The organism is Bradyrhizobium retamae (genome assembly GCF_001440415.1).
Lineage (GTDB): Bacteria > Pseudomonadota > Alphaproteobacteria > Rhizobiales > Xanthobacteraceae > Bradyrhizobium > Bradyrhizobium retamae.
In genome coordinates this window covers 1-55,552 of the sequence record NZ_LLYA01000175.1, presented here as the reverse complement: position 1 = coordinate 55,552, position 55,552 = coordinate 1, and the positions used below count along the sequence as shown (strand labels likewise).

Below are 55,552 nucleotides of genomic sequence, written 5' to 3'. Positions count from 1 at the left end.
GCAGAGAATCATGGCCGCCGACCCTCCGCCATGAAAAGATTCACAGCCTCGTAGGATGGGTGGACAGTGAGAGCCTACCCAAAATACCGCTCCAACAACCCGCGATAGATCTTCGTCAGCTTCTCCAGATCCGACACCGGCGTGCGTTCGTCGATCTGGTGCATGGTCTGGCCGACCAGGCCGAATTCGATCACCGGGCAGTAGCTCGAAATGAAACGCGCGTCCGAGGTGCCGCCGGAAGTCGAGAGCTCCGGCTTGCGTCCGGTGATTTCCTCGATCGCGCTTACCGCGAGATCGGTGAACGCGCCCGGCTTCGTCACGAACACGTTGGAGTTGGAATATTCCCACACGATGCGGGCGCGGATGCGGTTGCCGCAGACCTTTGCCAGCCGCTCCTCGACCAGCGCGCGCAAGCTTTCCTGCGTGTGGTTGTCGTTGTAGCGGATGTTGAATTTTGCACGCGCCTGTCCGGGGATGACATTACCCGCAGTATTGCCGACATCGACGGAAGTGAATTCGAGGTTGGACGCCTGAAACTGCGCGCTGCCATGGTCGAGCGGCTCGTCGGAGAGCGCTACGATCAGCCGCGAAATATCAGGCACCGGGTTCGACGCGCGGTGCGGATAGGCGACATGGCCCTGCACGCCCTCGACATAGAGCGTGCCGGACTGCGAGCCGCGGCGGCCGATTTTGATGCAATCACCGAGCACCTCGACGTTGGAAGGTTCGCCGAGCACGCAATGATCGAATTTTTCGCCGCGCTCGGCGCACCACTTGAGAAGCTTGATTGTGCCGTTGACGGAAATGTCCTCTTCGTCACCAGTGATCAAAAACGAGATCGAACCCCGGCCATCTTTTTGGGGCTTGCCGCCGTTGTCGGCGAGATATTGCAGCACGGCTGCGACGCTGCAGGCGATGCCGCCCTTCATATCGACCGCGCCGCGGCCATAGAGGAAACCGTCCTTGATGTCGCCGGAAAACGCGCCGTGGCTCCATGCGGTCTCGTCGCCAGCCGGCACCACGTCGGTATGTCCGGCAAAGGTGATGTGCGGCGCGCTGTCACCGATCCGGGCATAGAGATTGTCGATATCGGCGGTGCCTGGCTCGCCGAAGGTGACGCGATGCACCTCGAAGCCGGCGTCTTTCAAAAGGCGCTCGAGCACGCCGAGCGCACCGGCATCGGCAGGGGTGACAGAGGGGCAGCGGACGAGGTCGCGGGTAATGGTAACGGCGTCATTCATACCCCGGCTTAACACGCCAAACCGGCGGCGGGCCAGCCTTCTCCGGGTGGCGGCAAAGCCCGCGGCCCGGAGGTTGGTCGCATCGGAGGAATTTTAGGTTCGCGTCCTAATCCCGCAGCAATTCGTTGATGCTGGTCTTGGCGCGGGTGCGCTCGTCGACGCGCTTGACGATTACGGCGCAGGCCGTCGATGGGCCGGGTTGGCCGTTCTTCAGGGGTTTGCCGGGCAGGGCGCCGGGAACTACGACTGAATATTCCGGCACTTCGCCAATGAAGGTTTCGCCGGTCTCGCGGTCGACGATCTTGGTGGAAGCGCCGAGGAACACGCCCATTGCCAGCACCGCGCCCTTGCGCACGATCACGCCTTCGGCGACTTCCGAGCGCGCGCCGATGAAGCAGTCGTCCTCGACGATTACAGGCTCGGCCTGCAGCGGCTCCAGCACGCCGCCGATACCGACGCCACCGGAAATATGCACGCGCTTGCCGATCTGCGCGCAGGAACCGACCGTCGACCAGGTATCGATCATGGTCGCCTCATCGACATAGGCCCCGAGATTGACGAAGGAGGGCATCAGCACGACGTTGCGGGCGATGAACGCCGAGCGGCGCACGATCGCGCCGGGCACGGCGCGGAAACCGGCATCGCGAAAACGGTTCTCGCCCCAGCCTTCGAACTTCGACGGTACCTTGTCCCACCACGACGCCTTGCCGGGGCCGCCAGGAATCTGGCCCATGTCGTTGAGGCGGAACGACAGCAGCACGGCCTTTTTCAGCCACTGATTGACCTTCCACTTGCCCGAGGCCTCACGCTCGGCCACCCGCGCCTCGCCCTTGTCGAGCAGCTCGAGTGCGTGATCGACGGCCTCGCGAACCTCGCCCTTGGTCGCCGTCGAAATGCCGTCGCGGGCATCGAAGGCGGAATTGACGGTGGATTCGAGCGCGGACAGGGACATCGGGATTCCTCGGGGGATTGGGCAAAGTCGGTGGGCTTTTTCGGGATTTGGGAGGTGAGAGTCAAGGCAGGATGTCGTCCCTGCGTTCGCCTGCGTTCGCAGGGACGACGGCGAAGGTCTATACGCCGCGCGCCAATCGCTCCAAAAACCCCGTCAAATCATCGGTGACATGATCGACGTAAGCTGCATCGCGGCCTTCCAGCTCCCAGTCCTCACGCACCACTTCCTTGGCGCCATCAGGCACCACCAGCACCGTTGTCATGCCGAGCTGGTGCGGCACCACGAGGTTGCGGGCGAGATCCTCGAACATCGCCGATCTCAGGGGATCGACGCCGTGGACACGCAGGAACCTATCGTAGGTCTGCGGCGCCGGCTTCGGCTCCAGCTCGGCGGCGATGATATCGAACACCGCCTCGAAATGCTCGCCGATGCCGAGCCGCTCCAACACCGCGCCGGCATGATCGGTCGAGCCGTTGGTCAGGATCAGCTTGCGCCCCGAAAGTTTTGCGATCGCCGCCCCCATCGCCGGGTTCGGCTCCAGCGGCGAATGATCGATCTGGTGCACATAGGCGAGGTAATCGTCGGCGCGCACGCCGTGCTCGGTCATCATGCCGCGCATGCTGGTGCCGTAACGGCGGTAATAGTCCTTCTGGATGACGCGAGCTTCTTCCGCGGAGATCTTCAAGTAAGCGCTGATGAACTCGCCGATCCGCGCGTCGACCTGCTGCCACAGATTGACGTGATGCGGGTACAGCGTGTTGTCGAGATCGAACACCCAGGTGTCGATGTGGCTGAAGGAGCGGGGGGAATTCATAGTACATCCTCGCGGTCATGCCCCGCGAAGGCGGGGCATCCAGTACGCCGCGGCCTTAGTAAGCCATCGGCGTCACGGAGTACTGGATCACCCGCCTTCGCGGGTGATGACGGAAAGAGTTTGAGGTGAGAACGTAGTTCCATCACGGCATCGCAAATCGCAGCGTCTTGCCGCCGCTACTCATATCGACCGGCGCAAAGCCGATTGCGGCAAGTCCGCGCGTTCCGCAATCACTCTGTTCGGATATCTCGAACTTGCTTTCGCGCGTGCAGAGCTGTTTCGGGCCGCCCCAGTTCAACGGCTTGTCCCGGTACTTGATGGCGCGGCTTTCGCCGTCGACGGCTTCGGCAAAACTGTAGACCTGTTTGGGCTGGCCGATCACATCGGGATGCAGGCATTTGCCGGGATCGATGCGGTACCAGCCGCGGCTGGTCACCGCCTTGCCGTCGTCGGTGGCGACCGCTGCCATGATCTTGTGCGGCGTGTCGTTGCACCAGGTCAGCCCTGTGGAGGAGGGCTTTTGCACGGCGTCGATCATGGTGGCGAAGAAGTTTTGCGACTGCACGATTTCGGCTGCCAGGCCGCGGCTCTTCAGAAAGGCGCTCAAGGCTCCTTGCGTCTTCGGCCCGTCGACGCCGTCGATCGGCGCGGCGTCATAGCCCGCGATCACCAGGAGCCGCTGGATGCCGGCGAGCCGCGCCTGCTCGTCGTCATACTCGGAATCTTCGGCCAGATAGGCGACAAGGGTGCCGTCGTCGGTCCGCGTCGGCGTGATCTGGGTGAACGGCGCCGGCGTCTGGTTGCCGCGGCACTGGCGCGCGGCGGCGATGACGAAATTGTCCGGCGCGATGCACAGCGTGTCGTTGCCGTTTTGCGGGATCGGCGAGGCGCCGTAGACGCCGAGCGCACGCGCGTTCAACAGGATGCGGTCGGCGGTCAGCGCGCCCTGCAGCACCACCCGGCAGGCCGCGGGATCGATCCGGAACCAGCCCCGCGTCGCGGTCGCCGATTTCTCGTCGATGCCGATTGCGGCCTCGACGACGTAGCTCATGCGGTTGCAGAGCTTTAAGTCGGCAAACGCGGGCAGCGCGGAAACGAACAGCGAGATCATTGCGGTCGGCAGCGACATCAGGAAGCGTGCAAAGCGCGGCCGTCGCGATGCTCTCCGCTCGTCATGCTTGGCCATGACGGCCCGTATGCGCGTCGCCGCTTTGCTCATCACTTGTGGATCAGCGTGCCGGTGCCTTGATTGGTGAACAACTCGAGCAACACGGCGTGCCGCATCTTGCCGTCGATGATGACGACGCCCTGCACACCCTGTTCCAGCGCGTAGATGCAGGTCTCGACCTTCGGAATCATGCCGCCGGAAATCGTGCCGTCGGCGATCAGCTTTCGCGCGTCCTTGACCGATAATTCCGGAATCAGCTTCTTCGACTTGTCGAGCACGCCTGGAACGTCGGTCAACAGCAATAGCCGCTTGGCCTTGAGCGCACCGGCCACCGCGCCGGCAAACGTGTCGGCGTTGATGTTCAGGGTGTGGCCGTCATGCGAGGTCGCCAGCGGCGCCAGCACAGGGATCAGTTCATAGCCGATCAACTGGTTCAACAGCGTGAGATCGACCTTGTCGGGATCGCCGACGAAGCCGAGATCGATCGCCTTCTCGATGTTGGAATCCGGATCGACCATGGTGCGCGAGGTCTTGGTCGCCTTCACCATGTTGCCGTCCTTGCCGGACAGTCCGACGGCCTTGCCGCCGGCTTCGTTGATGTAGCCGACGAGTTGCTTGTTCACCGAGCCCGCCAGCACCATTTCGACGATCTCAATCGTGGCGGCATCGGTGATGCGCAGCCCGGCGGCAAATTCCGATTGGATGCCGAGCCGCTTCAGCATGGTCGCGATCTGCGGGCCGCCGCCATGCACCACCACCGGATTGATCGCGGTCTGCTCCAGAAGCACGATGTCGCGCGCAAACGCCTTGGCGGTTTCCTCTGCGCCCATGGCGTGGCCGCCATACTTGATGACGATGGTTTCCTCGTCATATTGCTGCATATGCGGGAGCGCTTCTGACAGGATGCGGGCCTGATCGAGCGGGCTGATATCTTGCGCTGATGTCATGAAAGCGGGTCTCGCCATTTTCGGATGTCGGGCCGGGTTCTATCCGATTGCCGGGCAGGGCGCAAAGTGGGTTGTTCCCTTCTCCCCTTGTGGGAGAAGGAAGAGTCATCACCGCCGCGGCCAGGCCGCAGAAACCGCCAGCGCCAGCCAGCTTGCGATCAGCAGTGTCCCCCCAGTCGGCGCGGCCATCGGGAAGAGGCCGTTCCCGGCATAGTGCCGCAGCGTTAAATCGCCGGCGAACAGGGTCGCTGCGAGAACAAAGCCGAAAGCGGCTGCGATGCCGATTTTCCCGTGAACGAGGGCGCGCTCGGCCAACGCGACGGCGCCTAATACCGCGCTGGCGTGAAACAGCAGCATCGACGAGGCGGAAGCCAGCCGTGACGCATCCGCGCCATGGGCGGAGGCTGCCGCAAGCATGACACCGTCAGCGCCCATGATGGCAGCGAGCACGATCAGGATGCGGCCGGCGCGGTTCATCAGCGACGCTCTTTCAAGAGGCGCACCATCGCAGCGCGCAGTTCCGGCATGCCGGCACTGGTGCGCGAGGAGGTCACCAGGACATCCGGAAACGCCGCCGGATGCTTGGCGAGCGCGGCCGTCGTTTCGGCGATGTTCTTTTGCAGCTCAGCGGGCTTCACTTGATCCGCTTTCGTCAGCACCACCTGGTAGCTCACGGCGGATTTATCCAGCGTCTTCAGCACGTCCTGGTCGACATCCTTGATGCCGTGGCGCGCGTCGATCAGCACATAGACCCGCGCCAGCGTGGCGCGTCCTAACAGGAATTGATGAATCAGCTTGGTCCAGGAGGCGACCTTGGTTTTCGGCGCCGAGGCATAGCCATAGCCGGGCATGTCGACCAGCCGCAGCCCGGCCTTGTCAGGCCCTTCGAAGAAAATCAGTTCCTGGGTGCGGCCCGGCGTATGCGAGGTGCGCGCCAGCGCGTTGCGCCCCGTGAGCGCGTTGATGAGACTCGATTTGCCGACATTGGAGCGGCCGGCAAACGCCACTTCCATGCCCGCCATCGGCGGCAGCGTCTCGATCGAGGGCGAGGCCCAGACGAACTTCCATTCACCGGCGAAGAGCTTTCGTCCCTCTTCGATCAGCTCCGTATCGGTTTCGGCGGTCATGCGACGCTTTTCCATTATTCGTCATGGCCGGGCTTGTCCCGGCCATCCACGTCTTGCTTTTTCATCGCCCTAAGACGTGGATGCCCGGGACAAGCCCGGGCATGACGTCTTGGATGGAGTTGCGACCACAATTGGAAGTCGTCACGTCTTCTCGGCGGCCTTCTTCGGAACGAACGTCGCCTTAAGATTGTCGAACAGCTCTACCTTCACGCCGTTCTTTCGCATGATGTAGCCCTGCTGGATCACCGAGAGCAGGTTGTTCCAGGCCCAGTAGATCACGAGACCCGCCGGGAAGCCCGCCAGCATGAAGGTGAAGATCAGCGGCATCCAGTCGAAGATCATCTTCTGGGTCGGATCCGGCGGCGTGGGATTCAGCTTCATCTGAATCCACATCGTGATGCCCATGATGATAGGCCAGACGCCGAGCGCGAGGTAATATCCGATCACCGGTATATGCGTCGGATCGAAAGGCAGCAGACCGAAGAGATTGAACAGGTTGGTCGGGTCGGGCGCAGAGAGATCCTTGATCCAGCCATAGAACGGCGCGTGGCGCATTTCGATGGTGACGAACAGCACCTTGTAGAGCGAGAAGAACACCGGGATCTGCAGCGCGATGGGAAGACAACCGGCGACCGGGTTGATCTTCTCCTTGCGGTAGATCTCCATCATCTCCTGCTGCTGCTTCTGGCGGTCGTCGGGGTAGCGCTCTTTCAGTGCCTGCAGTTGCGGCTGCACCGACTTCATCTTCGCCATCGAGGCGTAGGACTTGTTGGCGAGCGGGAAGAACACCAGCTTGATCAGCACCGTCACCAGCAGGATGGAAACGCCGAAATTGCCGAACAGGTGGAAGAAATAGTCGAGCAGCAGAAACATCGGCTTGGTGATGAAGTAGAACCAGCCCCAGTCGATCAACAGGTCGAAATGGTTCAGCCCGAGCTGCTTGTTATAGCCGCCGTGGCCGGCGAACGGGAAATTGATGCCGACGACGCCGGCTTCCTTGGCCCCCGCAAATAGCCGCGCATTGGCGCTGCCGGTGCCGCCGATCGCAATGGTCTGCGGATCCTGCAGGTAGTCGGCCTGATAACGAGCCTTGGCGCCGGGTTCGGCGAGGAAGCGAGCCTTGAGGCGCGCCGACGTGTCGGGCAACAGCGCCGCGGCCCAATACTTGTCGGTGATGCCAAGCCAGCCGTTCGTCACATTAAACTCGAAGCCGCGCGCGCCATTGCCCAGAATGGGTGCCTCGGCGACGGCCTTGTAACCGTGTTCCTGCAGGCCCTTGTCACCGAGATAGCCGATCAGGCCTTCGTGCAGGATGTAATAGCCCGAGACCTCAGGCGTGCCGTGGCGCGAGATCAGTGCGAACGGATAGAGCGTGACCGGCGCGCTGCCGACGTTGGTAACATCATCCTTGATGGTGAAGAGATAGCGGTCGTCGATCGTAATGGTGCGGCGGAAGGTGAGGCCCTCGCCATTGTCCCATTTCAGCGTCACCGGTCTGTCGGGCGTCAGGCTGCCGGAGCCCTCCTGGTGCCACACCGTCTCGCGGTCGGGAAGCCGAGCCGTCGAGCCTGAGGCGGCGACCCAGCCGAACTCAGCGTAATAGGGATGCGCCGTGTTCGATGGCGAGAACAGCACGATCGCGGGCGATTTCGGATCGACGGTGTCGCGGAATTTCTCCAGCGAGAGATCGTCGACGCGCCCGCCCTTCAGCGAGATGCTGCCGGAAAGCCGCGGCGTTTCGATCTTGATGCGCGGCGTTGCGGCGATCGCGGCGTCGCGGCTGACGATGGGCTGAGCCGCGCCCGGCTGGCCGGCGGGCGTCGTCGCGGATGGGGTCGATCCCGGTTGCGGCGTGGTCGATCCCGGCGCCGGCTGCGGCGCGGATTTGTTCAGCTCGGCCTGGGTCTGGCTTTGCGCGCGCTGCCGCTCCATCTGCGGCATATTGTAGAAATACTGCCAGGCGATCAGCACGAGGCCGGACAGAATGACGGCGAGGATGGTGTTGCGGTTGTCGGTCATCGTTTTTGAGGTCTCGCCATTCAATTCGGGTTCCGGGCCCTTTCGGTTCCGACTGACGTCGCAACCGGGGCCCTCAGTTTTCGTTTTGACGCGTTTTCTTCACGCGAACCGAAATCCACTTCGTTCGAAAACGCTTTGCCCGTCGGCTGCCGGTCGAGGCGATGCAGGGCCGAGCGGAGATCGTCGAGCATGGTTGCGAAGTCGCGGGTGAGCGCGGCGCGACGGCCTACCAGCACATAATCATGGTGCGGTCGCATTGATATGACGTCCAGCCGCTTCACCAGTTCGCGAAGCCTGCGCCGGATGCGATTGCGCTCGGTAGCAGTACCGTTCTTTTTGGTAACGGTGAAGCCGATTCGGATCGGGCCGTCATCGTCGCGGGCCCGGCCCTGCACCACGAAGGCAGCGCTGTTGGCCCGCGTGCCATTGGCAACGGCGAGAAAGTCCGCCCGCTGCCTCAGCCGATCCATGAATGAAATCTCCGGAAAGGATCCGGCTCAGGCGCTCAGACGCTTGCGGCCGCGCGCACGGCGAGCGGCGAGAACCTTGCGGCCGCCGGCGGTGGCGAGGCGGGCGCGGAAGCCGTGACGGCGCTTGCGCACCAGTTTGCTGGGTTGATAAGTCCGCTTCACGGGTAGTTCTCCGCTGACCGGGCAATTTGCCTGTTGGATTGAGATACGTCCGATGATGCGGGCCGGCCCGAAAACGGGCCATTTACGGCCCAAAGCGAGCCGCCCCCGGTGAAACCGGGCCATCGCGGACAATTGGCGCGGCTTATACGGGAGCGACCTGTTTTCGTCAATGTCGGGAGTTGCGGCATCAGCCGTTCTTTGAAACGTCGCAATTGGGGCGAATATATCCGTTTTCGTGGGGTTTTCAGGGGCAAGACGGCGACGCGCCCGGACCATCGGAACCACAGGACATTAGCGATCGGTAATTTGACCGCTAGGTCGCCCAAACGCATCTTCGGAATCGCGATACCGACCGATTTGGGCCGGGGAATTTGGGTCCGGCTCCAAAAGCAGAGATATCAAGGCGGATATTCGTGTCAGCGACCGACGACCAGCCGACCCCTCAAGCACCGCGGCCCCGGGCCCAGCGGCGCCTCGGCCTGTCCGGCAAGCTGCTGCTGCTGACGATCCCGCTGGTGATGATCGCGCTCTTGATGATCTACGTGCCGTCGATCGCGAATTTCTGGACCAATCGGCTGAACGACCGGCTGGCGGCGGCCAACACCGCCGCCCTGGTGCTGGATGCGGCCCCGTTGGGAATGGTCCCGGATTCGCTCGCGCGTCAGATCCTGACCAGCGTCGGCGCGCGCGCGGTTGCCATCAAGATGGGACAACAGCGCCGGCTGCTCGCCAGCGCCGACCTGCCTGCGGCGATCGATCGCAATATCGACCTGCGCACCCTGACGGTGTGGTCCGCGATCGTGGAATCGTTCGAGACCATGCTGGATACCGGCAACCAGACCATCCGCGTGGTGGGACCCGCGCCCGGCGGCGCCCACTTCATCGAGGTTGTGGTCGATGAAAAGCCGTTGCGGCTGGCGATGTACCGGTTTTCCAGCAATCTTCTGCTGGTCTCGCTGGGGATCGCGATGCTCGCCGCGGGGCTGGTTTACCTCGCGCTGCATTATTTGTTCGTCCGCCCGATGCGGCGGCTGACCGCCAATCTCGTCGGCTTCCACGAAAACCCCGAAAGCGCGGCGCGCATCATCGTGCCGAGCCAGCGCGGCGACGAGATCGGCGTAGTCGAGCGCGAACTGTCCGACATGCAGCGCGACCTCGTCTCGATGCTCTCCCAGAAGAGCCGGCTTGCCGCGCTGGGCCTCGCGGTGTCGAAGATCAACCATGATCTGCGCAATCTTCTGGCGTCCTCGCAATTGCTTTCGGATCAATTGGCCAGCGTGCCCGATCCGCGGGTGCAGCGCTTTGCGCCGAAACTGATGCGCTCGCTGGAGCGCGCCATCGACTTCTGCCAGTCGACGCTGTCCTATGGCCGTGTCCAGGAAGCCGAGCCCGACCGCCGCTTGATCGAGGTCGAACCCGTGGTCACCGAGGTGCGCGAATCTGCGGGCCTTGCCGCCGACGCCTCGATCACCTGGATCAACGCCATCGAGCGCGGGCTTTCCATTGACGCCGATCCCGACCAGCTCTTTCGCGTGCTGCTCAACCTGGTGCGCAACGCGGTGCAGGCGCTCGACAGCCGCCCCAAGGGCGACGCCGCGACCCTGCAGATCCGCATCACCGGCCGCCGCGAAGGCTCGGTCGCGATCATCGAGGTTTCCGACACTGGTCCGGGCGTGCCGGCAAAGGCACGCGAGCACCTGTTCGAGGCGTTCCAGACCTCCGGCCGCCCCGGCGGCAGCGGGCTGGGCCTGGCGATCGCAGCCGAGCTGGTCCGCGCCCATGGCGGCGACATCCACCTGGTCGAGGGCACCATTGGCGCCACCTTCCGCGTCTCGATTCCCGACCGCCCAGTGGAACTGCAGAGCGTCCGCAACGAGCGGGCGCGGGCGTAAGCGATTGATCCTCCACGTCATTCCGGGGTGATGCGACCGGGTCCGAGCGAAGCGCGGCCCGATGACAGGCTCCGCATCGAACCCGGAATCCAGAAGTCATCGTGCGAGATTCCCCGATGTGCGGGGCAAATCCGAGGTTTGCGCTGTGCTGCGCCCGGAATGACGGAAATACTGGCCGGAATTGGCCCCCCGATCGCATTTCCCCACCTTGCCAAGCGAAGCCGGAGCGGGTAGCTAAAGCGCTCTTTCGCGACGGTCCGAGGCCTTTGTCGGACGCATCCGGGCCTCTTGAAGCCCAAATGCCAAGCGAAAACGCGCCCGTAGCTCAGCTGGATAGAGCACCAGACTACGAATCTGGGGGTCAGGAGTTCGAATCTCTTCGGGCGCGCCATTTCGGTACAACTGCGAACGCCAGCAGCCGCCGATTCTACGCCAGCAGCGGTAACAAGTGTCCGGAGCAGTTCGGTTTTCGAATCTCGCTCGGACTGACGACTTCAACGCGCTGGGCCACGACGCGCAAATGGTCCCGCCGGTACCGTCCAGCAGCTACACCATCACCAGGGACACGACCGAAATCATGACTACAAGTAAATTGCTACGAATGGACAATGTCGGCATCGTAGTGGAATCTCTCGATGATGCCATCTCTTTCTTCACCGAGCTTTGGCCTGACGCTTGAGGGGCGAGCCATGGTTGAAGGAGAATGGGCCGGACGCGTCACTGGACTGGGTAATCAGCGCGTCGAGATCGCCATGATGGTCACTCCCGACGGCCACAGCCGCCTCGAGCTCTCGCGTTTTCTCACCCCGTCTGTAGTCGCCGATCACCGGAACGCCCCGGTCAACGCCCTTGGCTACCTGCGTGCTATGTTCACAGTGAGCGACATCGACGAAACACTCACCAGACTCCGTAAGCACGGTGCGCAGCTCGTCGGCGAAGTGGTTCAGTACGAGGACTCGTATCGGCTCTGCTACGTCCGCGGCCCCGAAGGACTTCTCATCGGACTGGCAGAACCACTCGGTAGTAATCGGTAACGGTTAAGGGAGAACCCGCCCGCGCCATTTCGGTTCAAAGGCACGAACGCCTAGCACCGCTGCCTCTACGCCAGAGGCGGCGGTTAGCGTTCGGAGCAGCTCGCTCCGCGGCCCACGAACGCGAACCTCTTTCCGGCTCATGACTTACACCCGCTGCGCGACACCGCGCACTTGATCGCGGGCGAACGTGCCGTCGCCGTTCCCAATTGCGATTTAAAATCAGTCGATCTAGCTTACAACCGATTGCATAACGCAATCAGAACGCGTGGGATGTGCGGCGTGAGGAAGGAATCGGGTATGGCTAAGCTCGTGTTCGGAATGAACCAGTCCCTGGACGGCTACGTCGACCATATGGCGTTTGCGCCAAGCCCTACGCTCTTCCGCCACTTCATCGAGGAGGCTCAGGGGCAGGCAGGCAGTGTGTACGGTCGCCAAATGTATGAGATCATGCGTTACTGGGACGACGATCATCCTGAGTGGGGTGCAGAGGAACACGCCTTCGCGGCGGCGTGGCGGAGCCAGCCGAAATGGGTCGTCTCGCGCTCGTTGAAGTCGGTCGGCCCCAACGCCACGCTTGTTGAGGATGATCTCGAGGGCGCGATCCGTGAGCTGAAGGCCGAGCGCGCCGGGGAGATCGAAGTTGCTGGCCCGGACTTGGCGCGAAGCCTCTCCGAACTTGGCCTGATCGATGAGTATCGAATCTACCTGCACCCCGTCGTGCTTGGCCACGGCAAGCCATATTTCGCCGGACCCCGGCCGCCGCTCCGCCTTGTGGCTAATGATCGGATTGGCGAGGATGTGATCAGGTTGACTTACGTTCCTGCTTAATGTCGCAACTCGCTCGACGGACTGCGCCGACGCGTCAGGTCCGCTGTGGATCCAGGTGGTTGCGATAGCCGATAGACAACTCGCTTGCAGAAAGCCGCATCCAAGAATTCGGAAGCCGTTACGACGAGGTTTACGCGGGATCAAATGACGATTGCGACGACGTCGACATCGACCTTCCGCCTGACGCGGCTTTGCTCCGACATCACGCTACTCCGTTGGCATATACTTGTTACATGTGCCGCTTTATTCCGCCGCGCAAAGCCAAGTCCGATCAAGAGCCTGCCATTTCCTGCGCCCCGCCGAGCAGCGTGACGTTGAGTCTGCCGCCAGTGAACAACATGTCGTCCAGCGCTTCGCTGATGTCGCCGGATTCCACCGTCGAACCGCCATCCCGAAAAATGCTCGCTTGCGCGATACGCCGCATCAATTCCTTGATGAACGCGGCGCTGACGCCCTTCGTGCGGTTCACGGTCTCGTCAATGAGGGTTTGATCCATCGGGAGGTCCTTGCCATAGAGCCGAACAAGCTTGCCGCGGCCGATGCCGTCGGGCAGCGGCACTTCGATCGCCTGGTCGATGCGTCCGGGCCGGCCGGCCAGCGCGCCTTCAAGCTGCTCCGGCCGGTTGGAGGTGAGGACGAACAGGATATCGGAGTCTTCCTTCAGCCCGTCCATTTCGTTGAGCAGCTTGTTGAGCAGCGGCTCTTCACACGATCCCATCTCTTCACGATCGCGGGCGATGAGGTCGACGTCCTCGATCACTACCATCGTCGGCTGCAACAGGCGCGCCAGCTTCATATAGGCGCCGAGCAACCCCACCTGCTCGGCCGTGATGATCAACGTCGTATGTCCGGGCAAATTGGTCGCGAGGTAACGGATCGTGTGCGTCTTGCCGGTGCCCGGCGGGCCGTAAAGCAGGATGCCTTTGCGGGTCGATTGGCCCAGCTTGCGAAGCGCCGCGCGATTGCCGACAAAGCCCATGACGTTGCGATCGAGCAGCTTCAGTGTCTGTTCGGGCAAGATGACTTCCTCACGTCCGACCGCCGGCAGCCGGTGCACCATGACCCCGCTCGACCGTCCGCGATAGTCTGATCCACCTTCGAGCGAAAGGATCTTGCCGCGATAGGAACGCGCGGCGTGCACCGCCTCTTCAAGCTCGGCAAACGAACGTTGCACCAATGCGTCGCCGGCGGCGCCGGCCGGCACGGCGATCTCGATGCGTATCGCAGCTTCATGCTGGTATTCGCGATGTAACGATAGCAGCACGGCGTAGCGGAGCTCGCCGGCCCTGCACAGCCACAGTCCGTTATGCAGGCATTTCACCGGCTGCGCTTCACCGATCTCGACGTCGTGGTACTGCGGCGGCGCAAGCGCGGGTGGATTCCGGCCCTGCTTCATCAGGGCCGCAAATGCCAGCGTCTCATAGCGATACTCCTCGTGAATGCCGAAGAAGTGCAGCGGCGAGGCGAGCAACTGGTCGACCGCGACCTGGACGTCGGCGAGCATGTGGCCGGGAAACTGCCGCGCTCTCGTCACCAACTGGTTTCGCGGGATTCCGGCAAAGTGCCAGTCCAGCGCGAGCCAGGCGTATTTGAACTCGTCTCCAGGCACGGCCTCCGACGCGCGCCTGACGGCAAGCAGGCAGCCGTTGCAGAGGCACGCTGTCCTGCCGGCGAGCAGGATTTCGCTGCCAGTCGCCGGTGCTCCGCAAAGATCGCATGCGCCTTGCGTGGTCGCGGTTTCGCTGGTGATCAGCAAACCATGACCGGCGGCGCTGATGCTTTGCCGTGCCGAACCCAGCAGCGCCTTGGCGACCGGACCCGGATAGGGCCGCAGGCCACCTTCTCTTTTTGCTCGATCAGCGCGGTGAATGCGATCGCGTCCCGTTCCGACTTGCCGAAGACGTTGCGAAGGAGCTGCCGGACGAATTCGACGGGCGTATTGTCGTCATTATGAATGAAGAGCGTGATCGACCCGGCGTCGGTGCAAATGTCATGCATGAAAGGAAAGTCCGCGTATGCGTTGCCAAAGAACAAAAAGAGAACACAAGCGGCGAGCCGCGTCAAGCGGTCAGAGAACCGCCACGGATACATCGGGCGTTCAAGAGCGGATCGCCGACTGCTCGTCCCGGCTACGCCGCGCCCTGAAGGGCCTGGGATAAGTTGCAGGAATTGTCTTAGGGAAGTTGCGCAGGTCTCTCTTGTGTTCGCCTGATGAACTCCATCATGAGGGAGAGTGCTGGTTCGGCGTGTGTCTCGAGCAGCTTGTGGCCGGCGTCGAGAACATGGGCTTCCATCCTCGGCAGCGCCCGCATCCATGACAGGACCTCGGCGAGATCGAAGAAGGGGTCGTGGCGTGCCCAGACCATCAGAGAAGGCGGCTGCCAGCGCGTGAGATATTCGGCGATTTCGTCGAACCGGGCGACGTAGTTCCCATAATTCCTGATGAGCGCTCGCTGTGTATTCATCCGACCCGGCAACTGCATCACCCGCCAGTCCTCCTCCCAGCTTTCAGTCGGGACTCGCGCCGCCACGTCCGGCGGCATCCCGCCGAGATACCCGTTGCGCGTGCCCTCGAAGGTCAGATGCTCGGTCGCCGCCGCCTCGTTCTCTGGGTTTGGATTCGACCAGTAAGCCATCACGGGGGCCCATTGCGACCCGAGCCCGGTTCGATGAGCGTTGGCGTTCTGAACAATGAGGCCTACGACTTGTTTCGGCGCCTGCATGGCGATGTGAAAGCCCACCGGCGCGCCGAAATCATGAAGGTAGATGTAGAGAGGCCCGACCGCGAGCCGGTCCAGCAGCTCCGAGATTGCCTCGCCAAAGGCGGGAAACGAGACCGTCGGCAGGACGTCGGACTCGCCAAAGCCGGGCAGATCGGGCGCGATCACGTATGCGGCCTGCGACAGCTCGGGCACGACCTCACGAAAATAGCCCGCCGAGCCCGGAAAGCCGTGCAGAAGCAGCACCGCCGGCTTGGACGCCTCACCTGCCGTGATGAAGGACAACTCCGTACCGCCGGAGAGGCGAAGTCGTCGCCGAGTCGCCGGGCTCATGTCAGAACTCCTCTTCTTGACCGATTGATCACTGGCAAGCGGCGCGACAGGAGCGGAGCGCTACAGCTCCCGGTCCTCGCGATGATCGCCGAGCCCGCTCGTCACGCGTCGGGTGACTTCCTGCATGTCCATGTCGACGCCGCTTCCGGCCTGGCGCTCCAGCCCGTAGACCTCTTCGGGGAAGTTCATTTCGCGCAGGATGGCGTTGATCTCCTCGTGCTTGTCGGGCGGGAACATCTGGGCTGGATCGCCGACCGCCACCCATTTGATCGGGACAAGCGAGTTCGGCGGCAGCACGCTGCGCACGTGGACCACGCCGTCGATGCGAACCTCGGTGCGCCGCCCGATGACTGCGCCTTGATAGATTTTGACGCCGGTCGCCAGAAAGCACTCGTCCTCAACGATGCAGCCCTTGAGCGAAGACAGCGGCCCGATCAGGACATGGTCGGCGATCTCGACGGCGTTCCGGCTCGTGCTGCGGATGTTGAGGTTCTCGCGCACGACGCACTGGGCGCCGATCCGAACCGGCGCGCCATGCGCCTCGATCACCGCCCCGAACGAGACGTGCGTGCGTGGACCGATCGTCACATCACCGCAGATCACCGCCGTCGGGGCCACATAGGCGGTCGGATCGATGTTCGGCCGCTTGTTCTGATGCTCGATAAGCATAGGGCGAACTCCTGTCTGGAGGAGCCAATAGGCGAGACCAGCGCGAGTTCCGCGGCGCTGAGGTTAATTGACCACCTGCTGTTCGCAATCGCCGCATCAAGCCGCCGAAATTGCACGCGGAACTTGGAGTCCCGATGAGTCAAGCTTTCATCGAGCAAGCCCGCATGTTCTCGCGATTGGAGAGATCGAAAACACCATCGCCCCTGTCGGCTTCGCGCGCTGTGCCACTGCGCACGAAAGTATGCCGCACCAAGCTCGCGAAAGCGAAGTGGTGCGGGTGGTCCGCAGGAAAGCCGTGAGCCACACCCCGGCGCTTAGCCCGCCGCGTCCTTGATCGCGGCTTCGAAGGTCTTGCTGTCGAAGGCCGGCATGCTTTGGACCCGCCCCAGACCCTGGCTCGCGTACCAGACGGAGAACGCGAGCATCGCGCCCTCATTCGGGGCATCGACGATATCGACGAAATCGTAGTAGCCCTGCGTGTAGTGGATCGATTCGACCTTGATGCCCAGCTTGTCGAGTTTTGTCTTGGCCTTGGCGACCCGCTCCGATTGCTTGCTTGCCCATTCCGGGCTCAGATTACCAAGCAGCACATATTTCATGGCCACCTCCATGAGAGGTTGATCATTTTGCGCGAAGGCACACAAATATACGCCTTCTCACGACCCATGCCCATGCCGTTTTGCGGAGCGGGAACGGCGCCGCGCGGGTTCCCCCGGGCGCTGGTCCTGGCCGACAAGCCCTATAGCCAGCGCCGGACCCGCACACAGTAGCGGCGATAGACATCCCCGAACTTGCGCTCGAGGTAGGATTCCTCGCGGGCGATCACACCGTAGCGGATGACTAGCGCGAAGGGCACCAGCGTCATCAACAGCCAGACGCTGTTGAAGGCAATGGCCAAGCCGATCAGCCCCAACACCATGCCGAGATAGATGGGGTTGCGCGTGAAGCGGTAGGGGCCAGCCTCCACGATGGTCGTGGTCGGCAGGTTGGTGGGCACGTTCGAGCCGGCCTGTGTCATGGTAGAGATCGCCCACGCGACCAGCGCCAGCGCGAGGGCAAACACTATCGCGCCCACCCAGCCTGCAGGTAGCGCGGCCGGCAAGAACGGCAAGGGCATGAGCCAGTTGAGCGCGAACCCGGCAAGCACCGCGAGCCCCCACGCGATCGGCGGCCGGACAATGACGCCAGCGGTATCGTCTGCCATGTCAGCCATAACGGGACCGGTAAAACAGCGCTTGATGTCGCTGAAGGCTATTTGCAAGCATAGCACAAAATCGCAGGCGGCCCGGGATTTGCCGGTTGGAGCGTGTGGCAGGCCATAGAATCATTGTGCCCAGCCTCATCGGCCGGGGCGCGCCACGCACCGCCGAATCGACGGATTTCCTCCCACCCGCGCAACGGGACGCGAAGGGCGGGAAGAGGAATTCAGACGATGCCGTGTTCTTTCAGAACGGCTTGCTCGTCCCCTGACACCCATCCAAAGATCTTTGGTGCGTCTTCGAGCTGCTGCACCAGATAATGGACCTCAAAATCGATGGAAACATCCGATTCGCTGCCACGATCGTAGATGGCTGTCCAAGCGACGTGCGCCAGGCAATGGTGCTCGTCGATAGGTGCGATGCGGACATTACGAAGTCGCATATCCTTCGTGCCGATTTGGCGATAATTTTCAAACCCCTGTTGCATCATCTGCTTCAGGTGTTCGTCATTCCGGCCGACACTGACGCCAGCCGGAGAGGCCGCAACGAACGCAGTGGCGTATGAGGACACCACTTGGTCCATATCCACTTGATCCCTAAGCGCTGTTCGGAACAGGTTCTGATAGCGCTCAAACAAGTCCTTTACGTTCTTTTCCATGCCGCCTCCCTCACTATGGCTCTCCGGGCTCAGTGCATTCTGCGCGAGGTGGTCTAGTGTGGTCTAGTAAGGCTGATCTGGTTCGGCCGTCCAAACATATTCGGAATGCTATGAGGGGGTAGATGGAAAAGCTGGATCTAAAGAAGGTGAGGAAGTCACTCTTCACCGCTCCCCTTAACCGCTTCGTGACGATCGATGTGCCGCCGGTTTCCTACCTCATGGTAGATGGTCATGGTGACCCGAACACAGCCCAAGCCTATAGGCTCGCCGTCGAAAGCCTCTACGCGACGGCCTTTACGATCAAATTCTCCTGCAAGGCAAGCGGGAACGACTTCGTCGTGATGCCTTTGGAGGGACTTTGGTCAGCTCCCGACCCTGAAAGCTTTTGCGCGCGGCGTAAGGACGAATGGGAGTGGACCATGATGATCATGGTGCCGGACTATGTGGATGACGAGGCCTTCCTTGCCGCCAGGATCAAGGCGCGAGAGAAGCTCGGCGCGCTTCCTGAGAGTCTGAGGCTCGAAAGCCTGGAGGAAGGCCTCTGCCTCCAAGCATTGCACGTGGGCAGCTACGACGACGAAGGACCGCTGCTCGCGAGGTTGCACGGGGAGATCATGCCTTCGGGCGGCTACGATTTCGCCGGTCGGCATCATGAAGTCTATCTGAGCGACCCTCGCAAGACGGTGCCTGAAAAGCTCAAGACCGTGATCCGCCAGCCTGTGCGCCAGAACTGAAAGTCCGCGAACCACTCCGAGCGGCGTGGAGCCTATCAGCACGCCGAGCGCCACAGAAGGCGGCTACGAAACTTGCAGCTAGTTGGCGGCGCGAATGCCCCGCTCACGTATGATCGCGCCGAACCGCTCGAAGTCTTTGCGGGACTTTTCCTTGAACTCTTCCGGAGACAGCGGAGCGGCTATATTTCCGAGAGTCGCGATACGCTCGTTCAGCGCGGCGGTTGCAAGCGATCGATTAACTTCCTTGTTCAAGCGCGCGACAACATCGGGTGATGTTCCGGCCGGCGCATAGATGCCGAATACGGCATCCGCGTCAAAGCCGGTAAGGCCGAGCTCCTCGAGCGTGGGTACGTTCGGAAGCTGGGTCGATCGTTGGGGGCTTCCGATTGCAAGAGCACGCAGCTTGCCGGCTTTCACGTGCTCGATCGCGATGCCGGGGTCGAACAGGAAATCGAGTTGCCCCCCGAGGAGGTCATTGAGTGCAGGCGCCGCGCCGCGGTAAGGCACATGCACTGCGCTTGTGCCGGTCATGTTTTTCAACATTTCTGCCGCAAGATGGGGAGAGCTGCCGATACCGGCGATCCAAAATTCCGCTTTTCCGGGTTGGCCTTCAGGTCAGCAATGAATTCCTTGAAATCCCGCACCGGACTGTCCGCCCGAATGACGAGATAGAAAGGCACGCGTGCAACGGAAGCGACGGGGATGATGTCCTTCGTGGGGTCGAATGGCATTTTGGCATACAGATGCGGATTGATCGCTACCATCCCGCCTGAAGACATCAGCAGGGTGTAGCCATCCGGCGCCGATCTCGCCACGAATTCGCCGCCCAAATTTCCGCCAGCGCCTCCCCTGTTTTCGATTACGACCGACTGACCGAAAGCTTCGCTGAGAGGTTGACCGACGAGGCGCGCGAGCTGATCTGCGGCTCCTCCCGCGGGAAAGTTGACAATGAGGCGAATGGACTGGGTGGGCCAAGTCTGTGCCGGCGAAGTCTGTGCCAGCGAAGTGGATATCAGGCCCGCGGCGAATGCGATCGCGACCACAATGGCTCTCATGATTATCTCCCTGGGTCTTATTATTTGAAGGAATAGCGATGGATCGCTCGATCCATCCGCAGCATCCCGTTCCGTATATGAAAGCGAGCGGGCGGGCAGATCACTTTCGCCCCGCGACGAAATCGCCGATCGCCGCGACACAGGCGGGGTCTTCCTGCATGGCGAAGTGTCCAACGCCGGGCACGATATGAGTGCGGGCTTTTGGAATCGCGCCTGCCCAGAGTTCCGCCTGACTGGCAAGTGCGACCCTGTCCCTGTCACCCCACACGATCAGCGTTTCGTTGGGAATCCGGCTTAGCCACCGACCGAGATTTGGGTGGCCCATGCCGTGGGCCTTCCGAATGTTGCTCAGCGCCTGGCCTTCCTTCTCCCTTGCCGCAATGAACTGCTCTGGCGGGGGTGCAAGCGAGCCTCCGGGAAAGTATCGGGCCGCAACTTCCGTTCGATGCGCCAGGTAGTGAGGCAAATCCTGCGGAGCGACTTTGGTGGGGTCGGCGCCGCGATGGTCAGGGTGGTTGAGCCCGGCAGGCGCGTTCAGCACCAGACGAGCAAAACGTTCGCCGGCGACCGCCGCCATTTCTGCCGCCATCCAGCCGCCCATGGAATGACCCACGAGGTGCGGCCGATCCAGCCCCAATGCTGCGATGAGCCGCAAATTATGGACGATCAAATCCTGCATCCCGCAGATATGCGGCGCAGGTCCGCTTTCGCCGAAGCCGGGGTGGAACGGCAGATAGACGCGAAACCTGTCGGCCAAACCGCGCGCCCATTCTTGCCCCTCGATCGTTGCCGCTCCGTGGAGCGCCAGGACGGCCGGACCCCTTCCGATGACTTTTATGACCGTGCCCACGGCATCGATTTCGAGCTTTATCGTTTCGAATACCATGTCAAGCTCCTTCCCAGCCGCGAGCCGGGACTACGGTTGGACCATCGTGTTTATCGACAAGGAATGCGCTCCCAATCTGCCGCGAGATTGCATGCGCACGAAATCGATCACCTGCTGGCCCACCGTCTCAAGCTGACGTCTGGTTGCCGCATCGGTGCAATTTCCCTCGGCGTCGAACAATGCGCCGGATGTGTTCAACATGGCACCAAGCGGCGTGGGCCAGCATCTGAGGGAATGAGCAATCGTTCGAAGCGCTGCCAATGTTTGGCCAACCGCCTGCCACCCGCCAGCACAAGCAATGCACCCGACGGGAATTCCATCCAGGTAAGCGCGTGTATCCGTTCTGAGTTCTTCCGCGTAGTCGAGCGCGTTCTTTATCAGTCCAGATATCGATCCGTGGTAGGCAGGCGACGAGATGATAATGCCGTGGCATTCACGAAACGCGGCCAGGAGACGCGAAGCCTGGTCGGACTGTTGCTGTCCGGGCATATACATCGGCAGAAGCAGTTCTGCACCGGAAAGAAGAAGGGTTCTCGCGCCTTCATCCTCGGCGGCCTTGAGGCTGATCACGAGCGCGCGTTCGGACGATGACCCGCGCCGCGGGGTTCCTCCTATCCCGAGAACAAGAGGCTTATCTTGAATCATGCTTCGCTCCAATTGTTGGGCTGCAAGCCCGCAATGCTCGGCGCGCAATCGAGCTCATCAACATATCTGCGCGCGTCGCAATTGGGGGATTACCTCCTCGCCGAAGAGAGCGAGTGTTTCACGGCGGCGCGGCGTAAAGCTCCTTCCCAGCATCGCGAGAAAATGGCCCGCGCCGCATTTGCGGCATTGATCGATGATTAGTTCAGCGACCTGTGCCGGCGTGCCGGCGATGTAGTCATCGTCATGCAGTGAAAAGCCGGCTCCAGCCCTCGGCGCGTCGAGCAATGAGGATGTGCCTTGGACAACGCGCGGATCGCCAGCCACAACTTTCAGTGTCGCTGCCTTCGCGGCATGGGATTCGTCGCGCGCCTCAGCCGCATCGTATGAAATGGAGACATTGCGCCGGATTGCGAGCTGATCGGGCCCTGCCGGAAATCCCAACCGGGCAGACTCCTTCCGATACACGTCGAAAATTTCCGATATGCGAGCGACGGACTCGAAGCCCATGCAAATCTTCGATTGCCTTTGAGCGGATTTCTGCGCGGATCCGGTACTTACAACAGTCGTCCATTTTGGCGGAGACGGCTGCAGGAAGACGTTCGGCATCAGGCTGAGGTTATCGAATTTCCAATATTTTCCGCTGTGGCTGATGACGTGGTTCACGAGGGCGGCATCGAGTATCTCCAAAGCCTCGTTGAACCGCTCGCGGGCCTCCTCTATCCCTAAGCCTATCCGCGCGAGCTCCTGCGGCACGCCGGCTGCAAAGCCGATCTCAAGGCGTCCCTTTGTCAGGTGATCGAGCATCGTCAGTTCTTCGATGATACGCCATGGCTCATAAAACGGCACGACCATTCCCATCGTTCCCAGCCGCAGCCGGGTCGTGTGACGAGAAATAGCTGCGATCAACAGGTTGGGAGAGGGGCTATATGAGTGACCGAAGTGATGTTCGCTAAAGAATATTCCTTCAAACCCCAGCTTCTCGACTTCGAGCCAATGCGCGTAGCCTTCCTCGAACACGGCAGTCACGGTACTGGGCAGGGTCTCCCCGTCGCTCAGGTTCGGGGCCTGCATGAATTCAAAGATCCATGGCTTGATCAAAGCGCTTCTCCCAATGCACGACTTGTTTCTTGATTGCGTCTTGAGTACACGGGGCTTTTAAATTTGAAAAATCGATTATATTGATCTGTGATATTTGAAAGGTGGATGTAAGCCGATGCGCTTTGAAGGCCTGGACCTCAATCTCCTGATCGCGCTTGATGCGATCCTTGAAGAACGCAGCGTCATGGGAGCCAGTCGACGCCTTCATCTCAGCCAGCCGGCGATGAGCGCCGCTGTCGGCAGATTGCGTCAGTATTTCAACGACGAGATTTTCACGATTTCACAGCGAAAGCTGGTGCCGACGCCGCTGGCGCAATCGCTGGAAAGACCAACGCGGGACATCCTGCTGCGAATCCGGGCCAATCTGATCTCGCCGCCAAAATTCGACCCGCGAGTTCAGAGCGGCGTTTCCGGCTGGTCGTTTCCGATTATGCGAGCATCGTATTGATGCACGCCGTCATGAAGCGCGTTTATCGCGCCGCGCCCCGGGTTTGCCTTGAAATTCTTCCCTTCGGTGATCGGGTCGATGACCAGCTTCAGCGAGGGGAGGTCGATTTCGTCGTGATCCCCGATACAAATCTCATTGATGGTCATCCCAGCCAGCATTTGTTCGCGGACGAATTCTGCTGCGTCGCCTGGCGCGGAAGCCGTCAGATCGGGCGCTCGATCTCGCTTGGCCGCTATCTTCAGCTTGGACATATAACCGCTCAACTCGGGTCCATTCACGGAGTGTCCTTCGATGAACGCGCCCTCGTGCAGTTAGGTTATAAACGCCGCATCGAGGTCATTGCGCCGAACTTCACCGCGATGGCTGCCATGGTGATCGGAACGGACCGCATCGCGACAATGCATCGTCGCCTTGCTGTAATTTTCGCGCGAAACTTTCCGTTGAAACTGCTGCGTGCGCCGGTCCGCATCCCCGCATTCCGAGAAGCCCTCCAATGGCCGGCGTCCTTTCACCTGGATCCCGCCCTTGTTTGGTTGCGCGAGATCATTACCGACGTTGCTGCCGAGGTTGACCGGACTCCGGCCAAGCAAATGAAGGTTGGGTGAAAAGCGGGCCTCTCAGAAATGATGGATCCCCAGCGCTGAGAATGCGCCGTCGTGCGGCTCATGGCCGTCCATCGTCGGCTGGCCGAGAAAGCCGAGCTGCAGCGGGATCGGATGCAGCAGCGACGTCGGTATCGCGCCCGCGGTGTCGAGCAGCGGTATGTCGTGCTGCGCGGCGCCGGAGAAATCGGTTGTGCTGGATGTCGGGCCGGAAAGGTTCGTCGTCAGCGGCTCGAGCAGGCCGGGGGCCGGTGCGTCAGGGATCAGGCCGGTCACCGTGCCGGTCAAGCCGTCGAGGAGATGGCTCGCGGTGCCGGTGACGGTCGCCGTCAGTTGCCCGACGGTGGCACTCACGCTTGCGATCGTACTCGATACCGTTGCAAGCGTGGTGTCGACGATGCCGGTGAGGCTGTCTGCAAGGTTGTGAGCGGACGCGCCAAGATCGAATGACGGCGATGCGATGCTGCTGCCGGACGGCGGGCTGCCTGCGCCTGCCGATGGCGCGTGATCCAGAGCTGCGCCGAAGCTCGATAGCACGGGTGTCGATGCAAAAGCCTGCGTGGCGAGCACGTCGCCTGATGGAGCTTCGGCGAGCATCGCGGTCGTATCTTGCGGCGTGTTCGTTGCTGTGGCGTCAGCGTGGACCGCAGACGAAAGGTCGGCCGCAGGAGGTTCGATCACGCCGGTATGCTGGTCTTCATGGCCGGGTGCGGGATCGGCCGGCTGCAGCGCGGCCGGGACGATCGCGGCCGGAGGCGGGTGCAGGGCAGCCGGCTCTGCCGCGCGTGCCGGCTCATGCTCCAGGCGGTGCAACGCGGTGTCAGCGTCGTTTAGCAAGCCGAGCAGCATGGTGGCGAAGGCAACCGATTCGGTTGCCGCGAGATGACGGCTGCGCTCGGCTTCATCGGAGCGGCGGGCGTTCTTGACGGCGTCGGCCATGACCATCTCCTCCTCAGCGCTCGCGGAACGCGCGGGTGATCTCGTCGCGCAGCGGACCGAGCAGATATTCGAACAGGGTGCGCGGACGCGTCGGCACGATCACCTCGGCCGGCATGCCGGCCTGCAGGTCGATGCGCGACTTCTTGACGTCGTTCGGATCGAGCGCGACCTCGACGGCGTAGTAGCCTTGTCCCGACTTGTCGTCGGTCAGGCGGTCGGCAGACACAGTGTGCACGGTGCCGTAGAGCCGGGGACGCTCGATATAGTTGACGCCGGTGAGCTGCACCTCGGCACGGTGGCCGACGGCGACGTCGTTGATATCAGAGAGCTTCAGTTTTGCGGCGGCGATCAGCGGATTGTCGGTGGGCACGATGTCCATCAGCCGCGCGCCGGGCTGGATCACGCCGCCCTCGGTAAAGACGTCGAGGCCAACGACGGAGCCGGTTGCCGGCGCCGTAATCCGCGTGCGGACCAGCACGTCCGTGGCGGCGTCGATCTTGGGCGCCAGTTCCGCGAGCTTGTTTTCGGTCGTGCGCAACTGGTCGGTGATCTCGCTCATCCGCGCGCGTTCGACCCTGGCGATCTCAAGGTCGTTCTGCGCGATCTGTTGCTGCATGCCGGCGATGCTGGCCTGCTGCGCGCCGATATCGGCCTGCAGCCGGGCGTCCTCGCGCTGCAAAGCTAGGATGCGGGTCTTTGGCGTATAGCCCTGCGCGAACAGGTGTTGCGCGCCATTCATCTCGTCGGTCAGCAGCTCCCGCTGTTTCTCGGTGCCGGCAAGCTGCGCCTGCGTGCCCGCGATCTGCGCTTCGAGCTCCTTGATCTTGCCGCGCAGCACCGCCGTCTCGGCGGCGAACTGGTGCTTTCGCGCCGCCATCATCGCGGTCTCGTTGGCCATGGCCTGGCGCGCCGCGGATAGTTCGCTGCGCGCGCGGAGATGTTCGTCGAACTCCGGCGCATCTTTTCGGTCGCGTTCGGCGACCAGCCTTGCGCGCGCGGCGAGCGCAGCGTCGCGATCGGCCGTGAGCACATCAAGCTTGGCGCGCGGGTCGCTGTCGTCGAGCCGGATCAGGAGCTGACCTTTTTCGACGCGCGCGCCGTCGCGCACGGTGAGTTGGCGGACGACGCCGCCATAGGGGTGCTGCACGCTCTGCCGCCGCCCCTCGACCTGGAGGTTGCCGCTGGCGATGGCTGCGCCGGAGATCGGCGCGAGCGTTCCCCACATCGTCATCGCGGCAATGAACGCAGCTACTACGCCGGCACCCAGCAGCGCCGGCCGCGAGGGACGTGCGTAGCGCGCACGGTCGCGCATCGGGGTGAAGCCATCATCGACCGCCGTCATGACGCGCGCCCCGCGGCGGCCTGCTGGAGCGCGTGGTAGACCTCGCCTGGGGGACCCAGCATGTCGAGCATGCCGCCCCGCAGCACCATCATGACGTCGACGATGTCGAGAATGGTGGTGCGGTGGGTGATCACGATGATGGTGGCACCCTCGCTCTTGGCCTGCAGCAGCGCCACCTTCAGCGCCTCTTCGCCGGGAGCGTCGAGATTGGCATTGGGCTCGTCGAGCACGAGCAGCGGCGGGCGGCCGAGCAGCGCCCGCGCCAGCGCCAGCCGCTGGCGCTGGCCGCCGGACAGGCCGACGCCGCCGGGACCGAGCCTCGTGTCGTACTGCTTCGGCAGGTCGAGCACCATCTCATGAATGCCGGCGCGCTTGGCGGCGTCGATGATCTCGTCCGTCGAAGCATCGCCGAAGCGGGCGATGTTCTCGCGCACGGTGCCGGCGAACAGGCCGACGTCCTGCGGCAAATAGCCGACATGGCGGCCGAATTCGAGCGGGTCCCAGTGGCTGTAATCGAGCCCGCCGAAGCGCAACCGTCCATCGGCAGGTAGGATGGCGCCGACCAGAAGGCGAGCCAGCGTGCTCTTGCCGGAGCCGCTCGGGCCGACGATGCCGAGCGCCTGGCCGCCGCCAAGCTCGAAGGTCAGATCCTTGATGACGGGGTCCTTGCGCGCCGGCAGCAGGCAGCGCAGTTCGCGCACCTCGATGGTGTTGCGCGCCCGCGGCACGATGGTGTGCGGCGGCGTCAGGTCGATCTCGCCCAGCAGCTCGCGCACCTCCGCATAGGCCTCGCGCGCGCCGATGAACTGCTTCCAGGTGCCGACCGCCTGTTCCACCGGGACCAGCGCCCGGCCCATCACGATGCTGGCGGCGAAGATGGTTGCCGGGGTGATCGCGTGGTCGATGGCGAGCCATGCGCCGGTGCCGAGCATCAGTGATTGCAACAGCAAGCGGAAAAAGCGGATGGAGGAGGTCATCACCGCGTTCTTGTCGCTGGCAAGTGCCTGCTGCACCAGCATCGACGAGCGCTGGCTCTGCCAGTTACGCTCCACCGCCGGCTGCATGCCCATGGCGCGGATCACGTCGGCGTGGCGCAGGATGTTTTCGGTGAACACATAGGACTGATTGCCGGCGGCTTCGGCTTCCTTCATCGGCTCGCGGGTCATCACCTCGTTGAGACCGGCGAGGCCAAGCAGGAGAAGCGCGCCGATGGTCGCGACGATGCCAAGCAGCGGATGGATGAAGAACAGCAGCATCAAGTAGATCGGGATCCACGGCAGGTCGAACGCGAAGTAGATGCCGGGGCCGGTCACGAAGGTGCGGAACTGATCGAGATTGCGCAATTGCTGCGCGCCGCGCGATGCGCCGCGCTGCGCCGAACGCACCACCAGCGCCTCGAACACGCGTGCCGACAATTCCATGTCGAGGCGGATGCCGCAGCGGATCAGGATGTAGGAGCGCACCGCATCCAGCGCCGCCATGGTGAGCAGGGCGATCGCCAGGATCAGGGTGAGGAGGACGAGCGTGGAGACGTTCTCGTTGAGCAGCACGCGGTTATAGACCTGCATCAAATAGAGCGGCGAACTCAGATAGAGCAGGTTGATGGCGCTGGAGAACAGCCCGGCCCAGAGGAATTGAGGCCATAGCGCGACCAGCGCCTGGCGAACGTCATCGATCCGTCGCGCCGGCGCGACGGAGTCGTCAAGGGCGGTCAGCATGCCCGTAGGCATTCGGCAATCACCTTAAGCGAGTTGACGTGAAGCGAGTTGACATGGCGCTGCGCGATCTACTCGTGCAGTGCATATTATTATTGGAGACGTGGCGTGGGGATGCGCTCCCCACGCCGCGCGGTTTTGAAATGTCCGAACTCAACTGGAGTTAGGCGAGGCCGTGGAGCAGGCCACCGACATCGAGATGGCCGACATCGGCGCTGGCGCCGATCAAGGTCGGTGCGGAAACCGAGGCGTCGAGACCGTCGAGCCCTGCCGAGAGATCGATGCTCGGGTTGGTCTCAATCACTGCGCCGAGATCGAGCGTGTTCGACAGGTCCGCCGTGCCGCTGGCGCTGGCAGAAGCGCTACCGCTGGTGCTTGCGCCGCCAAGTACGCCGGTGGCGGTTCCGAGCAGGCCATCGACGGTACCAAGCAGGTTTCCGAGTAGTGCAGCCATATAGTCAACTCCTATGAAGGTTGGCTGGAATGCGACGAACGTCGCGGTGCAAGAAGCCGCGGCGGTCAGAAAGGTTGCGGACTCACATGCGGCGTTTTGGTGATGATTTGTTGGGAAGGGAACTTTCCGGTGTTGCCGGTCGGCGGTGGTCCGACCATGATGCGAAGTCTGCTTTGTAAGATCTCCTTGGGAAAATGTTTGGAAAGTCGATGCTGGAAGATAAAGCGGATGTCGTGGTGCTGGGCGCGGGCATCGTCGGGGTATCGACGGCCCTTGCCGCGCGGCAGCGCGGGATGTCGGTCGTACTCGTCGATCGGCGCGAGCCGGGCAGCGAGACCTCATACGGCAATGCCGGCATCATCAGCAGCGGCTCGATCACGCCGCTCAACAATCCATCGCTGTGGACGTCGCTGCCGAAATATCTGACCAACCGCCACGCGGCATTGCGCTGGAATCCGCTTTGGGCGGTGAAGAACGCGGGTTGGGTCGCGCGCTTTTTGGCCAATTCGGCCGCGTCGCGTCTTGGGCCTCGCGCGACCGCGCTGCATGGCTTGATCGATGCATCGGCGAAATTGCATCGGGAATGGATCGTGCAAGCGGGAGCGGGACATCGCATTCGCGAGACCGGCTGGCTCAGGGCGTGGCGCAGCGATGCGGTTCTCGCGGCGAAGCAGGAGCAGGCCATGCTGGCCGAATACGGCATCGCCAGCGAATGGCTCGACCGCCAGGCCATCTCCGCGCTCGAGCCGGATATTGTGCCCGTTTATAAAGCGGGCCTGCTGCATACCCAGACCGCCTCGGTCGACTCGCCAGGCGAGGTGGTCAAGGCCTACGCGCGAATGTTCGCGAACGCCGGCGGCCAGGTGAGGCAGGCGGACATCAAGGCGATCGTACCCGACGGCGATGGCTGGCGCGTGGTGCTGGCCGATGGCGAGATTTCGGCGCGGCATGTGGTGGCCGCGCTGGGACCCTGGTCTGCGGATATGTTGCGGCCGCTCGGCTATCGCGTGCCGCTGGCCTATGAACGCGGCTACCACCGCGAATTCAAGCCGAACCCGGCGCGTGCGTTGCGGCGTCCGATCTATGACATCGACGGCGGCTTCATCATGACGCCGATGGAGCAGGGCATCCGCGTCACCTCGGGCGTCGAACTGACCGATCGCGATGCGCCGTCCTCGTTCGACCAGCTTGACCAAGTGGTTCCGCTCGCGCGCGGCGTGGTCGAATTCGGCGATGCCGTCGGCGATGCATGGCGCGGCTCACGGCCGACGCTGCCCGATAGCCTGCCGATGATCGGGCCGGCGCCTCGGCATGCCGGCCTGTGGCTTGCCTTTGGCAACCAGCACATCGGCTTCACGACCGGTCCCGCAACCGGTGCCGCCATTGCCGCCATGATTGGCGGCGCGCCGCCGCCTTACGATGTCGCCCCGTTTGCGCCGGCTCGTTACATTTGAGCTGATGACAACCGATCGAGCGGCGGCCGCACTCTTTGCCTTCCGGCGCTGCGCCCAGAACAATTTCCGCTCGGATCGCCGGAAAAATGGGCGCAGGCTTCGAGGCAGGCGGATTTCTCTGTCCCGCTTGGCCCGCGCATGGCCCACACCAAAGGACATTGATTCGCTTGAATTTCTTTTGACGCAAAAGCTTCACCGAAACAGACACTCATCGTGAGATTGCAACCTGCAAATGGCACACACATTGCAGTCATCGCAACAAGGCGTCGGCGCAGTGGGAAGTCGTGGCAATCGTCAACTCGCTCTTGCATGGGACGATAGTTTGGTGACACCGTTGCTCTCGCTTCGCCGATCACGATGCGTGTGCGTCGGCGCTGGAGTTTGTTGATGTTGCGTCTGATTGCCCGGCGTCTTGCTCTCGGTGTGCTGGTCGCGCTGACCGTCATGACGCTTGCATTCCTGCTGACACGGCTGTCCGGCGACCTCGCGGTTTCGATCGCGGGTCCGCAGGCGACGCAGGCCGACGTCGAAATCATCCGCAAGGCCTACGGCCTCGACCGCCCGCTCTATGTCCAGTTCTTCGCCTGGACCGGCCGCGCCATGGTCGGCGACTTCGGCCAAAGCTATTTCTTCAAGGACAGCGTGGCGAACCTGATCCAGAAGCGCCTGCCGATCACGCTGACGCTCGGCCTGGTCGGCCTGAGCCTCGCCTTGCTGATCTCGCTTCCGCTCGGCATCCTGGCGGCGCTGCGCGAAAACACCTGGATCGACCGCGGCGTCACCCTGTTCACGATGGTCGGGCAGGCAGTGCCGAGCTTCTGGCTGGCACTGATTCTGATGATCGTGCTCGGCCTGCAACTCGGCATCCTGCCCATCTCAGGCACCGGCACCTGGCAGCATTTCGTGATGCCCGGCATCGTGCTTGCCTTCACCGCGATCCCGGCGCTGACGCGGCTGACGCGCTCCGGCATGATCGAGGCGATGGCCTCCGATTACATCCGCACCGCCCGCGCCAAAGGCCTGTCGCGGGCGCGCATCATTTTTAAGCACGCGCTGCGCAACGCCGCTATTCCCGTGGTGTCGATCGCCGCGGTTCAGCTCGGCTTCATGCTGGGCGGCTCGATCGTCATCGAAACGGTGTTCGCGCTGCATGGCGTCGGCTATCTCGGCTGGGAGAGCATCGCCAAGAATGATTTCCCCGTCGTGCAGGCGGTGGTGCTGGTGCTGGCCGTGTTCTATATCGGCCTCACGCTCTTGGCCGACATCCTCAATGCGCTGCTTGATCCGAGGCTGAGGACCGGATGAGCGAGCCGATTGCCATTCAGGCGCCGCAGCCTTCGAGCATAGGTAGCTCGCGCATCGGCGCCGCCGGCTTTGCGATTGGGATTGCCATCGTCGCGATCGTCCTGGCTGCCGCGCTCGTCGGCAATGCGCTGGTGCCGCAGGATCCGTTCACCCAGGACCTCGGCAATCGCCTCAAGCCGCCGTTCTGGATGGAGGGCACCCAGCCGGGCCATTGGCTCGGCACCGACCAACTCGGCCGGGACTACCTCGCGCGATTGGTCTATGGCGCGCGCATTTCGCTCCTGATCGGCATCATGACGGTGATCACGTCAGGGCTGATCGGCATCACGCTCGGCGTGCTCGGCGGGTTTTTCGGCGGCCGCGTCGACGATTTCGTGCTGTTCGCCATCACGACGCGATTGTCGATCCCTGTCGTGCTGGTCGCGCTTGCGGTGGTTGGGCTGATGGGATCGGGCCTTGGGCTCGTCGTCGCCACCCTCGGGCTGTTGTTGTGGGACCGCTTCGCGGTCGTCGCGCGCGCGACCACCATGCAGGTACGCAACCACGACTACGTCAGCGCGGCCTGGTGCGCCGGCGCCTCGATGCCGCACATCCTGATCAAGGAGATCTTGCCGAACATCGCGAGCCATCTTGCCGTAGTGGCAACGCTGGAGATGGCGCTGGCCATCCTGCTCGAGGCTGCCCTGTCGTTCCTGGGGTTGGGCGTGCCGCCGCCACTGCCGTCCTGGGGGCTGATGATCGCCGAGGGCAAGGACTACATGTTCTTTTCGCCCTGGGTGATCATGATCCCCGGCGTAGCCCTGGCGGTTCTGGTGCTCGGCATCAATCTGGTCGGCGACGGACTGCGCAATCTGCTCGGCGCGGAGCGGCTGCGATGAGTGCGCTCTTGGACGTGGAGGAGCTTCAGGTAACGTTCGGCCGCACCGCGGCGGTGCGCGGCGCCTCGTTCCGGGTCGAGAGGGGCGAGACTCATTGCCTGGTCGGCGAGTCCGGCTGCGGCAAGTCGGTGACCGCGCTGGCGGTGATGAGCCTGCTCGCCCGCGGCGGCCAGCGTTCGGCGAAACGGATGCGTTTTGCCGGTACCGACCTCACATCGCTGTCGGACCGCGAGATGGCGCGCCTGCGCGGCAACCGCATGGCGATGATCTTTCAGGAGCCGATGACCAGCCTCAATCCGGCCTTCACCATCGGTTCGCAGATGGCGGAGGTGATGACGCGCCACAAGGGCGGCTCGCGCGCGGCGGCCCTCGACCGCGCCGCCGAACTGATGGGCCGCGTCGGCATCACCGCACCTGGTATGCGGCTCGGCCAGTTTCCGCACCAGCTCTCCGGCGGCCTGCGCCAGCGCGTGATGATCGCGATGGCGCTGATGTGCGATCCGGAACTGTTGATCGCCGACGAGCCGACCACCGCGCTCGACGTCACCGTGCAGGCGCAAATCCTGCGGCTGCTCGCCAATCTCAAGCGCGAACTCGGCCTCTCGATCCTGCTGATCACCCATGACCTCGGTATTGTCGCGCGCGTCGCCGACCACGTGTCGGTGATGTATGCCGGCGAGGTGGTCGAGCGCGCGCCGACCGCGGAACTGTTCCGCGCGCCGCAACACCCTTACACCCGCGGTCTTCTGTCCTGTGTGCCGGTGCCCGGCCGCGTGCAGCGCGACCGGCCGCTCGGCTCGATTCCTGGCGTCGTGCCGGCGATCGGGCCAGGCTTTGCCGGCTGCGCCTTTCGCTCGCGCTGCGCCCACGCCGACGAAACCTGCGCGCGCGCGATACCGCGGCGTCAGGCGGGCGATGCGCATGATTATCTTTGCCGGCTTGAGCCGGACTGGGCGGAGCTGCAACCCGCATGACCGCCGCGATCGAGGTCGAGAACCTGCGGTGCGAATTCCGCGTCCACACCGGGCTGATGTCGGCGGAAAAGCGCGTGGTCGCGGTCGATGATGTCACCTTCAGCGTGCCAGCCGGTAGCGTGCTCGGCATCGTCGGCGAGTCCGGATGCGGCAAGTCCACGCTGGCCCGCCTGATCCTCGGGCTGCTCAAGCCGACGGCGGGAACCGTGCTGGTCGATGGCAAGCGCCTGTTCGACCTCGACCGCAAGGCGCGGGCGCGACTGATCCAGCCGGTGTTCCAGGATCCGTTCGCCTCGCTCAATCCGCGCCGGCGCATCAAGGACATCGTCGCGCTGCCGCTTGCAGCCCAGGGCACGTTCTCGCGCGGCGAGATCGAGCGCCGGGTCGGCGGTATTCTCGAGCGCGTCGGCCTGTCGGCCGCGATGGGCGAGCGCATGCCGGCGCAGCTCTCCGGCGGGCAACGCCAGCGCGCGGCGATTGCCCGCGCATTGGTGCTGGAGCCGCGGATCGTGATCTGCGACGAGCCGACCAGTGCGCTCGACGTCTCGGTGCAGGCGCAGATCCTCAATCTCCTGGCCGACCTGCGCCGCGACCTCGGGCTGACTTATCTTTTCATCAGCCACAATCTCGCCGTCGTCGAGCATGTCGCGAGCGAAGTCGCGGTGATGTATCTCGGCCGGTTCGTCGAGCGCAACGAAACCGACGCGCTGTTTCGCAAGCCCCGCCACCCCTACACCCAGGCGCTCCTGGAAAGCGTGCTGACGCCGGAGCCGGGCAAGGGCGTGCCGGACATCGGCCTCGGCGACGCCATGCCGGATCCATCCAATATTCCGCCGGGCTGCCGGTTCAACCCGCGCTGCCGCATCGCGGTCGAACGCTGCCGCCATGAGGCGCCAAAGCCCGTGGTCCGCGCGCCCCGGGGGATGGTAGAATGTCACTTGGCATAGGGCGTGTTTTGCGCCGTCTGTAATAGAAAAAAGGAGAGCGATATGCGTATGCAAAAAAAGCTCGGTGTTGCAATTCTGGCGGCGGTTCTATCGGGTGTCGCTGCATTGCCCGCTTCCGCGCAGAAATCCGCCGACACGCTGCGGATCGTGATGCGCGACGCGCTGCCCAACATCGATCCCTTCTATAACAATTTGCGCACCGGCGTGGTGATGCATCACCAGGGCTGGGACGCGCTGGTCTACCGCAATCCGGACACCTTCAAGCTGGAGCCGCTGCTCGCAACCGAATGGAAGCTGCCGGATCCGACCACGATCGAGTTCACGCTGCGGTCCGGCGTCAAATTCCACGACGGCAGCGCGTTCACCGCCGATGACGTGGTCTACACCGTCAATCTCGTCGCCGATCCGGCGAGCCGCGTCTCGACCCCGTCGAACTACAACTGGATCGACAAGGCGGAGAAGACCGGTGACCTTTCGGTGCGCGTCAAGCTGAAGCGGCCGAACCCGGCGGCGCTGGAATATTTCGCGCTGGTGCTGCCGATCTATCCCAAGGCCTATCGCGAGAAGGTCGGCGCGGAAGGTTACGCCAAGGCGCCGGTCGGCGCGGGTCCCTACAAGGTGACGAAGGTCGAGCCCGGCGTCTCCATCGACTTCGAGCGCTTCGAGGGCTACTGGGCCGGCAGCCCCAAGGGTAAGCCTGCGATCAAGAAGATGAGCGTGCGCTTCGTGCCGGATGCCGGGACCGAGATGACGGAATTGCTCGCCGGCCGCGCCGACTGGATCTGGAACATGAACCCGGACCAGCTCGAGCCGGTGAACCGGATGCCGCATCTGCAGGCGGTGCGCAAGGAATCGATGCGGATCGGCTTTCTCTCGATGGATGCGGGCGGCCGCACCGGCGCCGACAATCCCCTGACCAAGCTCAAGGTGCGGCAGGCGATTTGGCACGCGATCGACCGTAAGGCGATCGCCGACAAGCTCGTCACCGGCGGCAGCCGCGTTCCGGCTGCGCCCTGCTTCCCCTCGCAGTTCGGCTGCGACGCCGAAGCCGCGGTGGCTTACGCCTACGATCCGGCCAAGGCGAAGCAGCTTCTCGCCGAGGCCGGTTATCCCGATGGATTCGACGTCGAGCTTGCCAGCTACGTGCTGCCGCAATGGGGCTCCTCGGTGCAGAACTATCTGCACGCGGTCGGCATCCGTGCCAAGCTGAACCAGCTCCAGACCGCGGCGCTGATCCAGCGCGCCAAGGCCGGCGAACTGCGGATGTATCTCGGAAGCTGGGGCAGCTATTCGATCAACGACGTCTCGGCCATTCTGCCGAATTACTTCGACGGCGGCGCCGACGATTATGCGCGCGATCCCGAGGTGCAGAAATGGCTGCTCCAGGGCGGATCATCCATCAACCCGGAGGTGCGCAAGGAGGCCTATTCGGCGGCGATCAAGAAGATCACCGAGCAGGCATACTGGGCGCCGCTGCACACCTATGTGACGACCTACGGCCACTCCAAGCAGCTCGATTTCACGCCGTACCCGGACGAACTGCCGCGGTTCTATCTGGCGAAGTGGAAATAAGCGAGCGGACCCAGCGCTGACCCGGACTGCGTAAACCGACGCGGCCCGGGCTCAACTCGCCGGCAGGCCGGCCGCGACCATTAATTGCATGATCCGTTCGGTAGCTTCGATATAAATCGGGCTGGAATTCTTCCTGGGCGTCGGGACGTTGTGATAGGTCGAGCCGGGCCGCAATTCCATGCCCTTGTCCATCGCCGCTCTCGCTTCCTCGATCCTGCCCATCTGCTGATAGGCCGCCGCCAGCAGCATATGCGTGCGTCCGCTGGCGGATGTGATTGCGATCGACTTCAGCAGCCACGGCACCGCGTCTTCGGCGCGGCCCATCAGCATGTTGGCCCAGCCCGCACCGATCTTCCAGGTCCAGCGCGACACCTGCGGGGTGTCGAAGCGGTCCGCCTGCATGAACGTCGCCAGCGCGTCCTCGAAGCGTCCGGTTTGAATCTGCGCAAGGCCGACATGGTACAGCGCGATGCCGTTCCAGGGATCGAAGCTCAAGGCTTTTGCGCAAGCCACGAGGCTAGCGCGGAACTGGTTGGTCGCGTTGAGGAAGCGGCAATAGGCTTCGTGCGCCGGGATATAATTCGGCCTGGCGCGCAGCGTCTGCTGCAGCATCGCCTCGGCCTTGATCTCCGCCGCTTCGCGCTCGGGTCCGCTCAGCCACGCCATCTGCACGCCGCGCATCAGCAATGCTGCGAGCGCGACCTGAAGCTCGACATTGTCGGGGTCCTCGGCGAGCGCTTTCTCCAGCATGGCCTGCGCCGCCTGAAAACGTTCCGGCGAAGTCTGCTTGATATGGGCGGTCGCCTGTTCGATCACGACCTTGCTCTTCGCAGCCGATGACGCGTCGGCATTCAGCAATTCGTTGACGCGCACCGCCAGGGCGTGACCGACACCCGCCGCAAGCCGGGACTGCTGCATCGGCAGATCCGTATCCGTCAGGGCGACCGAATAGGACGCGGTCCACTTGACCTCGCCGGTTGCCGCCTCCGTCATGCGCGTCCGTATCGTCCAGGCCTGCTCGCTCTTCTGCAGTTCGCCCTTCACCACGAAGTCGGCCTTCGCTGCACCCGTTTCCGGAGCCAGCACGCGGATGTTTTCGATCTTCGCCAGCCCGTCGGTGAGGCGCCCGCTCACCTCAGCCGCCATCTGGGCGACGAGGGGATCGTTGCTCGCATCCGCGATCGGCATCATGGCGATGCTTGTCGGCCCGCGCGCAAAGATCAGGCCGGGCCGCAGCATCCACGCGGCGACCGCCGTGCACAGGATGGCGAGCCCCGCGACAGAAGCGAACGCGATGCGACGCCGGCTGAAGTCGAAAAAGCGCTTCGCGGGCTCGCTGTTGGTTGCGACCGCCACCGCCGTGTCTGGTGCGGCCGGCTCGGGCTGGCTGAGGGGCGCAATTTCCGGCGCGGCCGGGGCGGCGACCTCGGTCACGCCGGCCTCGGTCACTTGGGCCCCCGTCACTTCGGCCTGGAACAGGTAGCCGCGGCCGGAGATCACCCGGACCACCTGGCGCTTGTCGTCGCCGAGCGCGGTGCGGATTTCGCGGATGCACTGGAACAGGCTGTCCTCGCCGACATGGACGTTCGGCCAGGCGGCTTCCATCAACTGCTGCTTGCTCAGGACGCGGCCGGCATTGCCGGCGAGCAGCCGCAGTATCTCCAGGGTCTTGGGTCGCAGCCTGATCGTCGCGCCATCGGGCGCGCGCAACTCGGCACGCTCCGAATCGAGCTCGAAACCAGAAAAACGCAGCACCCGTCCCCTCCCGCCGGCAACTGTCCCCATTTAGTGCCGGATCGACCGAAAAAATGTGCCCAGACGCACAAGGACGCCGAATATCAGAAAAATTTAAGAATGTCTCAACAGCCGTTTCAGGACGTCCCCGGCGCGAAATGAGAGGAAAGGGGGAGTTGATGTGGGGGAGTCGTGCCGAACGGGGACTGCGATGCCGGACAGGCGCGCGGACCCCTGCCGGCCGGGGCAGAACATGTTCGGTATACGTTATTATTATGTCGGGCTGCGGGGCGCCGGCAGCAAGCGGCTGCGGGCCGCGCTATTGGCCACGACAGCGCTGGCGGCCGTGGGCACCCCGGCGGCGGCGCAAAACGCCACCTGGCTCGCCGCTCCCGGCAGCGGCGATTTCCTCACCGGCTCCAATTGGAGCACAGGAACGGTGCCATCAGGCACCGCTTCCTTCGGCGCGTCGAACACCACCAGCCTGTCGATTGCACCGACGGCCACCCCCACGACCACGATCGGCAGCCTGACCTTCAATGCGGGGGCGCCTGCCTACGACCTGACGATCGGCCAAACGCTCGTGCTCAACGGCGCCGGGATCGTGGTCAACGGTGCAGGTGCCACCATCACCACCGCCGGCGCCGGCGGCACCCTCCAGTTCAGCAATTCGAGCAGCGCCGGCACCGCCACCATCAGCAACGGCGTGACCACGTACTTCTACGACAGCAGCACGGCCGGCAGCGCAGCGATCACCAACATCGGCAGCATCGGCTTCGAAGGCACCAGTACGGCTGCCAACGCCACCATCGACAACGCCGGCCTTATCGATCTCTACCACAGCAGCACGACCGCCGATGCGACCATCACCAACCGCAGTCTTCTGTTCTACTACAACAGCAGCTCAGCCGGCAGCTCGACCATCACCAATACCGGGAGCCTCGATTTTCGCGCAGACAGCACAGCCAGCGGCGCCACCATCGCCAATTCCAATTACATGTCCTTCTCTGGCAACAGCACGGCTGGCAATGCAACCATCACCAATCCCGGCGGCATCACCTTCACTGGCAGCAGCACGGGGGGCGACGCGACCATTACCAACACTGGCGGCATAACCATCACCAGTCTGGCCAGCGCCGGTAACGCCAACGTCACCAACGCAGGCACTCTCGTCTTCGACTTCAGCGGCTCGGCCGGTAACGCGACCATCGCCAACCAGTCTGTCATGGTCTTCTATCGCGACAGCACCGCCGGCACCGCCGGCATCACCAATAGCTCGCAGCTCCGCTTTACCGACTCCAGCAGCGCCGGCGGCGCCGCCATCACCAACACCGGGACCCTCAGCTTTCAGTCCACCAGCTCAGCCGGCACCGCGGTCATCACCAACTCCGGCACCGGCAGCATCACCTTCGATGACTTCAGTTGGGCCGCCGGCGCGAACATCATCAACAACGGCAGCCTGAACTTTCGCGCCAGCAGCTCAGCCAGCAGCGCGACCATCGTCAACCACACCGACATCGTCTTCGATGACGCCAGCACGGCCGGCGGCGCGACCATCACCAGCGATGGCCGGCTGCTCTTTCATGACACCAGCAACGCCGGCAGCGCCGCCATCACCAACAATGCCGGCGGTCTCGTCGATTTCTCCGGCACGATCGGAGCCGCCGGCAACAACAAGCTCACGGCCGGCTCGATCGCAGGCGCCGGCACCTACCTGCTGGGCGCCAACGAGCTCACGGTCGGCTTCAACAATCAAACGACCGAGGTGAGCGGCGCGATCTCCGGGACCGGCGGCTCGCTGATCAAGACCGGCCCCGGCACGATGACGCTGTCGGCTGCGAACACGTATACGGGCGGCACGACGGTCAACGGCGGCACCCTCCAGCTCGGCACGGCGGGCAGCGTAGGCACGATTCTCGGCGCGGTCAGCGTCGGTGCCGGCGGCGCACTCGAGCTCTTCCACACCAGCCTCAGCGGCATCACCAGCATCGCGAATGCCGGCGTCACCACCTTCTACGGCAACCTGAATGCCAGCAGCACCAGCATCACCAGCACCGGGACCCTGAACTTCAGAAACACGAGCAGCGCCGGCTCGCTCAACATCAATGCCGGCTACGCCAATTTCTTCGACGGGAGCACGGCCGGCAGTGCCACCATCACCAACAACCAGACCGTCACTTTCCAGAACAGCAGCTTGGCCGCCAGCGCGACCATCACCAACAACAGCCTCCTCGAGTTCAAGGACACCGCAACCGGCGGCAGCGCGCAAATCACCAACAGCGATACAGTGAATTTCCGCGACGCCAGCACGGCCGGCGGCGCGACCATAACCAACAACGGCAACCTGAACTTTTTCACCGCCAGCAGCGCCGGCAGTGCCACCATCGGCAACTACAACCGCATCGATTTCAATGCCAACAGCACGGCCGGCGGTGCGACCTTCACCAACGGCGGCTACGGCAGGACCGATTTCTACGACACGTCCACCGCAGGCAATGCGCAATTCACCACCAACGACTCGGCGGCGGTGAACTTCAGGAATACCAGCACGGCGGGCAGCGCGAGCATCACCGCCAATGGCGGATTCGTGCAATTCTTCGGCGCCAGCTCCGCCGGCAGCGCAAGCATCGCCCTCAATGGCTTCGTCTCCCTCAACTTCACCGATACGAGCTCCGCCGGTCACGCAACGATCAACCTCAACGACCCCAGCGCCTCTGTCGGTTTCTACAATGGCAGTTCGGCCGGTACCGCCACGATCAACGTCAACGCGGGCAATCTCAACTTCTTCCAGACCAGCTCCCTTGGAAGCGCAACCCTCACGAACAACAAATATACCTGGTTTGCAGACAGCAGCTCGGCCGGCAGCGCCGCGATCGTCAACAACAGCAACAACAGTTTCCTGTATTTCACCGGCAACGCCAGTGCCGGCAGCGCGACGATCACCAACAAGATCACGACCCAGACCTGGTTTTCCGACTACAGCACGGCCGGGACCGCCACGATCATCAACGGCGAATACTTGAAGTTCGACGGCCACTCCACAGCCGGCAGCGCGGCCATCATCACCGAGGGCAACGTCGATTTCTCGGGCACGGTCGGCGTCAACAGCGACAACAAGGTCAGCGCCGGCTCGATTGCGGGCACCGGAAATTTCTTCCTTGGGAACAATGAAATTACGGTCGGCTCCAACAATCTGTCGACCGAGGTGAGCGGCATGATTTCGGGCTTCGGGATCTGCTGCGGGAACGATACCGGGTCGCTGGTCAAGATCGGCACAGGCACGCTCACGCTGTCGGGAGCGAACATCTATGGCTACGGCACGACCATCAACGGCGGCACATTGCGGCTCGGCAGCGCCACCGGAATCGGCTCCATTCTGGGCGCGGTTACGGTCGGAAGCGGTGCAACCTTCGACGTCGTCAATGCCGACACCAGCGGCATCACCGGCATCAGCAACAGCGGAACGACAACCTTCCGCAACAATACCAACGCGGGCAGCGCCGCGATCACCAATCCCAGCACCCTCGAATTCAGTAACGCCGCCTCGGCTGGCAGTGCAGCCATCACCAATGCAGGCACGCTCGAATTCAAAGACGTCGCCACGGCAGCCAATGCTCAGATCACCACGACTGGCACGACGAATTTCAGAAGCAGCAGTTCGGCCGGCAACGCAACGCTCACCGTCAACGGCAATTTCGTCAACTTCTACAATATGAGCACGGCCGGCAGCGCCACGATCAACGTCGGTACCGCTAACTTGAATTTTCGGGACTCGAGCACGGCTGGCAACGCTACCATTGTCAACAACGGCGGTCTCTTGACTTGGAACAGCGCCACGCTTGGCAACGCTACCATTACCAATAACATGGGCCTTTATCTGGAAGACAGCAGTTCGGCCAGCAACGCGACGATCACCAATAACGCCTGGATCTACTTTTACTACAGCTCGACGGCTGGAACGGCCACGATCGTCAACAATCACAGCCTGAATTTCTGGAGCGACTCCAGCGCCGGCAGCGCGCGCATCGCCAACGCCGCCACAGGCACGCTCGAGATCGTCAACAGCGCCACACTGGCCAACGCTACGGTCATCAATAGTGGTCAGATGAGTTTCTGGGGCGGCAACTTCGGCGACGTCCCCACGGCCGGTAACGCGACCATCACCAACAATGCCAGCGGCACGATTGAATTCCGCAACAGCGGGACCGCCGGCAGTGCGACGATCGCCAATAACGGCCAGATGTGGATGACCGGCAACTCCACAGCCGGCAGCGCCACCATTACCAACAACAACCAGTTGACCTTCGACACCAACACCACGGCCGGCAGCGCGACCATCATCAACAGCGGCAATGTGCTGTTCGACGGCAACTCCGCGCCCGGTAATGCGGCGCTGATCAACATGACATCCGGCGCCGTCTTCGACCTCTCGATGAGCACCGGCCCCAACAGCGACAACAAGCTCGCCGCCGGCTCGCTCGCCGGCAGCGGGACGTTCCAGCTCGGCGGCAAGGAGCTGACGGTCGGCAGCAATAATCTGTCGAGCAACGTCACCGGGGTGCTCGCCGACGGCGGATCGGGCGGCGGCACCGGCGCGTCGCTGGTGAAGGTCGGCACCGGCAGGCAGACCCTGTCGGGCATCAACACCTATACCGGCGCTACGACCGTCGACGGCGGCACGCTGGCGGTGAACGGCTCGATCCTGTCATCGAGCGGCGTCACCGTGAATGCGGGCGGCGCGCTCGGCGGCACCGGCATCGTCGGCAACACGATGATCGCAAGCGGCGGTGCGCTCGCGCCCGGCAATTCCATCGGCACGCTCACCGTCAGCGGCAATCTGGGCTTTACGAGCGGCAGCTTCTACACGGTGGAGGTCTCCCCATCCTCCGCCGACCGCGCCAACGTCGCGGGCACTGCGACGCTGACCGGCGCCACCGTGCAGGCGGTTGCGCTGGTGCCGGCTCGCTTCAGGGCCCAGACCTATACAATCCTGAACGCCAGCGGCGGATTTGGCGGCACGCAGTTCGCCGGCCTCGACGTCATCAACAGCTTCCGTCCCGGCGCGCGCAATCCGCACCTGACCTATGACGCCAACAACGTCTATCTCGTGCTCGATCCCGGCGAGATCATTTTGCCGTCGGGCACGAACGCCAACCAGGCGAGCGTCGCCGGCGGCATCAACCGCGCGGTGTTCGGCGGCGCGACGCCGCCGGTGGCCTTCGACGTCCTGCTCAATCTCGACGGTACGCCGCTGAAGAATGCGCTGACGCAGATCTCCGGCGAAACGGCGACCGGTGCCCAGCAGAGCACCTTCAACGTCATGACCATGTTCATGGGACAGATGACCGATCCGTTCATCGACGGGCGCGGCGACATGGGTGCTTCGGCTCAGGGCGTATCCTCATATGCCGCCGATGGTGCAGCGCGGCGCGCTGCCGTGGCGCGCGATGCCTTTGCCGCGATCCCGCCGGCTGTGCCGACAAGCTTCGAGCAGCGCTGGAACGTCTGGGCCGCAGGTTTCGGTGGATCGCAGACATCATCCGGCAACACCGCACTTGGATCGAACGGCGCGACGAGCCGTCTGTTTGGGGCCGCCGCCGGGGCCGATTACTGGTTCTCGGCACATACGCTCGCCGGCTTTGCGCTGGCGGGCGGCGGAACCAATTTTTCCGTGGTCAATGGCGGTACGGGACGATCCGACCTGTTCCAGGCCGGGGCGTTCGTGCGCCACCACCATGGCCCCGCCTACCTCTCCGCCGCGCTGGCCTATGGCTGGCAGGACGTCACCACTGACCGCACGGTGACGGTCGCGGGCATCGACCGGCTACAGGCGCGCTTCCAGGCCAACACCTTCGCGGGCCGCGTCGAAGGCGGCTACCGGTTCGCAACACCCTGGATGGCGGTCACGCCTTACGCCGCAGGCCAGGTGACGTCGTTCCAGCTTCCGGCCTATGCGGAGAGCGTGCTGTCCGGGGCCAACACCTTCGCCTTGAGCTATGGCGCGAAGACCGTCACCGCCTCGCGCAGCGAGTTGGGATTGCGCACCGACAGAGCATGGGCGGTCGGCGATGCGATCCTGACGCTGCGGGGCCGCGCCGCCTGGGCGCATGACTTCACCCCCGACCGGGCCGCCGCGGCGACGTTCCAGACGCTGCCGGGAGCGAGTTTCGTGGTCAACGGCGCCGCGCAGGCTCGCGACGCCGCGCTGACGACCGCCGCCGCCGAGATGAAATGGCGCAACGGCTTTTCGCTGGGCGCTACCTTCGAGGGCGAGTTCTCCAGCGTCACCCGCAGCTACGCCGGCAAGGGAGTGGTGCGCTATGCGTGGTGAATCCCGACGCCGGACCGGCAGCCTCATGGTCAGATCGATTCGCCTCGTCCAGGACAAGAGCCCTGACGAAGTCGATCAGCGCGCCGAGCGACCGCTCAGCCAGGAGGATGCCTCGAAGCTCGCCGAGATCATGGCCGAGCTGACCTATCTCGATCATCTGGAAGCAACGCGCGCGAGCAACGTGGCGAGCTTGAAGCGCCTCAAGGACGCCTGCGACGCGCTGCTGGACAGCGGGCTCAGCACCTTTGAGCGCGACGCTGCCTCCCGATACGTCGAAAGCAAGGACGAACCGGCCAAGCAGTAACGGCGGACGACACGCCCGCCGTTCACTCCGCCGTCACATGCACGCCGGGCGTCTGCCCCGCGTTCCACTTGCTGTCAATCGCGCGTTCGATCTGTGCCGCGAGCTGCAGCAAGAGCCCGTCATTCGCTTGCTTGGCGATGGCCTGGATGCCGAGCGGCAGGCCGTTCTCATGGGCGGCGAGCGGTAGCGAGATCGCGGGGATGCCGCAGAGATTGGCGAGCGGGGTAAAGGCAAAATTGCGCCAGAGGTTACCGAACCAGTCCAGCACGTCTGGATTGTCGCTGATCGTGAGATATTCCGTGGTGCCGACCTTCGGCGTCGGCAGCGCGGTGATCGGCGTCAGGATGATGTCCCAGTCCTCGAAGAACGCGCCGAAGCTGCGCGAGGTCGTGTTGAATACCGCCTGCATGCGGGCACGGTCGGCGTAGGACGTGTGCCGGCCACGCTCCCAGATCCGAATATTGATAGGCTCGATCAGATCTTCCGGCGGCTGTTCGAGGCCGCGCGCCGCCAGCATGTTGGAGATCACGACGGCAAAATTGCTGATGTAGCAGGTGGTCTGCGCCGCGAAGGCTTCGCCATAGTCCAGATCGGGCAGGGCGTAATCGACGTGATGGCCAAGGCCCTCGAGAAAGCGTCCGGCCTTCTGCAGCTCGGCTGCGATATGCGGCGTCGCCCGGTATTCGCCCCACTGGTACGACAGCGCGATTTTCAGCCGGGCAGGATCGCGTGCGATCATCCGCGTATACGGCTCCGGCGGACTCCAGAACGGCATGAATTCGCCCGGCGCCGGACCGCGGCAGGCATCGACGAAGGCCGCGGTGTCGCGCACTGTGCGCGACTGGCAGCCTTGAATCGAGACCAGCCCGCTCAAGTCGGAGAGGAGCGGCGACAGCGAGAACACGCCGCGCGAGACTTTCAGCCCGATATTGCCGTTGACGCCGGCAGGAATCCGGATCGAGCCGCCGCCGTCGGTCGCGTGCGCGATCGGCACCGCGCCGGCGGCGACCGTCGCAGCGCTGCCGGCCGACGATCCGCAGGTGGTGTAGTCGGTATTCCAGGGGTTGCGGGTGACGTAGACGGCAGGATTGTCGGCCGAGCTGCAGACCCCGAATTCCGGCGTGGTGGTGCGCCCGATCAGATTGAGCCCGGCCGCCCGCATCTTCCGCGTCAGGAAAGTGTCGGCGGTGGCGCGATTGCCGCGCATGAACAGCGAGCCCATTTCCTGCAGCCGGCCCTTCAATGTCGGACCGAGGTCCTTCATCAGGAACGGAAGTCCGGCAAAGGGACCATCGAGATTGGCGCCGTCGGTGGCGGGATCGGCGACCGCATCCTCAAACACTTCGACGACGGCCGAAAGTGGGGGATCGACCTTGGCGATCGCAGCAGCGGCCTGCGCCGCCAATTCTTTTGCCGTGAGCTCGCCCTTCGCCACGCGTGTGGCCAGCGCCACGCCATCGTGCTGCGCCCACTCGTCCCAGCTCATCGGCACATTCATTCAATCATCCTTTCGGCGGGGCTCGAACTCTGTACGATTAGGTAAGCCGACTTGTCCGCTGTGGCTCGGATGGCTCTCACAGAAGCCAATTCTCTACCTTCAAGCCGCGAACGCGTTTGAACTCGTCCATATTGGCGGTCACCATCGTGGCGCCGGTCGCGCAGGCATGGGCGGCGATCAGCAGATCATTCGCTCCAATCGGCTTTCCAGCAGCTTCCAGCTCCGCGCGGATTCCGCCGTATTCGGTATCCGCGGGAACGTCCCACGGGAGCACATCGATCTCGGCGAGCAAATCTTCGACCGCCTTGAGCAATCGCTCGGAACCGCTCTTCGCGCATCCATAGCGCAACTCGGCGGCGACGATGATGCTTGTGCAGATCTTGTCTTCGCCCGCCTTGGCGATCCGCTTCGCGGCTTTGCCCTGAGGATTGCTGACCAAATCGGAGATGATGTTTGTGTCCAGCATATAGCGGATCAAAGCACACGCTCCGGTGCTGGTACGGGATCGTCGATGTCGGGAAAGCTCTCTTCGATCGGCTTCATCGTCTTGAGCAGAGCGACCAACCCGCGCTTGCGCACCGGCTCGATCACCAAACGCTCACCGTCACGATGCATGATCGCCTCATCGCCAGGCAGTTCGAATTCCACAGGAATACGAACCGCCTGATTGCGGCCGTTGCGAAATAGTCTGACGTGCCTTTGCTCGGTCATGGATCGCGAAATCCCCTTGGCATATGCCATAGACATATGCCAACTGACCCGAGAATTCAAGGCATTTTTGTTCGTTCGCGAACACTCAAGGCTTGATGAGACGCACCCTTGTCCTCCAGGGATCGGCGGTCTCGAAGCCGTTGGTAATCGCCGTGGCTGGCGCTCCGGCCTGCTGCAGGCGCTGCTCCTGGGCCTGCAGGATTCCCTCCGACGCGACTTCAAGCGAAAACCATGCAAGTCCCGTGGCCGCATCATCCCGCCGGCCGGCGCCGGAACTCTGCCAGACATTGATGCCGAGGTGATGGTGATAGCGCCCCGACGACAGGAACGCGGCGCCGGTGCGCTTGCGGGTCGGGTCGAAACCGATGGCGCCACCATAGAAGCGGTCCGCCCGTTCGAGGTCGCCGACGCGCAGGTGCATGTGGCCGATGCGAAGGCCGTCGGGCGCCCCGGCATAGTCCATCATTACATCGCCTTCGCCGCCATCTCAGCAGCCGCGGCAGATATTCTTCAGCTTGGCGTTGGTCCTGGCGTCTTCTGCGCTGAAAGGATCTTTGTAGGCGGCTCGCGACGGGTCTTTTTCGGAGATAACGGGCTTTTCCATTTTCGGAGGATGCGCGGCGTCGTAGCATGACAGGCGCGCATTGGCGTTGTCGATCGCACGGCACTCTGGCGCAGCGGCAAGAGCGCCCGACGCACATGCGCATAGTGCCAGCACGGCGAGAGTCGTTTTCATCCGAGTTCCTTTCCCGATCGTCGCAGTTCGAATCAAGCAGGTCGATGCGCGGCGACCGTCACGCAACCTCGTCGGTCCAGACCTTGCGCGGGAATGTTCATGCAGCCGCAGAACGCAACGGCAAGATGGGCGTAGTCGCGGCAGACGCCCTTGCCCTCCTGGTAAGCCTCCCACGCCGTCTTGCTGGCGCGCCCCGGCCGGTAGAGGCCTTTATCTTCGCACAGGCGATAACGGCGCGACAGCCAGCTTTGCTAGCTCAACAAGGTACGCACCCTCATGGCGGCATCGTAGATCTGGACCTGAAGCATCGGATAAGCGGTCTTCAGCTTTCGACCGGAGACCTCGGCAGCCTCGATCGTATCAAACTCCGACTTGAAATGGCCGTCGACAATCGTCGCGAACCCTTCGGTCGGAGGCCTGTCGGCCCGCACCGCCTTCTTCAGCTCTGGTTCTTCAATTGAAAGCACGGATTTTTTCATCGTCATTCCTCGCGCGTTCACCGCGATGATTTGATCTGCGTGGAAGCTGGTTTCAAAAGCCGCGGTTGGCGCATCGCGATGCGCGTGTTCCGCACTGCGGCGTCACCACTGGACAATAACTGCTCCAGCGATAAGGAGACCAAGAACAACTGGTACCAGGATTGGAGGTACCAGCCACTCTCGCAGATTGAATTGTTGGCTGGTGGACATACTAACCGCCCTCGTGTGGCGGGAGTACAAGACTCTCAGTCACCGATAGCAGCCAATGAAGGGGCGGTGATGTGTATAGCAGACGCTCTTTTCATGACGATGTCGAGCGAAATCCCAAAGCGAAGGCAAGGGTCAGCGTTCGTTCCGCATCTTTCTGATGGCGAGAGAGCAGCGTGATGTGGAGCTGGGATCGATTTCCAGTCGCCTCTGCCGTCCTCGGCGTGCCGTCTTGCACTATATCGACCGCACGCGAAGCAAAATGGTTGCTATTGGGTGCTGCAGTATCCATATGAGCAACAGCGTAACCGGTTCCGCAACAAAGCGTGTCCCGCAGACGCGACGCTTAGCCACACATCCTACTGATGATATCGACCAACGGCATGTCGCTTCGGCATGCGCGTCATGGGTCAGGAGATCCTATGCCCATCGAACACGCGTCCGTACAGGCCATGCCCAAGCCCTGGGGCGTCGGCGATCTCCAACCATGGAGCAGCATCGACGGTACCGGGGGTGCGGTGGGAGAGCTTTGGTTCGAGCGCGCCGACAGCAATGCGCCGACGCCTGCCTTGCTTCTCAAGTTGCTGTTCACCAGCGCACCATTGTCGATCCAGGTCCATCCGGACGATACGTTTGCGCGCGCAATGGGGATGCCGAACGGCAAGAGCGAGGCATGGTACATCATCTCGGCGGAGCCGGGCGCGCAGATCGGCGTTGGCCTGAATCGACGGGTCACACCACAGGAACTACGGACGGCGATCACAAATGGCTCGATCATTGATCTGGTTCAATGGCGTCCGGTTGCGAAAGGCGATGTCATCTTCATTCCGGCTGGGACCATCCACGCTCTCGGCGCCGGCATCGTGCTCGCCGAGATTCAACAGCGCAGCGACACGACATTCCGCCTGTTCGACTACGGCAGGCAGCGTGAACTGCACATCGACAATGGCGTCGCAGTCGCGAACATTGCTCCGCTTCGACCTCCACGTCATCCAGTCCGCCTGACTCTTGAGCGGACGGTTCTGGTCGCGAGCCAGCATTTTGTGCTCGAGCGGCTTGAGCTGCCCGAAGGTTCAAGCTGGGCGCTGCTCGCCGATTCGGAGACTTGGGTTCTCGCTCTCGACGGCCATGCGGCGATCGGATTGGCCGCGCTGTCGGTCGGGCAGGCGATCTTCGTCGGCGGCGGTCGTGCCAGCATCGAAGTCGGTGCCAACGGGCTAACCGCCCTGGTCGCATATCCCGCAAGCGGCCCGATCGGCTCCCTTTTGCACAGGCTTTCCGGGCAATCGATCAAGCCTGTTCGGTCCGTTGCGTCCGACGTGACGAAACTCACCGGCCTGGTCGAGGCGCACACGTGACGCCGCTACGCAGGATCGCCGTGATCGGCAATTCGTTGCCTCGCCGCTGCGGAATCGCGACATTTTCGACCGACCTGCAACGCGCAATCTCGAATTCGGAGCCAAACCTGCAAACCTGCATCGTGGCGATGACCGATCACGATCAGACCTACGACTATCCGGCCTCGGTCGCGTTGCAGATCAAGGACGCCAGCGTCGAGGAGTATGTGGCCGGTGCGGCGTTTCTCAACGCCGGCCGGTTCGATATCGTCTGTCTGCAGCACGAGTTCGGAATTTTCGGCGGCGAGGCCGGGGCTCATATCCTGGAACTGCTGTCGCGCCTTACCATGCCGGTCGTCACGACGCTGCACACGGTGCTGGCCGCACCGACCGCGGCTCAGCGCGCGGTGATGGAGCGCATCGTCGAGATGTCCTCGAAAGTCGTCGTGATGGCCAACAAGGGCCGTGAGCTGCTGCGCAACGTCTATCGCGTGCCGGACGACAAGATCGAGGTCATTGCCCATGGCATCCCCGACTTTCCGCTCGTCGCGCCGGACGAGGCAAAGGCCAAGCTCGGATTCAGCAACCGGTCGGTCATTCTGACGTTCGGCCTGCTGTCCCCCAGCAAGGGCATCGAGGTCATGATCGACGCCATGCCCTCGATCCTGAAAAGACGGCCGGACGCGGTCTATGTGGTACTTGGAGCGACGCATCCCAATCTGGTTCGTGACCAGGGCGAAGCGTATCGCGGCAGCCTGATGGCACGCGTGCGCAAACTTGGCGTCGAGGATCACGTCGTATTCCTCGATCAGTTCGTGTATCAGGCCACGCTGCTCGAATTCATTTCAATGTGCGACGTCTATGTCACGCCGTATCTCAACGAGGCGCAGATGACGTCGGGCACGCTGGCCTACAGCTTCGGCCTCGGCAAGCCGGTCGTCTCAACACCTTATTGGCATGCGCGCGAACTGCTGGCCGACGGCCGCGGCGTTCTCGTTTCCTTTGGCGACGCGATGGGGATTGGCAACGAAATAGCGGGCCTGCTTACCGACGGTCCTCGCCGTCAGGCGATGCGCGAGCGCGCCCACGCTGCCAGCCGATCGATGACATGGGAGCGCACAGCCGAGCGTTACATGACCGCCTTCGACAATGCACGACACGGCCACCGGCTGAAGGTGATCGCGCGCGCCCGACCGGACGCAATCGCGCCGCACCGCCCCGCCGTGCCCGACATGCAATTGGGCCATTTCCTGTCGATGTGCGACGATACCGGCCTGTTTCAGCACGCCGTGCATTCGGTACCTGATCGCGCGCACGGCTACTGCGTGGACGACAACGCCCGCGCGTTGCTGCTGGCCTGCGCGCTCAATGAACCGGGCGAACACCCGCTTTCGGAAAGCCAGACGGGCCGCTTTGCCGCCTTTGTGCAGCATGCGTGGAATCCCGATACCAGGCGCTTTCGCAACTTCATGGGTTTCAACCGGACCTGGCTTGAAGATAAAGGCTCCGAGGACAGCCACGGGCGAACTCTGTGGGCCCTGGGCGAATGCGGGCGGAAGGATGCCAGCCGATCACGGCGTCGATGGGCGGCGGCCTTGTTTGCCGAAGCCCTGTCGACCGCCGCGGCCTTTCGTTCGCCTCGCGCAATGGCCTTCACGCTGCTCGGCCTCGACGCCTATTGTGCCCTAACTCCGGATGATCAGCGCGCCCGTGAGATCAGGCATTCTCTTGCCGACGGGCTGGTTTCGGGCCTGGATTTGGTCGAGACGCCGGACTGGGTGTGGTTCGAGGAAAGCCTGGCGTATGACAACGCCCGCCTGCCGCAGGCCCTGATCGCTACGGGCCTCGCAACGCGAACGCCGGCCTACATCGATGCTGGCTTGAGAACCCTGCGCTGGTTGATGACACAGCAGACGACCTCAACCGGGCATTTCCGTCCCGTGGGCACGACGAGCTTCGGACAACTTCGAAAGCCTCCTGGCGCGTTCGATCAGCAGCCGGTGGAAGCCAGCGCAACGATTGCGGCATGTCTGATCGCCTGGCGGGCGGACGGCGATGCCGAATGGAAGGCGATCGCGGCCAGGGTTTTTTCCTGGTTTTTCGGCGGCAACGACCTGTCGGTGGCGCTGGTCGATTCCGACACCGGCACTTGCCGCGACGGGCTGCATCCTGACCGCGCGAATGAAAATTGCGGCGGGGAGTCGGTCGTGTCGTATCTGCTGGCGCTCGCCGAGATGCGCCAGCTTGTGCGCGCCAATATCAATCCGACCAATCCTGTGGCGCTTCGCGCCATAGGCGCTTGAGTCAAGCGTCTATTCACGCACACGCGAACAGAGGGCACGCTGTTGCAAGCCACTTTCATCAATCGGCGGGCGCTCTATCTGCGGCCTGATCCTGGGCGCGTGATCGTCCGTCCGTTCAAGCCAGCGACCGAACCGCGCGATCTCAATCCGACCGACAAGACACGCGCCAATCATATTGTCGAGCGCGTTCTCAATCTCGATTCGCAGGCTGCAGCCGCCCAATTGGCGGACGTGCTGGAGAATTTTCAGGGCCGGCACCGCAACTTGCTAAAGACCTTTGAGCTGCGTGCCGATGAGATGGAGGAGGCGCTGCTGGCGCACACTACGTTTTCCGAAGTGCAGCGCCAACTGATCGGCGCCTACTTCCTGCACGAGTATTCCTTCGAAGCGTCGGCACTGTTCAATCCAAGCATCGTGCCGCACCCCGACCAGTCGGGAATTCCGAGCGGCAGCCTGCGCTTCATTCTGAGCCTCCGAGCCGTCGGCGAGGGGCATGTATCGTCGCTGACGTTTCGCGCCGGCACGATCGCGGCGGATGGCAGTATCAGAGTCGATCCGACCGCCCGGCTCGCTACGAGTCCCCGGATCACGCACCGGACCACCGGACCGAGCGGCGATGAAGTCGACGTCGTTTTCGAGCTGGCACCAGACATCAGCGAACGGGTGATCTTTCCGCTGACGGAGTCGCAATCGAACGGCATCGAAGACGCTCGCTTCGTCCAATTTAGCGACGGCGGTCGGACGATCTATTACGCAACTTATACCGCCTATAAGGGCACTGCCATCCGATCGGAGTTGATTGAAACCGCCGACTTCCTCTCTTTTCGGATGACGCCGCTGCAAGGCACAGCCGCGCGTAACAAGGGCATGGCGCTCTTCCCGCGGAAAATCGATGGCAGGTACGCCATGATTGCGCGACAGGACAACGAGAATCTCTATCTGGTCTATTCGGACGATCTCTACAGATGGGAAGGCGGTCAGCCGGTCTTGAGGCCGCAATTTCCCTGGGAGTTCGTGCAGATCGGGAACTGCGGATCGCCAATCGAACTGGAGGAGGGCTGGCTGATGTTGACGCACGGTGTCGGCCCGGTCCGGAAATACTCGATCGGCGCAGCGCTGCTGGACAAGCGCGACCCTTCCAGGGTGCTGGCGCGTTCGCGTGAACCGTTGCTGCGACCCGAACCATCCGAACGCGAAGGCTACGTTCCCAATGTGGTCTATACCTGCGGAGCGATGACGCACAACGGTCAACTCATATTGCCTTACGCCGTCTCGGATACGTACTCCAACTTTGCGACAATCGAAATTTCCGCGTTGATGCGATCGATGGCTTGAATCAGAAATCGCGCGGTGCGATCCGCATTTCTAAGGAGACCCCATGGCTCGCGAAACAAGCTACTTCGTTCAGGTATTCAATGCCGGCCGGGGAGGAAACCTGAAAGCCGACGCTCCGATTGCCTGCAAAACGGCAACGGGCGCGCTTCGCACCGCGGAGCGGCTGGCCGAGAGCAAGCTCGGCGTTGTTGCCTTCTCATCCACCGGTGACCCTGAGGTCGGCGACTATGACGACGAGCCGACGGTCATCTTCCGCAGGGGAGAGCTGCCATCGGCCTTCGATTGAGATAAACCCGACAAATTTCCGCGGATCGGGCCATGTAGACCGCTTCGAATTGGACGCGACGGGATTACGTCAGCGCCCTTCCGCAATCGCGCTGGAGGTTGGCATAAGGTCAAGTGCGAGCATTGCCACCGGCAGGCGCTCGGCGTCTCCGCGGCGTTTTAGCGCTCGCTATTGCGGCGACGCGAGCCTAGAGTTGATTATCACCGCGTTTCCCACGGCGTCTATCGGTGACTGAGGGCTAGCAACGCTCACGCCCCGACGAACGGAGCGCTTTTGTTGTCCCAAGGTTGCTTGGCTGCCGACCGGACCGTCCCGCCGGCAATCGTTCCGCCGCTTCTTCTATTGTTGGTGTCGGCCGTGGCATTCCTGCATGGATAGGACGAGCGAACTGCATTACCTGATCAGCGGCAACAATCAATTTGGCCGGGTCAATCTTAGCCGTGCGGCGGCGGGGCTGCCGTCAAGAAGGCGAAGGAGCTCTTGCAGGAGGGTTATTTGGATGTGAGGATATACACGCCCCGGGGCCGCATCCTGCTGTCTGATGAGTTCGACCATCTTGAAGAATAGCAAGGCGCCCACAACAGGTCCCGGAGGCAAGCCATGAGCAGACCCTTCAAGACCGCCGATGAGCTCCAGGATATGATTGTGGAGCAGGCAAGCATCCTCCATGGTCCCTGGCCTTCGGGAATGACGATGTTTGTTTTTGACGATGCTTACGGATGGAGCGCGAGCATCAGTCGGCCAGCGTCCGAGGGCGACGATTTCTATCGCGCCCGCACGCTCGATCTGATCAGGACGTTGAAGGTCAGATATGATCTCGACGCGCCTCGGCTCTAGTCGACAACGATTTCTAGCCGGATCTGCATTGGTTCAAGCATCACCATCAACCCAGGAGATCGACATGGCCAAAGGCGAGCAACGAGGCAATCGGGAAGCCAAGAAACCCAAGAAGGAGAAGATCAAGGTAATTGCCGCAGCACCGAGTCAGAAGGCCGGGGGCTGGCAGCCAACCTTGGGTTCCGGTAAGAAGAAATAATGTTCGGTGATCATTGGCGGGAGAAAGAAACCTGACTTCTCCCGCGGTCGCATGGCCTGTCGGCGCATGCTGAACCGGGCTAACCGAACGATCGCGCCCAGCATCAAACCTTGATTAGCCGCACCTTGGTGCCCCAGGGATCGGCGGTTTCGACGCCGTTGGTAATCGCCGTGGCTGGCGCTCCGGCCTGCTGCAGGCGCTGCTGCTGGGCCTGCAGAATTTCCTCCGACGCGACTTCAAGCGAAAACCATGCAAGTCCCGTGGCCGCATCATCCCGCCGGCCGGCGCCGGCGCTCTGCCAGACATTGATGCCGAGGTGATGGTGATAGCGCCCAGACGACAGGAACGCGGCGCCGGTGCGCTTGCGGGTCGGGTCGAAGCCGATGGCGCCGCCATAGAAGTGGTCCGCCCGTTCGAGGTCGCCGACGCGCAGGTGCATGTGGCCGATGCGAAGGCCGTCGGGCGCTCCGGCATAGTTGGAGATGCGCGGATTCGTCAGCGTCAGCAGGCCGTCTATGTCGAGCGGGTCGGTCGCCATCGCGACCGTGCCGCCATCCCATTTCCAGCTTTCGGGCGCGCGGTCGGCGTAAACCTCGATGCCGTTGCCTTCGGGATCGTCGAGATAGACGGACTCGCTGACGAGGTGGTCGGCAAATCCGGAGAGCGGCACCTTATTTGTTGCGGCGTGCACCAGCCAGCGAGCGAGATCCTTGCGGGTCGGCATCAGGAAGGCGGTGTGATAGAGGCCCGCGGCATTCCGCGCCTCCGTGGCGGCGCCCGCGCGCAGCGTGAGATCGAGCAGCGGCACGCCGCCCGCGCCGAGACGGGCGCCGGTTGCCGTGCGTTGCAAGACGGTGAGCCCGATGGCGTCGCGATAGTAGTCGGTGACGAGATCGAGGTTGCGCACGCGCAAGGTCACCATGCCGATCCGCATCGGCGTGCGGTTGGCGAAGGTCGGCCCGCCGCCCGCCACACCCTCCGCCTGCGCTGCGGCAACGGCCGCGGCCGACAGCGATGAGGCGCCGGCGAGATGGAGCAGCGTGCGGCGCGTCAGACCGATGGCCATGAATTTTCCCTTTCACGATCGTTCAATGAAGCAGATCCTGCGCCGGTTTCAATCTCCGCGACGCCGCATAAAGGCTAACCGGAACCATCGTTGCAGCAGAACGTTTTGCTCTGAGCAAGCCATTTTGAGCCTTTGGAGACCGAAAATGACCCGCGTCGCGGCAGCGATTTTTGTAGCGGTAATCGGAGTGAGTGCGGCCTCTGCCCAATCCACGGCACCATCGGGCCAGAAGCAGGAGACGGCCTGCACGACATCGCCGGCTGCGACATCGGGAAGCGGCGAGGAGAAGACGTCAAATTCAGTCACCGTTGGTAAAAGCGCGGTGCTGCCCGATGCCGGCGGCACGAACTCGGCCGCGCCGACGGTGCAGAGCGGCGACAAGCCGCTGAAGGCTTCCCCGAACTGTCCGCCGGATTCCACACCAAAAGATTGACGGCGAGATCCCATAGAGCGGGCAAAAGGCACACTTGCGCCGTGCCCACATCTATCGCCGGGTGGGCTTCATGTTGGTGGCTTTCGCTTGCCACCCTACGGACGGCGAACTGATTTGCCTCGCGCCCAAGCGAATTTCAATGCGCGACTGCGACTAAATGGCACGACGGGCAAATCACTTCGGATTTTCAGAACTCGTGTCAAGCCCGGGAATCAAAAATATTCCGCTTAACTTGTCACGCAAATCAGATGCATAACTCCGCCCGTCTCACCCATTGAGGGGCGCTCGCGATCGTCACGAACGTGCGGTGAGATGCGATGGACGCTGATGGCGCGCTAGACGTACGCGCCGGAAGCGTACGGCGAAGTCGTGTGGTTCGGACGCCGCGGTGCTGGCGTTAAGTCGGCGGGAATTATCCGGTCGGCGACGGAGGCAAAAGAGCCGTTCTCCGGGAAGCAACTGTATTTTTGAAGTA

The 55,552-nt window shown here is 63.0% G+C and carries 51 protein-coding genes, 1 tRNA gene and 4 pseudogenes; 22 read left to right on the top strand and 34 right to left on the bottom strand.

Annotated features, from left to right (window positions below; all coding sequences use genetic code 11):
- Positions 1–74: 74 nt before the first annotated feature.
- From dapE to rpmH, 10 genes are all read right to left on the bottom strand, one after another.
- A complete protein-coding gene (gene dapE, locus CQ13_RS28100) occupies positions 75–1,241 on the bottom strand; it encodes a succinyl-diaminopimelate desuccinylase (RefSeq protein WP_057846068.1) in 1,167 nt (388 codons plus the stop codon).
- A 106-nt stretch (positions 1,242–1,347) separates the two neighbouring features.
- Complete coding sequence (dapD, locus tag CQ13_RS28095) at positions 1,348–2,193, bottom strand: 2,3,4,5-tetrahydropyridine-2,6-dicarboxylate N-succinyltransferase (RefSeq protein ID WP_057846067.1); 846 nt, start codon at positions 2,191–2,193, stop codon at positions 1,348–1,350.
- Between the two features lie 118 nt (positions 2,194–2,311).
- The gene (locus CQ13_RS28090; protein WP_057846066.1) at positions 2,312–3,007 is read right to left on the bottom strand and encodes a pyrimidine 5'-nucleotidase; all 696 of its coding nucleotides are present in this window, start codon (positions 3,005–3,007) and stop codon (positions 2,312–2,314) included.
- A 142-nt stretch (positions 3,008–3,149) separates the two neighbouring features.
- On the bottom strand, positions 3,150–4,136 hold the full coding sequence (locus CQ13_RS28085; protein ID WP_057846077.1) for a DUF1036 domain-containing protein: 987 nt from the start codon (positions 4,134–4,136) through the stop codon (positions 3,150–3,152).
- Between the two features lie 89 nt (positions 4,137–4,225).
- Positions 4,226–5,122, bottom strand: coding sequence for an acetylglutamate kinase (gene argB, locus CQ13_RS28080; RefSeq protein WP_028347942.1), 897 nt, complete (start codon positions 5,120–5,122; stop codon positions 4,226–4,228).
- A 108-nt stretch (positions 5,123–5,230) separates the two neighbouring features.
- Entirely contained in the window at positions 5,231–5,599 is a 369-nt protein-coding gene (locus tag CQ13_RS28075) for a DUF423 domain-containing protein (protein WP_057846065.1), read from the bottom strand.
- Complete coding sequence (gene yihA, locus CQ13_RS28070; RefSeq protein ID WP_057846076.1) at positions 5,599–6,249, bottom strand: ribosome biogenesis GTP-binding protein YihA/YsxC; 651 nt, start codon at positions 6,247–6,249, stop codon at positions 5,599–5,601. The genes CQ13_RS28075 and yihA overlap by 1 nt, the downstream gene beginning before the upstream one ends.
- A 141-nt stretch (positions 6,250–6,390) precedes the next feature.
- The gene (yidC, locus tag CQ13_RS28065) at positions 6,391–8,268 is read right to left on the bottom strand and encodes a membrane protein insertase YidC (RefSeq protein ID WP_057846064.1); all 1,878 of its coding nucleotides are present in this window, start codon (positions 8,266–8,268) and stop codon (positions 6,391–6,393) included.
- A gap of 20 nt (positions 8,269–8,288) precedes the next feature.
- Positions 8,289–8,738, bottom strand: a complete 450-nt coding sequence (rnpA, locus tag CQ13_RS28060) for a ribonuclease P protein component (protein WP_082637689.1) — start codon at positions 8,736–8,738, stop codon at positions 8,289–8,291.
- 27 nt (positions 8,739–8,765) lie between these two features.
- Positions 8,766–8,900 carry a 50S ribosomal protein L34 gene (gene rpmH, locus CQ13_RS28055; protein ID WP_008542748.1) on the bottom strand — a complete coding sequence of 45 codons (135 nt, stop codon included), beginning with the start codon at positions 8,898–8,900 and terminating at the stop codon, positions 8,766–8,768.
- A gap of 413 nt (positions 8,901–9,313) precedes the next feature.
- On the opposite strand from rpmH, the gene CQ13_RS28050 reads away from it, so the two are divergent.
- The 4 genes and pseudogenes from CQ13_RS28050 (at position 9,314) to CQ13_RS28035 (ending at position 12,654) form a co-directional block, all read left to right on the top strand.
- Entirely contained in the window at positions 9,314–10,792 is a 1,479-nt protein-coding gene (locus tag CQ13_RS28050; protein WP_057846063.1) for a sensor histidine kinase, read from the top strand.
- 314 nt (positions 10,793–11,106) lie between these two features.
- Positions 11,107–11,183: transfer RNA gene (locus tag CQ13_RS28045), tRNA-Arg, on the top strand.
- Positions 11,184–11,369: 186 nt separating this feature from the next.
- Positions 11,370–11,826 (top strand): annotated as a pseudogene (locus CQ13_RS28040) (VOC family protein).
- A gap of 297 nt (positions 11,827–12,123) precedes the next feature.
- Positions 12,124–12,654 (top strand): dihydrofolate reductase family protein, encoded by a 531-nt coding sequence (locus tag CQ13_RS28035; RefSeq protein ID WP_057846075.1) that lies wholly within the window; start codon positions 12,124–12,126, stop codon positions 12,652–12,654.
- Between the two features lie 271 nt (positions 12,655–12,925).
- Here CQ13_RS28035 and CQ13_RS28030 read toward each other — a convergent pair whose 3' ends face one another.
- The 7 genes from CQ13_RS28030 to CQ13_RS28005 form a co-directional block, all read right to left on the bottom strand.
- A complete protein-coding gene (locus tag CQ13_RS28030; RefSeq protein WP_245309368.1) occupies positions 12,926–14,410 on the bottom strand; it encodes an AAA family ATPase in 1,485 nt (494 codons plus the stop codon).
- Complete coding sequence (locus CQ13_RS45915) at positions 14,404–14,745, bottom strand: ATP-dependent Clp protease adaptor ClpS (protein ID WP_245309367.1); 342 nt, start codon at positions 14,743–14,745, stop codon at positions 14,404–14,406. Before CQ13_RS45915 ends, CQ13_RS28030 begins: the two co-directional genes overlap by 7 nt.
- An 83-nt stretch (positions 14,746–14,828) precedes the next feature.
- Positions 14,829–15,707, bottom strand: coding sequence for an alpha/beta fold hydrolase (locus tag CQ13_RS28025; protein ID WP_057846062.1), 879 nt, complete (start codon positions 15,705–15,707; stop codon positions 14,829–14,831).
- Positions 15,708–15,767: 60 nt separating this feature from the next.
- Positions 15,768–16,376, bottom strand: a complete 609-nt coding sequence (locus CQ13_RS28020) for a gamma carbonic anhydrase family protein (protein WP_057846061.1) — start codon at positions 16,374–16,376, stop codon at positions 15,768–15,770.
- A gap of 314 nt (positions 16,377–16,690) precedes the next feature.
- A complete protein-coding gene (locus tag CQ13_RS28015; protein WP_057846074.1) occupies positions 16,691–16,975 on the bottom strand; it encodes a GYD domain-containing protein in 285 nt (94 codons plus the stop codon).
- Between the two features lie 140 nt (positions 16,976–17,115).
- Positions 17,116–17,580 carry a methyltransferase family protein gene (locus CQ13_RS28010; RefSeq protein ID WP_245309366.1) on the bottom strand — a complete coding sequence of 155 codons (465 nt, stop codon included), beginning with the start codon at positions 17,578–17,580 and terminating at the stop codon, positions 17,116–17,118.
- 221 nt (positions 17,581–17,801) lie between these two features.
- Positions 17,802–18,233, bottom strand: coding sequence for a DUF6841 family protein (locus CQ13_RS28005; RefSeq protein ID WP_057846059.1), 432 nt, complete (start codon positions 18,231–18,233; stop codon positions 17,802–17,804).
- Between the two features lie 122 nt (positions 18,234–18,355).
- On the opposite strand from CQ13_RS28005, the gene CQ13_RS28000 reads away from it, so the two are divergent.
- Positions 18,356–18,967, top strand: coding sequence for a GyrI-like domain-containing protein (locus tag CQ13_RS28000; RefSeq protein WP_057846058.1), 612 nt, complete (start codon positions 18,356–18,358; stop codon positions 18,965–18,967).
- Positions 18,968–19,045: 78 nt separating this feature from the next.
- On the opposite strand, the pseudogene CQ13_RS45910 reads toward CQ13_RS28000, so the two are convergent.
- The 4 genes and pseudogenes from CQ13_RS45910 to CQ13_RS27980 form a co-directional block, all read right to left on the bottom strand.
- Positions 19,046–20,022, bottom strand: a pseudogene (locus CQ13_RS45910) (Bug family tripartite tricarboxylate transporter substrate binding protein).
- Between the two features lie 100 nt (positions 20,023–20,122).
- Positions 20,123–20,908: an alpha/beta fold hydrolase gene (locus CQ13_RS27990; protein ID WP_057846057.1), complete on the bottom strand. Its 786-nt coding sequence runs from the start codon at positions 20,906–20,908 to the stop codon at positions 20,123–20,125.
- A gap of 30 nt (positions 20,909–20,938) precedes the next feature.
- A complete protein-coding gene (locus CQ13_RS27985; RefSeq protein ID WP_057846056.1) occupies positions 20,939–21,553 on the bottom strand; it encodes an NADPH-dependent FMN reductase in 615 nt (204 codons plus the stop codon).
- Between the two features lie 57 nt (positions 21,554–21,610).
- On the bottom strand, positions 21,611–22,651 hold the full coding sequence (locus CQ13_RS27980; protein WP_057846055.1) for an LLM class flavin-dependent oxidoreductase: 1,041 nt from the start codon (positions 22,649–22,651) through the stop codon (positions 21,611–21,613).
- Between the two features lie 115 nt (positions 22,652–22,766).
- Between CQ13_RS27980 and CQ13_RS41630 the strand changes: the two genes are divergently transcribed.
- Together CQ13_RS41630 and CQ13_RS40230 are read left to right on the top strand one after the other, a co-directional pair.
- The gene (locus CQ13_RS41630) at positions 22,767–23,099 is read left to right on the top strand and encodes a helix-turn-helix domain-containing protein (protein WP_057846054.1); all 333 of its coding nucleotides are present in this window, start codon (positions 22,767–22,769) and stop codon (positions 23,097–23,099) included.
- Positions 23,099–23,704 (top strand): LysR substrate-binding domain-containing protein, encoded by a 606-nt coding sequence (locus tag CQ13_RS40230; RefSeq protein WP_057846053.1) that lies wholly within the window; start codon positions 23,099–23,101, stop codon positions 23,702–23,704. Before CQ13_RS41630 ends, CQ13_RS40230 begins: the two co-directional genes overlap by 1 nt.
- Before the next feature lie 12 nt (positions 23,705–23,716).
- Here the strand turns inward: CQ13_RS40230 and CQ13_RS27965 are convergent, their stop codons facing one another.
- The 4 genes from CQ13_RS27965 to CQ13_RS27950 form a co-directional block, all read right to left on the bottom strand.
- On the bottom strand, positions 23,717–24,640 hold the full coding sequence (locus tag CQ13_RS27965; RefSeq protein ID WP_156433956.1) for a hypothetical protein: 924 nt from the start codon (positions 24,638–24,640) through the stop codon (positions 23,717–23,719).
- Positions 24,641–24,653: 13 nt separating this feature from the next.
- The gene (locus CQ13_RS27960) at positions 24,654–25,982 is read right to left on the bottom strand and encodes an HlyD family type I secretion periplasmic adaptor subunit (protein ID WP_057846051.1); all 1,329 of its coding nucleotides are present in this window, start codon (positions 25,980–25,982) and stop codon (positions 24,654–24,656) included.
- Positions 25,979–27,712: a type I secretion system permease/ATPase gene (locus CQ13_RS27955; protein WP_245309365.1), complete on the bottom strand. Its 1,734-nt coding sequence runs from the start codon at positions 27,710–27,712 to the stop codon at positions 25,979–25,981. Before CQ13_RS27955 ends, CQ13_RS27960 begins: the two co-directional genes overlap by 4 nt.
- Positions 27,713–27,860: 148 nt before the next feature.
- A complete protein-coding gene (locus CQ13_RS27950; RefSeq protein ID WP_057846050.1) occupies positions 27,861–28,151 on the bottom strand; it encodes a hypothetical protein in 291 nt (96 codons plus the stop codon).
- Between the two features lie 209 nt (positions 28,152–28,360).
- Here CQ13_RS27950 and CQ13_RS27945 point away from each other — a divergent pair, with 209 nt between their 5' ends.
- From CQ13_RS27945 to CQ13_RS27920, 6 genes are all read left to right on the top strand, one after another.
- Positions 28,361–29,605, top strand: coding sequence for an NAD(P)/FAD-dependent oxidoreductase (locus CQ13_RS27945; protein WP_057846072.1), 1,245 nt, complete (start codon positions 28,361–28,363; stop codon positions 29,603–29,605).
- 387 nt (positions 29,606–29,992) lie between these two features.
- A complete protein-coding gene (locus tag CQ13_RS27940) occupies positions 29,993–30,910 on the top strand; it encodes an ABC transporter permease (protein ID WP_057846049.1) in 918 nt (305 codons plus the stop codon).
- Positions 30,907–31,788, top strand: coding sequence for an ABC transporter permease (locus tag CQ13_RS27935; RefSeq protein WP_057846048.1), 882 nt, complete (start codon positions 30,907–30,909; stop codon positions 31,786–31,788). Before CQ13_RS27940 ends, CQ13_RS27935 begins: the two co-directional genes overlap by 4 nt.
- On the top strand, positions 31,785–32,762 hold the full coding sequence (locus CQ13_RS27930) for an ABC transporter ATP-binding protein (RefSeq protein ID WP_057846047.1): 978 nt from the start codon (positions 31,785–31,787) through the stop codon (positions 32,760–32,762). The genes CQ13_RS27935 and CQ13_RS27930 overlap by 4 nt, the downstream gene beginning before the upstream one ends.
- Entirely contained in the window at positions 32,759–33,709 is a 951-nt protein-coding gene (locus CQ13_RS27925; protein WP_057846046.1) for an ABC transporter ATP-binding protein, read from the top strand. Before CQ13_RS27930 ends, CQ13_RS27925 begins: the two co-directional genes overlap by 4 nt.
- 42 nt (positions 33,710–33,751) lie before the next feature.
- Positions 33,752–35,281, top strand: coding sequence for an ABC transporter substrate-binding protein (locus CQ13_RS27920; RefSeq protein WP_057846045.1), 1,530 nt, complete (start codon positions 33,752–33,754; stop codon positions 35,279–35,281).
- 51 nt (positions 35,282–35,332) lie between these two features.
- Here CQ13_RS27920 and CQ13_RS27915 read toward each other — a convergent pair whose 3' ends face one another.
- Positions 35,333–37,036, bottom strand: a complete 1,704-nt coding sequence (locus CQ13_RS27915) for a winged helix-turn-helix domain-containing tetratricopeptide repeat protein (RefSeq protein ID WP_057846044.1) — start codon at positions 37,034–37,036, stop codon at positions 35,333–35,335.
- 232 nt (positions 37,037–37,268) lie between these two features.
- Here CQ13_RS27915 and CQ13_RS27910 point away from each other — a divergent pair, with 232 nt between their 5' ends.
- The gene (locus CQ13_RS27910) at positions 37,269–43,346 is read left to right on the top strand and encodes an autotransporter-associated beta strand repeat-containing protein (RefSeq protein ID WP_197427461.1); all 6,078 of its coding nucleotides are present in this window, start codon (positions 37,269–37,271) and stop codon (positions 43,344–43,346) included.
- A 25-nt stretch (positions 43,347–43,371) separates the two neighbouring features.
- Positions 43,372–43,650 (top strand): hypothetical protein, encoded by a 279-nt coding sequence (locus CQ13_RS27905; RefSeq protein ID WP_057846042.1) that lies wholly within the window; start codon positions 43,372–43,374, stop codon positions 43,648–43,650.
- A gap of 22 nt (positions 43,651–43,672) precedes the next feature.
- Here CQ13_RS27905 and CQ13_RS27900 read toward each other — a convergent pair whose 3' ends face one another.
- From CQ13_RS27900 to CQ13_RS27875, 7 genes and pseudogenes are all read right to left on the bottom strand, one after another.
- Positions 43,673–45,148, bottom strand: a complete 1,476-nt coding sequence (locus tag CQ13_RS27900; RefSeq protein ID WP_057846041.1) for an amidase — start codon at positions 45,146–45,148, stop codon at positions 43,673–43,675.
- Positions 45,149–45,224: 76 nt separating this feature from the next.
- Positions 45,225–45,614 carry a type II toxin-antitoxin system VapC family toxin gene (locus CQ13_RS27895; protein WP_082637690.1) on the bottom strand — a complete coding sequence of 130 codons (390 nt, stop codon included), beginning with the start codon at positions 45,612–45,614 and terminating at the stop codon, positions 45,225–45,227.
- 8 nt (positions 45,615–45,622) lie between these two features.
- Positions 45,623–45,859 (bottom strand): antitoxin, encoded by a 237-nt coding sequence (locus tag CQ13_RS27890; protein WP_057846070.1) that lies wholly within the window; start codon positions 45,857–45,859, stop codon positions 45,623–45,625.
- Positions 45,860–45,944: 85 nt separating this feature from the next.
- Positions 45,945–46,319 (bottom strand): annotated as a pseudogene (locus CQ13_RS27885) (VOC family protein); the annotation flags it as partial.
- 27 nt (positions 46,320–46,346) lie between these two features.
- Positions 46,347–46,595 (bottom strand): hypothetical protein, encoded by a 249-nt coding sequence (locus tag CQ13_RS27880; RefSeq protein ID WP_057846040.1) that lies wholly within the window; start codon positions 46,593–46,595, stop codon positions 46,347–46,349.
- Between the two features lie 83 nt (positions 46,596–46,678).
- Positions 46,679–46,798 (bottom strand): annotated as a pseudogene (locus CQ13_RS41625) (transglutaminase domain-containing protein); the annotation flags it as partial.
- Positions 46,799–46,846: 48 nt separating this feature from the next.
- The gene (locus CQ13_RS27875; RefSeq protein ID WP_245309364.1) at positions 46,847–47,080 is read right to left on the bottom strand and encodes a hypothetical protein; all 234 of its coding nucleotides are present in this window, start codon (positions 47,078–47,080) and stop codon (positions 46,847–46,849) included.
- Positions 47,081–47,703: 623 nt separating this feature from the next.
- Here CQ13_RS27875 and CQ13_RS27870 point away from each other — a divergent pair.
- The 6 genes from CQ13_RS27870 to CQ13_RS46530 all read left to right on the top strand — a co-directional run bounded on the left by CQ13_RS27870 (position 47,704) and on the right by CQ13_RS46530 (position 53,578).
- A complete protein-coding gene (locus tag CQ13_RS27870; protein ID WP_057846039.1) occupies positions 47,704–48,639 on the top strand; it encodes a class I mannose-6-phosphate isomerase in 936 nt (311 codons plus the stop codon).
- Positions 48,636–50,921 (top strand): glycosyltransferase family 4 protein, encoded by a 2,286-nt coding sequence (locus CQ13_RS27865; RefSeq protein ID WP_057846038.1) that lies wholly within the window; start codon positions 48,636–48,638, stop codon positions 50,919–50,921. The genes CQ13_RS27870 and CQ13_RS27865 overlap by 4 nt, the downstream gene beginning before the upstream one ends.
- A gap of 39 nt (positions 50,922–50,960) precedes the next feature.
- Positions 50,961–52,256 (top strand): glycoside hydrolase family 130 protein, encoded by a 1,296-nt coding sequence (locus CQ13_RS27860; protein WP_057846037.1) that lies wholly within the window; start codon positions 50,961–50,963, stop codon positions 52,254–52,256.
- A gap of 43 nt (positions 52,257–52,299) precedes the next feature.
- The gene (locus CQ13_RS27855) at positions 52,300–52,542 is read left to right on the top strand and encodes a hypothetical protein (protein WP_057846036.1); all 243 of its coding nucleotides are present in this window, start codon (positions 52,300–52,302) and stop codon (positions 52,540–52,542) included.
- Between the two features lie 600 nt (positions 52,543–53,142).
- Positions 53,143–53,379 (top strand): hypothetical protein, encoded by a 237-nt coding sequence (locus CQ13_RS41620; RefSeq protein WP_082637683.1) that lies wholly within the window; start codon positions 53,143–53,145, stop codon positions 53,377–53,379.
- 64 nt (positions 53,380–53,443) lie between these two features.
- Complete coding sequence (locus CQ13_RS46530) at positions 53,444–53,578, top strand: hypothetical protein (protein WP_283807532.1); 135 nt, start codon at positions 53,444–53,446, stop codon at positions 53,576–53,578.
- A 103-nt stretch (positions 53,579–53,681) separates the two neighbouring features.
- Here the strand turns inward: CQ13_RS46530 and CQ13_RS27845 are convergent, their stop codons facing one another.
- Positions 53,682–54,644 carry a VOC family protein gene (locus tag CQ13_RS27845; protein ID WP_057846034.1) on the bottom strand — a complete coding sequence of 321 codons (963 nt, stop codon included), beginning with the start codon at positions 54,642–54,644 and terminating at the stop codon, positions 53,682–53,684.
- A 145-nt stretch (positions 54,645–54,789) separates the two neighbouring features.
- On the opposite strand from CQ13_RS27845, the gene CQ13_RS41615 reads away from it, so the two are divergent.
- Positions 54,790–55,077: a hypothetical protein gene (locus CQ13_RS41615; protein ID WP_082637682.1), complete on the top strand. Its 288-nt coding sequence runs from the start codon at positions 54,790–54,792 to the stop codon at positions 55,075–55,077.
- Positions 55,078–55,552 lie beyond the last annotated feature (475 nt).

Excerpts from the sequence above, each read along its gene's own strand:
- CQ13_RS28015 (WP_057846074.1), bottom strand. The coding sequence starts at position 16,975 with ATGAAATATGTGCTGCTTGGTAATCTGAGCCCGGAATGGGCAAGCAAG.
- CQ13_RS27965 (WP_156433956.1), bottom strand. The coding sequence starts at position 24,640 with ATGGCCGACGCCGTCAAGAACGCCCGCCGCTCCGATGAAGCCGAGCGC.
- CQ13_RS27895 (WP_082637690.1), bottom strand. The coding sequence starts at position 45,614 with ATGCTGGACACAAACATCATCTCCGATTTGGTCAGCAATCCTCAGGGC.
- CQ13_RS27985 (WP_057846056.1), bottom strand. The coding sequence starts at position 21,553 with ATGATTCAAGATAAGCCTCTTGTTCTCGGGATAGGAGGAACCCCGCGG.
- CQ13_RS28090 (WP_057846066.1), bottom strand. The coding sequence starts at position 3,007 with ATGAATTCCCCCCGCTCCTTCAGCCACATCGACACCTGGGTGTTCGAT.
- CQ13_RS45915 (WP_245309367.1), bottom strand. The coding sequence starts at position 14,745 with ATGTATCCGTGGCGGTTCTCTGACCGCTTGACGCGGCTCGCCGCTTGT.
- CQ13_RS27945 (WP_057846072.1), top strand. The coding sequence starts at position 28,361 with ATGCTGGAAGATAAAGCGGATGTCGTGGTGCTGGGCGCGGGCATCGTC.
- CQ13_RS27890 (WP_057846070.1), bottom strand. The coding sequence starts at position 45,859 with ATGACCGAGCAAAGGCACGTCAGACTATTTCGCAACGGCCGCAATCAG.
- CQ13_RS27990 (WP_057846057.1), bottom strand. The coding sequence starts at position 20,908 with ATGGTATTCGAAACGATAAAGCTCGAAATCGATGCCGTGGGCACGGTC.
- CQ13_RS28075 (WP_057846065.1), bottom strand. The coding sequence starts at position 5,599 with ATGAACCGCGCCGGCCGCATCCTGATCGTGCTCGCTGCCATCATGGGC.
- CQ13_RS27905 (WP_057846042.1), top strand. The coding sequence starts at position 43,372 with ATGGTCAGATCGATTCGCCTCGTCCAGGACAAGAGCCCTGACGAAGTC.
- CQ13_RS27880 (WP_057846040.1), bottom strand. The coding sequence starts at position 46,595 with ATGAAAACGACTCTCGCCGTGCTGGCACTATGCGCATGTGCGTCGGGC.
- CQ13_RS40230 (WP_057846053.1), top strand. The coding sequence starts at position 23,099 with ATGCACGCCGTCATGAAGCGCGTTTATCGCGCCGCGCCCCGGGTTTGC.
- dapE (WP_057846068.1), bottom strand. The coding sequence starts at position 1,241 with ATGAATGACGCCGTTACCATTACCCGCGACCTCGTCCGCTGCCCCTCT.
- CQ13_RS28000 (WP_057846058.1), top strand. The coding sequence starts at position 18,356 with ATGGAAAAGCTGGATCTAAAGAAGGTGAGGAAGTCACTCTTCACCGCT.
- rnpA (WP_082637689.1), bottom strand. The coding sequence starts at position 8,738 with ATGGATCGGCTGAGGCAGCGGGCGGACTTTCTCGCCGTTGCCAATGGC.
- CQ13_RS28010 (WP_245309366.1), bottom strand. The coding sequence starts at position 17,580 with ATGGCAGACGATACCGCTGGCGTCATTGTCCGGCCGCCGATCGCGTGG.
- CQ13_RS27900 (WP_057846041.1), bottom strand. The coding sequence starts at position 45,148 with ATGAATGTGCCGATGAGCTGGGACGAGTGGGCGCAGCACGATGGCGTG.
- CQ13_RS27940 (WP_057846049.1), top strand. The coding sequence starts at position 29,993 with ATGTTGCGTCTGATTGCCCGGCGTCTTGCTCTCGGTGTGCTGGTCGCG.
- CQ13_RS27855 (WP_057846036.1), top strand. The coding sequence starts at position 52,300 with ATGGCTCGCGAAACAAGCTACTTCGTTCAGGTATTCAATGCCGGCCGG.
- CQ13_RS27920 (WP_057846045.1), top strand. The coding sequence starts at position 33,752 with ATGCGTATGCAAAAAAAGCTCGGTGTTGCAATTCTGGCGGCGGTTCTA.
- CQ13_RS27960 (WP_057846051.1), bottom strand. The coding sequence starts at position 25,982 with ATGACGGCGGTCGATGATGGCTTCACCCCGATGCGCGACCGTGCGCGC.
- CQ13_RS27910 (WP_197427461.1), top strand. The coding sequence starts at position 37,269 with ATGTTCGGTATACGTTATTATTATGTCGGGCTGCGGGGCGCCGGCAGC.
- CQ13_RS27955 (WP_245309365.1), bottom strand. The coding sequence starts at position 27,712 with ATGCCTACGGGCATGCTGACCGCCCTTGACGACTCCGTCGCGCCGGCG.
- CQ13_RS28005 (WP_057846059.1), bottom strand. The coding sequence starts at position 18,233 with ATGGAAAAGAACGTAAAGGACTTGTTTGAGCGCTATCAGAACCTGTTC.
- CQ13_RS28035 (WP_057846075.1), top strand. The coding sequence starts at position 12,124 with ATGGCTAAGCTCGTGTTCGGAATGAACCAGTCCCTGGACGGCTACGTC.
- CQ13_RS27930 (WP_057846047.1), top strand. The coding sequence starts at position 31,785 with ATGAGTGCGCTCTTGGACGTGGAGGAGCTTCAGGTAACGTTCGGCCGC.
- CQ13_RS41630 (WP_057846054.1), top strand. The coding sequence starts at position 22,767 with ATGCGCTTTGAAGGCCTGGACCTCAATCTCCTGATCGCGCTTGATGCG.
- CQ13_RS41620 (WP_082637683.1), top strand. The coding sequence starts at position 53,143 with ATGAGCAGACCCTTCAAGACCGCCGATGAGCTCCAGGATATGATTGTG.
- CQ13_RS28085 (WP_057846077.1), bottom strand. The coding sequence starts at position 4,136 with ATGTCGCTGCCGACCGCAATGATCTCGCTGTTCGTTTCCGCGCTGCCC.
- dapD (WP_057846067.1), bottom strand. The coding sequence starts at position 2,193 with ATGTCCCTGTCCGCGCTCGAATCCACCGTCAATTCCGCCTTCGATGCC.
- CQ13_RS27935 (WP_057846048.1), top strand. The coding sequence starts at position 30,907 with ATGAGCGAGCCGATTGCCATTCAGGCGCCGCAGCCTTCGAGCATAGGT.
- CQ13_RS27845 (WP_057846034.1), bottom strand. The coding sequence starts at position 54,644 with ATGGCCATCGGTCTGACGCGCCGCACGCTGCTCCATCTCGCCGGCGCC.
- CQ13_RS27925 (WP_057846046.1), top strand. The coding sequence starts at position 32,759 with ATGACCGCCGCGATCGAGGTCGAGAACCTGCGGTGCGAATTCCGCGTC.
- CQ13_RS27950 (WP_057846050.1), bottom strand. The coding sequence starts at position 28,151 with ATGGCTGCACTACTCGGAAACCTGCTTGGTACCGTCGATGGCCTGCTC.
- CQ13_RS28020 (WP_057846061.1), bottom strand. The coding sequence starts at position 16,376 with ATGCTTATCGAGCATCAGAACAAGCGGCCGAACATCGATCCGACCGCC.
- yihA (WP_057846076.1), bottom strand. The coding sequence starts at position 6,249 with ATGACCGCCGAAACCGATACGGAGCTGATCGAAGAGGGACGAAAGCTC.
- CQ13_RS28025 (WP_057846062.1), bottom strand. The coding sequence starts at position 15,707 with ATGAGCCCGGCGACTCGGCGACGACTTCGCCTCTCCGGCGGTACGGAG.
- CQ13_RS41615 (WP_082637682.1), top strand. The coding sequence starts at position 54,790 with ATGACCCGCGTCGCGGCAGCGATTTTTGTAGCGGTAATCGGAGTGAGT.
- CQ13_RS46530 (WP_283807532.1), top strand. The coding sequence starts at position 53,444 with ATGGCCAAAGGCGAGCAACGAGGCAATCGGGAAGCCAAGAAACCCAAG.
- CQ13_RS27870 (WP_057846039.1), top strand. The coding sequence starts at position 47,704 with ATGCCCATCGAACACGCGTCCGTACAGGCCATGCCCAAGCCCTGGGGC.
- CQ13_RS27875 (WP_245309364.1), bottom strand. The coding sequence starts at position 47,080 with ATGACGATGAAAAAATCCGTGCTTTCAATTGAAGAACCAGAGCTGAAG.
- yidC (WP_057846064.1), bottom strand. The coding sequence starts at position 8,268 with ATGACCGACAACCGCAACACCATCCTCGCCGTCATTCTGTCCGGCCTC.
- argB (WP_028347942.1), bottom strand. The coding sequence starts at position 5,122 with ATGACATCAGCGCAAGATATCAGCCCGCTCGATCAGGCCCGCATCCTG.